The sequence below is a fragment of the Collinsella sp. TF12-2AT genome, assembly GCF_003436735.1.
GTDB lineage: Bacteria > Actinomycetota > Coriobacteriia > Coriobacteriales > Coriobacteriaceae > Collinsella.
The window spans coordinates 1-56,360 of record NZ_QSQK01000004.1 but is presented as its reverse complement, the minus strand read 5'-3'; the positions used below and the strand labels follow the sequence as shown (position 1 = coordinate 56,360).

55 protein-coding genes and 1 tRNA gene (1 of these 56 running past the window's edge) are annotated in these 56,360 nt (G+C 61.9%); 16 read left to right on the top strand and 40 right to left on the bottom strand.

Translation table 11 applies throughout. The features are described from left to right. From hypB to DXD24_RS04035, 6 genes are all read right to left on the bottom strand, one after another. On the bottom strand, positions 1-636 hold the 5' portion of the coding sequence (gene hypB, locus DXD24_RS04060; RefSeq protein WP_006235936.1) for a hydrogenase nickel incorporation protein HypB. Its footprint begins 48 nt before the window's first position; only the first 636 of its 684 coding nucleotides appear in the window; the start codon lies at positions 634-636; the stop codon falls past the left edge of the window. Between the two features lie 55 nt (positions 637-691). Further along, positions 692-1,048, bottom strand: a complete 357-nt coding sequence (gene hypA, locus DXD24_RS04055; protein WP_022093859.1) for a hydrogenase maturation nickel metallochaperone HypA — start codon at positions 1,046-1,048, stop codon at positions 692-694. Between the two features lie 6 nt (positions 1,049-1,054). Continuing rightward, positions 1,055-1,846 (bottom strand): twin-arginine translocase subunit TatC, encoded by a 792-nt coding sequence (tatC, locus tag DXD24_RS04050; protein ID WP_055285525.1) that lies wholly within the window; start codon positions 1,844-1,846, stop codon positions 1,055-1,057. Beyond that, a complete protein-coding gene (locus tag DXD24_RS04045) occupies positions 1,846-2,418 on the bottom strand; it encodes a twin-arginine translocase TatA/TatE family subunit (protein ID WP_158550143.1) in 573 nt (190 codons plus the stop codon). Before DXD24_RS04045 ends, tatC begins: the two co-directional genes overlap by 1 nt. Positions 2,419-2,571: 153 nt before the next feature. Continuing rightward, the gene (locus DXD24_RS04040; protein ID WP_089572422.1) at positions 2,572-2,886 is read right to left on the bottom strand and encodes an STAS domain-containing protein; all 315 of its coding nucleotides are present in this window, start codon (positions 2,884-2,886) and stop codon (positions 2,572-2,574) included. 66 nt (positions 2,887-2,952) lie between these two features. Next, on the bottom strand, positions 2,953-4,257 hold the full coding sequence (locus DXD24_RS04035; RefSeq protein ID WP_117646237.1) for an aminotransferase class I/II-fold pyridoxal phosphate-dependent enzyme: 1,305 nt from the start codon (positions 4,255-4,257) through the stop codon (positions 2,953-2,955). 150 nt (positions 4,258-4,407) lie between these two features. Between DXD24_RS04035 and DXD24_RS04030 the strand changes: the two genes are divergently transcribed. Beyond that, positions 4,408-4,662 carry a hypothetical protein gene (locus tag DXD24_RS04030; protein ID WP_022093864.1) on the top strand — a complete coding sequence of 85 codons (255 nt, stop codon included), beginning with the start codon at positions 4,408-4,410 and terminating at the stop codon, positions 4,660-4,662. 86 nt (positions 4,663-4,748) lie between these two features. Here the strand turns inward: DXD24_RS04030 and nhaA are convergent, their stop codons facing one another. The 3 genes from nhaA to DXD24_RS04015 all read right to left on the bottom strand — a co-directional run bounded on the left by nhaA (position 4,749) and on the right by DXD24_RS04015 (position 8,397). Next, complete coding sequence (gene nhaA / locus DXD24_RS04025) at positions 4,749-6,107, bottom strand: Na+/H+ antiporter NhaA (RefSeq protein WP_117646236.1); 1,359 nt, start codon at positions 6,105-6,107, stop codon at positions 4,749-4,751. Positions 6,108-6,374: 267 nt separating this feature from the next. Then, complete coding sequence (locus DXD24_RS04020; RefSeq protein WP_117646235.1) at positions 6,375-7,298, bottom strand: manganese-dependent inorganic pyrophosphatase; 924 nt, start codon at positions 7,296-7,298, stop codon at positions 6,375-6,377. Between the two features lie 145 nt (positions 7,299-7,443). Next, positions 7,444-8,397 (bottom strand): ROK family protein, encoded by a 954-nt coding sequence (locus DXD24_RS04015; RefSeq protein WP_233502322.1) that lies wholly within the window; start codon positions 8,395-8,397, stop codon positions 7,444-7,446. Between the two features lie 340 nt (positions 8,398-8,737). On the opposite strand from DXD24_RS04015, the gene DXD24_RS04010 reads away from it, so the two are divergent. Together DXD24_RS04010 and manA are read left to right on the top strand one after the other, a co-directional pair. Continuing rightward, positions 8,738-9,457, top strand: coding sequence for a GntR family transcriptional regulator (locus DXD24_RS04010; protein WP_117646233.1), 720 nt, complete (start codon positions 8,738-8,740; stop codon positions 9,455-9,457). 75 nt (positions 9,458-9,532) lie between these two features. Beyond that, positions 9,533-10,465, top strand: coding sequence for a mannose-6-phosphate isomerase, class I (gene manA, locus DXD24_RS04005; RefSeq protein WP_370446232.1), 933 nt, complete (start codon positions 9,533-9,535; stop codon positions 10,463-10,465). Between the two features lie 281 nt (positions 10,466-10,746). Here the strand turns inward: manA and DXD24_RS04000 are convergent, their stop codons facing one another. Together DXD24_RS04000 and DXD24_RS03995 are read right to left on the bottom strand one after the other, a co-directional pair. Next, entirely contained in the window at positions 10,747-13,647 is a 2,901-nt protein-coding gene (locus DXD24_RS04000; protein ID WP_117646231.1) for an ATP-dependent helicase, read from the bottom strand. A gap of 227 nt (positions 13,648-13,874) precedes the next feature. Then, positions 13,875-14,855 carry an undecaprenyl-diphosphate phosphatase gene (locus DXD24_RS03995; RefSeq protein ID WP_117646230.1) on the bottom strand — a complete coding sequence of 327 codons (981 nt, stop codon included), beginning with the start codon at positions 14,853-14,855 and terminating at the stop codon, positions 13,875-13,877. A 249-nt stretch (positions 14,856-15,104) separates the two neighbouring features. Here DXD24_RS03995 and DXD24_RS03990 point away from each other — a divergent pair, with 249 nt between their 5' ends. Further along, the gene (locus tag DXD24_RS03990; protein ID WP_006235921.1) at positions 15,105-15,542 is read left to right on the top strand and encodes a universal stress protein; all 438 of its coding nucleotides are present in this window, start codon (positions 15,105-15,107) and stop codon (positions 15,540-15,542) included. Positions 15,543-15,854: 312 nt separating this feature from the next. On the opposite strand, the gene DXD24_RS03985 is transcribed toward DXD24_RS03990, so the two are convergent. The 4 genes from DXD24_RS03985 to purH form a co-directional block, all read right to left on the bottom strand. Beyond that, entirely contained in the window at positions 15,855-16,898 is a 1,044-nt protein-coding gene (locus DXD24_RS03985) for a sensor histidine kinase (protein ID WP_117646229.1), read from the bottom strand. A gap of 9 nt (positions 16,899-16,907) precedes the next feature. Beyond that, complete coding sequence (locus DXD24_RS03980) at positions 16,908-17,579, bottom strand: response regulator transcription factor (RefSeq protein ID WP_117646228.1); 672 nt, start codon at positions 17,577-17,579, stop codon at positions 16,908-16,910. A 179-nt stretch (positions 17,580-17,758) separates the two neighbouring features. Then, positions 17,759-18,490 (bottom strand): hypothetical protein, encoded by a 732-nt coding sequence (locus DXD24_RS03975; RefSeq protein ID WP_117646227.1) that lies wholly within the window; start codon positions 18,488-18,490, stop codon positions 17,759-17,761. A gap of 222 nt (positions 18,491-18,712) precedes the next feature. Next, positions 18,713-20,320, bottom strand: a complete 1,608-nt coding sequence (gene purH / locus DXD24_RS03970) for a bifunctional phosphoribosylaminoimidazolecarboxamide formyltransferase/IMP cyclohydrolase (RefSeq protein WP_117646226.1) — start codon at positions 20,318-20,320, stop codon at positions 18,713-18,715. A gap of 277 nt (positions 20,321-20,597) precedes the next feature. On the opposite strand from purH, the gene DXD24_RS03965 reads away from it, so the two are divergent. Then, on the top strand, positions 20,598-21,239 hold the full coding sequence (locus DXD24_RS03965; protein ID WP_117646225.1) for an N-acetyltransferase: 642 nt from the start codon (positions 20,598-20,600) through the stop codon (positions 21,237-21,239). Between the two features lie 452 nt (positions 21,240-21,691). Here DXD24_RS03965 and DXD24_RS03960 read toward each other — a convergent pair whose 3' ends face one another. Further along, entirely contained in the window at positions 21,692-23,638 is a 1,947-nt protein-coding gene (locus DXD24_RS03960) for a DUF2207 domain-containing protein (protein WP_158550141.1), read from the bottom strand. A gap of 508 nt (positions 23,639-24,146) precedes the next feature. Between DXD24_RS03960 and gluQRS the strand changes: the two genes are divergently transcribed. Next, positions 24,147-25,151 (top strand): tRNA glutamyl-Q(34) synthetase GluQRS, encoded by a 1,005-nt coding sequence (gene gluQRS / locus DXD24_RS03955; protein ID WP_271728931.1) that lies wholly within the window; start codon positions 24,147-24,149, stop codon positions 25,149-25,151. A gap of 17 nt (positions 25,152-25,168) precedes the next feature. Here the strand turns inward: gluQRS and DXD24_RS03950 are convergent, their stop codons facing one another. Then, positions 25,169-25,894 (bottom strand): metallophosphoesterase, encoded by a 726-nt coding sequence (locus DXD24_RS03950; RefSeq protein ID WP_117646223.1) that lies wholly within the window; start codon positions 25,892-25,894, stop codon positions 25,169-25,171. An 85-nt stretch (positions 25,895-25,979) separates the two neighbouring features. Beyond that, complete coding sequence (locus DXD24_RS03945) at positions 25,980-26,219, bottom strand: hypothetical protein (protein ID WP_117646222.1); 240 nt, start codon at positions 26,217-26,219, stop codon at positions 25,980-25,982. A 473-nt stretch (positions 26,220-26,692) separates the two neighbouring features. Here DXD24_RS03945 and DXD24_RS03940 point away from each other — a divergent pair, with 473 nt between their 5' ends. Next, a complete protein-coding gene (locus DXD24_RS03940) occupies positions 26,693-27,439 on the top strand; it encodes a hypothetical protein (protein ID WP_117646221.1) in 747 nt (248 codons plus the stop codon). 27 nt (positions 27,440-27,466) lie between these two features. Here the strand turns inward: DXD24_RS03940 and DXD24_RS03935 are convergent, their stop codons facing one another. After that, on the bottom strand, positions 27,467-28,228 hold the full coding sequence (locus tag DXD24_RS03935) for a metallophosphoesterase (protein WP_117646220.1): 762 nt from the start codon (positions 28,226-28,228) through the stop codon (positions 27,467-27,469). A gap of 356 nt (positions 28,229-28,584) precedes the next feature. On the opposite strand from DXD24_RS03935, the gene DXD24_RS03930 reads away from it, so the two are divergent. From DXD24_RS03930 to DXD24_RS03920, 3 genes are read left to right on the top strand one after another with little or no spacing between them, the layout of a single operon-like run. After that, positions 28,585-29,127: a DUF4342 domain-containing protein gene (locus DXD24_RS03930; protein ID WP_117646219.1), complete on the top strand. Its 543-nt coding sequence runs from the start codon at positions 28,585-28,587 to the stop codon at positions 29,125-29,127. Between the two features lie 18 nt (positions 29,128-29,145). Then, a complete protein-coding gene (locus DXD24_RS03925) occupies positions 29,146-29,931 on the top strand; it encodes a response regulator transcription factor (RefSeq protein ID WP_117629962.1) in 786 nt (261 codons plus the stop codon). Continuing rightward, complete coding sequence (locus DXD24_RS03920; protein ID WP_117646218.1) at positions 29,915-31,210, top strand: cell wall metabolism sensor histidine kinase WalK; 1,296 nt, start codon at positions 29,915-29,917, stop codon at positions 31,208-31,210. Before DXD24_RS03925 ends, DXD24_RS03920 begins: the two co-directional genes overlap by 17 nt. Positions 31,211-31,505: 295 nt before the next feature. Here the strand turns inward: DXD24_RS03920 and DXD24_RS03915 are convergent, their stop codons facing one another. After that, on the bottom strand, positions 31,506-31,880 hold the full coding sequence (locus DXD24_RS03915) for a VOC family protein (protein WP_089573578.1): 375 nt from the start codon (positions 31,878-31,880) through the stop codon (positions 31,506-31,508). Positions 31,881-31,891: 11 nt separating this feature from the next. After that, on the bottom strand, positions 31,892-32,179 hold the full coding sequence (locus DXD24_RS03910) for a PTS sugar transporter subunit IIB (RefSeq protein ID WP_055252380.1): 288 nt from the start codon (positions 32,177-32,179) through the stop codon (positions 31,892-31,894). 163 nt (positions 32,180-32,342) lie between these two features. Here DXD24_RS03910 and DXD24_RS03905 point away from each other — a divergent pair, with 163 nt between their 5' ends. Beyond that, complete coding sequence (locus tag DXD24_RS03905; protein ID WP_117646217.1) at positions 32,343-32,966, top strand: hypothetical protein; 624 nt, start codon at positions 32,343-32,345, stop codon at positions 32,964-32,966. A gap of 31 nt (positions 32,967-32,997) precedes the next feature. Continuing rightward, positions 32,998-33,082 (top strand) — tRNA-Leu (locus DXD24_RS03900). Positions 33,083-33,381: 299 nt separating this feature from the next. Here DXD24_RS03900 and DXD24_RS03895 read toward each other — a convergent pair. The 6 genes from DXD24_RS03895 to larC form a co-directional block, all read right to left on the bottom strand. Further along, positions 33,382-34,383, bottom strand: coding sequence for a hypothetical protein (locus DXD24_RS03895; protein ID WP_117646216.1), 1,002 nt, complete (start codon positions 34,381-34,383; stop codon positions 33,382-33,384). Positions 34,384-34,403: 20 nt separating this feature from the next. Continuing rightward, positions 34,404-35,165, bottom strand: a complete 762-nt coding sequence (locus DXD24_RS10250) for a septum formation initiator family protein (RefSeq protein WP_233502321.1) — start codon at positions 35,163-35,165, stop codon at positions 34,404-34,406. A gap of 195 nt (positions 35,166-35,360) precedes the next feature. Beyond that, positions 35,361-36,650 (bottom strand): phosphopyruvate hydratase, encoded by a 1,290-nt coding sequence (gene eno, locus DXD24_RS03885; RefSeq protein ID WP_117646214.1) that lies wholly within the window; start codon positions 36,648-36,650, stop codon positions 35,361-35,363. Positions 36,651-36,838: 188 nt separating this feature from the next. Continuing rightward, positions 36,839-37,699 carry a nucleoside triphosphate pyrophosphohydrolase gene (gene mazG / locus DXD24_RS03880; RefSeq protein ID WP_117646213.1) on the bottom strand — a complete coding sequence of 287 codons (861 nt, stop codon included), beginning with the start codon at positions 37,697-37,699 and terminating at the stop codon, positions 36,839-36,841. 2 nt (positions 37,700-37,701) lie between these two features. Continuing rightward, positions 37,702-38,250: a phosphodiesterase gene (yfcE, locus tag DXD24_RS03875; RefSeq protein ID WP_117646212.1), complete on the bottom strand. Its 549-nt coding sequence runs from the start codon at positions 38,248-38,250 to the stop codon at positions 37,702-37,704. Positions 38,251-38,305: 55 nt separating this feature from the next. Continuing rightward, positions 38,306-38,791, bottom strand: coding sequence for a nickel insertion protein (gene larC, locus DXD24_RS03870; RefSeq protein ID WP_233502320.1), 486 nt, complete (start codon positions 38,789-38,791; stop codon positions 38,306-38,308). Positions 38,792-39,175: 384 nt separating this feature from the next. Here larC and DXD24_RS10245 point away from each other — a divergent pair, with 384 nt between their 5' ends. The 4 genes from DXD24_RS10245 to DXD24_RS03855 all read left to right on the top strand — a co-directional run bounded on the left by DXD24_RS10245 (position 39,176) and on the right by DXD24_RS03855 (position 44,193). Continuing rightward, on the top strand, positions 39,176-39,940 hold the full coding sequence (locus tag DXD24_RS10245; protein WP_233502319.1) for an ABC transporter transmembrane domain-containing protein: 765 nt from the start codon (positions 39,176-39,178) through the stop codon (positions 39,938-39,940). Then, positions 39,941-42,742, top strand: a complete 2,802-nt coding sequence (locus DXD24_RS03865) for an ATP-binding cassette domain-containing protein (protein ID WP_233502318.1) — start codon at positions 39,941-39,943, stop codon at positions 42,740-42,742. Beyond that, positions 42,742-43,161 (top strand): nitrous oxide-stimulated promoter family protein, encoded by a 420-nt coding sequence (locus DXD24_RS03860; protein WP_089573587.1) that lies wholly within the window; start codon positions 42,742-42,744, stop codon positions 43,159-43,161. Before DXD24_RS03865 ends, DXD24_RS03860 begins: the two co-directional genes overlap by 1 nt. A 120-nt stretch (positions 43,162-43,281) precedes the next feature. After that, positions 43,282-44,193 (top strand): PHP domain-containing protein, encoded by a 912-nt coding sequence (locus DXD24_RS03855; protein WP_117646210.1) that lies wholly within the window; start codon positions 43,282-43,284, stop codon positions 44,191-44,193. Positions 44,194-44,220: 27 nt separating this feature from the next. Here the strand turns inward: DXD24_RS03855 and hisE are convergent, their stop codons facing one another. The 13 genes from hisE to DXD24_RS03790 all read right to left on the bottom strand — a co-directional run bounded on the left by hisE (position 44,221) and on the right by DXD24_RS03790 (position 56,220). Beyond that, positions 44,221-44,538: a phosphoribosyl-ATP diphosphatase gene (hisE, locus tag DXD24_RS03850; RefSeq protein WP_117646209.1), complete on the bottom strand. Its 318-nt coding sequence runs from the start codon at positions 44,536-44,538 to the stop codon at positions 44,221-44,223. A 15-nt stretch (positions 44,539-44,553) separates the two neighbouring features. Beyond that, entirely contained in the window at positions 44,554-44,781 is a 228-nt protein-coding gene (locus tag DXD24_RS03845) for a hypothetical protein (RefSeq protein ID WP_089573590.1), read from the bottom strand. Beyond that, entirely contained in the window at positions 44,778-45,119 is a 342-nt protein-coding gene (gene hisI, locus DXD24_RS03840; RefSeq protein ID WP_117646208.1) for a phosphoribosyl-AMP cyclohydrolase, read from the bottom strand. The genes DXD24_RS03845 and hisI overlap by 4 nt, the downstream gene beginning before the upstream one ends. A gap of 148 nt (positions 45,120-45,267) precedes the next feature. Continuing rightward, complete coding sequence (gene hisF / locus DXD24_RS03835; protein ID WP_089573592.1) at positions 45,268-46,050, bottom strand: imidazole glycerol phosphate synthase subunit HisF; 783 nt, start codon at positions 46,048-46,050, stop codon at positions 45,268-45,270. A gap of 3 nt (positions 46,051-46,053) precedes the next feature. Continuing rightward, positions 46,054-46,797, bottom strand: a complete 744-nt coding sequence (locus DXD24_RS03830; RefSeq protein ID WP_117646207.1) for a HisA/HisF-related TIM barrel protein — start codon at positions 46,795-46,797, stop codon at positions 46,054-46,056. Further along, a complete protein-coding gene (locus tag DXD24_RS03825; protein WP_233502317.1) occupies positions 46,794-47,495 on the bottom strand; it encodes an imidazole glycerol phosphate synthase subunit HisH in 702 nt (233 codons plus the stop codon). The genes DXD24_RS03830 and DXD24_RS03825 overlap by 4 nt, the downstream gene beginning before the upstream one ends. A gap of 79 nt (positions 47,496-47,574) precedes the next feature. Next, complete coding sequence (gene hisB / locus DXD24_RS03820) at positions 47,575-48,162, bottom strand: imidazoleglycerol-phosphate dehydratase HisB (RefSeq protein ID WP_117646205.1); 588 nt, start codon at positions 48,160-48,162, stop codon at positions 47,575-47,577. Beyond that, positions 48,163-49,278, bottom strand: coding sequence for a histidinol-phosphate transaminase (hisC, locus tag DXD24_RS03815; RefSeq protein WP_199407976.1), 1,116 nt, complete (start codon positions 49,276-49,278; stop codon positions 48,163-48,165). Position 49,279: 1 nt separating this feature from the next. Further along, positions 49,280-50,716 (bottom strand): histidinol dehydrogenase, encoded by a 1,437-nt coding sequence (hisD, locus tag DXD24_RS03810; protein ID WP_117646203.1) that lies wholly within the window; start codon positions 50,714-50,716, stop codon positions 49,280-49,282. Between the two features lie 105 nt (positions 50,717-50,821). Continuing rightward, on the bottom strand, positions 50,822-52,537 hold the full coding sequence (gene hisG, locus DXD24_RS03805) for an ATP phosphoribosyltransferase (protein WP_117646202.1): 1,716 nt from the start codon (positions 52,535-52,537) through the stop codon (positions 50,822-50,824). Between the two features lie 326 nt (positions 52,538-52,863). Then, entirely contained in the window at positions 52,864-53,700 is an 837-nt protein-coding gene (locus DXD24_RS03800; RefSeq protein WP_117646201.1) for a sugar phosphate isomerase/epimerase, read from the bottom strand. 73 nt (positions 53,701-53,773) lie between these two features. Beyond that, positions 53,774-54,835, bottom strand: coding sequence for an SIS domain-containing protein (locus DXD24_RS03795; RefSeq protein ID WP_117646200.1), 1,062 nt, complete (start codon positions 54,833-54,835; stop codon positions 53,774-53,776). 170 nt (positions 54,836-55,005) lie between these two features. After that, complete coding sequence (locus DXD24_RS03790) at positions 55,006-56,220, bottom strand: MFS transporter (RefSeq protein WP_195241124.1); 1,215 nt, start codon at positions 56,218-56,220, stop codon at positions 55,006-55,008. Between the last annotated feature and the right edge of the window lie 140 nt (positions 56,221-56,360).

Sequence of the window (56,360 nt, the reverse complement as noted above, 5' to 3'; positions counted from 1 at the left end):
ATCCATGCCCTCGCCCTTGCGCGCGCTCACGGCAAACCGCGGCGCCTGCGGATTGAGGTCATCGAGTGTCTTAGTATACCTATCCATGTCAAAATCGAAAGCCGGGGCCACGTCGACCTTGTTGAGCAGCTGCGCGCCGGCGTGCTGGAAGATGCCCGGATACTTGATGGGCTTGTCGTCGCCCTCGGGCACCGAGAGAATCATGATGGACAGGTTCTCGCCCAGGTCAAAGTCGACCGGGCAGACCAGGTTACCCACGTTTTCGATAAAGATGACGTCGATGTTCTCCAGACCCACAGCCTGGTCGAAGGCATCGACAGCCTCCATGATCATGTTGCCCTCGAGGTGGCACAGACCGCCCGTGTTGATCTGGATGGCGGGCATGCCGGCTTCCTTCATGGTGATGGCATCGACATCCGAGGCGATATCGCCCTCGATGACGGCACAGCGCAGGCCGGCTTTGTCACGCAGGCGCTCGTTGGTGCCCAGAATCGTGGTGGTCTTGCCCGAGCCAGGGCTCGACAGCACATTGATCACGTAGGTGTTTGTCTCATTAAATCGCTGACGCAGCTGATCTGCCAGGCGCTCGTTGCGCGACAGAATCGGCGATGCAATATCAATCGTTTTCTCGGCCATACTTAGCGCTCCTTACTTTGGCCCCTTTATACCCCATCACCAGATGGCTAGCGGGCTAATCGTCGGGGGTTTCGATTTCGATACTTGCGATATCGAGCTCGCGGCCGTGCAGTAGGCGCACGTTGGCACCACCACACTGGGGACAGCGACAGTGGAAGCGATCGTGGTCGAAAACCTCGCCGCAGTCCAGACACTCGCTTTGTGGATGGACCTCCTCCACGGCAAGCTCGCAGCCGCGCGTGAGCGGGTCCTCATCGCGAAACGTCTCCCACGCAAAGTCGAGCGCCTCGCGCACAACTTCGGTCATATCCCCGATACGCAGCGTTACCAAAACGGCGCGCGAGGCCCCCGCCCCACGCGCCGCGCGAATCACTGTATCGAGTATGCCGTTGACAATGCCAACCTCGTGCATACCGATTTACTCCTCGTCGTCCTCGTCGTCCGAGAACAGGTCCAGACGGCTCACGAACAGGCCCTCCTTGCCCTCGCGCGCGGTAATGACCACGCGAGCGATGGCGAGCGAAATCTCGTAGAGCGAGAGCAGGGCGCCATACATGAGACCCAGCGTAACGGGCGAGCCGTCGGGCGTAATCACAGCCGAACCCACGAGCAGGCCTACGTACACGTAGCGCCAGGCGCTGCGGAAGGCCGCATAGGACACGATGTGGAAAACGGACAGGTAGAAGATGATGAGCGGCAGCTCAAACGCCACACCAAAGCCGATCATAAAGAGCAGCTCCATGTTGACGTAGTTCTCCAGATCGGGCAACGCCGTAGCGACAGCCGAGGTCTCGCCGATGAGCCACTCAAAGCCCGCCGGGATGATGATGAAGTAGCAGAAGATGGCACCCAGGAAGAACAGCACCGTCGAGGCGAGCACCGTGGGCACAACCCACTTGCGCTCGTTGGGGCGCAGTGCCGGCAGGAAAAATGCCAGAATCTGCCAGATGATCATGGGCGTGCACATGACCACGGCCATCTTGATGGCAAGCGAGAAGCGCAGGCCAAAGCCGCCGAGCGTGGTGGTGATGTAAAACTTACCGTCCGGCACAAAGGAGCGGATGGGGTCCTCAAGAATATCGAGCACCACGGGCGTGGCAAAGTACAGCACGATGGCGGCGGCAAACACCGAAACGACCACGATGGTCAGGCGGCGACGGAGCTCTCCCAGGTGATCGAAGAGCGGCATGCGCGCAGGTCCGATCGGCATTACTCATCGCCTCCCTTCGGGGCGTCGGCGGCAGCAGCCTCGGCATCGTCCTCGGCCTCGAGCTCGCGAGCGAGCTGGTCGACGACGGCCTTGCGCTTGCGGGGACGACGGGCGTAGAGGTCAGCCGTCGTGGGCTCTGCCGGCTCGGGCTCGGGCTCTGCAGCAGGCTCGGGCTCGACGGCAGCAGCAGGCTCTGTACCCTCGGCCTCATCAACAGCGCCTTCGCCCTCAGCAGCACCCTCGCTTGCGGCCTTCTCGGCAGCAAGACGGGCGCGACGCTCGGCAAAGGTCTCCTTCTTGGCGGGCGCTGCCGTCTCGGCGGCATCCTCGTCCGCATCGGAATCGTCGTCGGTCGCAGCAGTCTTCTTGGGCTTGACCGGGGCCGACGCGGCCTCGCTCACCGGATCGATAATCTCGGACTGAACAACGGCCGTCATCTTTTCCTGCGTCTCGCGGAACTGACGGATGGCACGGCCGATCGTGCGGCCCATCTGCGGGAGCTTATCCGGGCCAAACAGCAAAAAGCCGAAGACCACGATGATCGCGAGCTCACCCTCTCCAATACCAAACACACATACCTCCAAGGCTCGATGTGAGTCGAGCCCGCACCGCGCCATTCGGCCGGAACTCGTCTATTCATTCGGTCAAGTATAGCGCCCGGACGCCAAAACGTCCGAGCGCATCACAAACATATGCCAAACGGCACGCCCTTTTGGGGGCAAAGATTATGCAGCGGTGATCGAAATCTCCTGGTCGACGCCCAACAGCTGAACCACGCGCATCACCGGGGGCTGCACGTTGACGCAGCTAAAACGCTTACCATGATCAGCTGCGTGGTGTGCGGCGCCCACAAGCACGCCAATGCCCGTCGAATCGATGTAGCTCACCTGGGCAAAATCGAGCTCAACGGCCTCAGTGGGCTGCTCGAGCGCCAGGTCGATGGCATTGCGCAGGCTATCGGCGTTAGAGATATCGATCTCACCGGTCACCTTAATGGTGTAGAGCTCTGGCGTGGGGTTGGTGGAAATACCCAAATCCATGTATACGCTCCTTTACGTATCGAAAGTGCGGATAGTACTAGGCGCGGACTTGCGGGGCCCTACGCGTTAGGCGCGCTCGGCACGCGCAAGCTCGGCAGCGACAAGCTTAACGGCCAGCACCAGCACATCGAGCGCAGCCTCCAGGTCCTCGACCGTGGGATAGCTCGGCGCGATGCGGATGTTGGTGTCGCGCGGATCCTTGCCATAAGGCCAGGTGGCACCAGCCGGCGTGAGCTTGACGCCCAGGTCGGCACAAAGCGCGGCGACCTTCTGGGCCGAGCCCTCGGGGCCATCGAAACTCACAAAGTAGCCGCCATGGGGATGCGTCCAAGTGGCGCAACCCGTGTTACCCAAGCCCTCGGTGAGTTTACGCTCAACGGCCTCAAAGCGCGGGCACAGGAACTCGGCATGCTTTTTCATGTGCTCCTTGACCGCCTCGATGGTGGGAAGGAAGCGCACGTGACGCAGCTGGTTGAGCTTATCGGCGCTAATAAGACCGGCCTTCAGGCGCTTGGAGAACTCGGCGATGACCGCGGGGCTCGCACCGATAAAGCCGATGCCGGCGCCCGGGAAGGTGATCTTGGACGTCGAGGCAAAGGCCACCACGCGATCCTCGGTGCCCGCCGCGCGAGCGAGGTCAAAGATATTTGCGAGCTCGTCGGTCTCGTCGTACAGGTCGTGCACGCAGTAAGCGTTGTCCCAAAAGATGCGGAAATCGGGCGCGGCCGTGGGCATCTCGACCAGGCGGCGCACAGTGTCCTCGCTAAAGGTGATGCCCGTGGGGTTAGAATACTTGGGCACGCACCAGATGCCCTTGATGGAATCGTCGGCGGCAACCAGGCGCTCAACCTCGTCCATGTCGGGGCCATTGTCGGTCATCGCGACGGGGACGTTCTCGATGCCCAAGTCGGCGGTGATGCCAAAGTGGCGATCGTAGCCGGGAACGGGGCACAGGAACTTGACCTTCTTGCCGTCGTGCGCTGCCTCGTAAGCCTCCCAAGGGTCGCTGCCGCACGAGCCACAGCGCCAGAACATGCCGGCGATGTCGTGCTCGATCAGCAAACTCGACGAACCCAGCACGAGCGTCTGCTCGGCAGGGCAACCCAGGAACTCCCCCGCCAGCTTGCGTGCCGAGGGAATGCCCTCAAAGCAGCCGTAGTTGGAGCAGTCGACGTTGCCGTCATGCAGATCGGCATCGGCATTGAGGATATCGAGCATGGGTCGAGAGATGTCCACCTGGGAGGGCGACGGCTTGCCGCGGGCCATGTCGAGCGCCAGGCCCTTGGCCTTGACCTCGGCGACCTCGGCTTTGAGCGCCTCGATGGCGGCATCGAGTTCGGTGGTTTCCATCTTCTGGTAGATCGTCTGCATGGGGTGCGACCTTTCGCGAAGCGGTACGTTGCAGTTCGTCTAAGTATAGACCGCCATCGTCGCAACGTTATGAAGCCGTGATAGATTAAGTTCATCGCAATCAATTACGAATCGCCGCGCATGCCGGCGTGGGGCGCCCAAGGAGGCACTATGGAGTACGGATCGTTTCAGGCCGAGGAATTCGGCGACTTGCAGCGCCTGGTCGACGGACTGTTTTACGACCGCCACGCCATCGACCGCCTGGATCTGATCGTACAGGCCGAAATCTTGGACCTGGCGCCCGACCTCATGGAAATCGTGAACCTTTTGCCGCCCGGCTACTACGACCGCCAGTCACTTTGCGACCAGCTCAACTCCGCCTTGGCCGCCCACGGCTGGGGCGCCGTCTACGGCACCGTGGAATAAACCTCGTCATTTAAGTACGTCCCTAATGACTAAAACGCCGCCTGTGATGGTGTTCACAAGCGGCGTTTTCAAACTTGTATGTGCCCTTACTCGTCTTTGGGCGAGGGATGCTTGCAGACCACGCTCATGTAGATCATGCCGAGCACGGCTGCGGTGACCGAACCGGCGAGAATAGCGGCCTTGGCTGCAAGAACCTCAAACTGGGCCGTCGGGAAGGCAAGGCCGCTGATGAGAATCGACATGGTAAAGCCGATACCGCCCAGAATGCCCACGCCGGCAATCATGTGCCAGTTGACATTGTGCGGCAGCTCGCAGGCCTTAAGCTTAACCAGGGCAAACGTCATACCAAAGATGCCGATCGGCTTGCCCAGCAGCATGCCAAAGTACACGCCGAGCGTCACCGGGTCGGTGAGCAGCGTGCTCATGTCCACGCCCACTAAGCGAACCTGAGCGTTTACGAACGCAAAGATCGGCAGGATCACAAAGTTGACCGGCGTGGAGATCAGACGCTCCATGCGGATAAGCGGCGGGGTCACGCGGTGCATGACGCGCTCGACCTTGGTTGTCGAGACGGTAAAGTCATGCTGGCCCAGGATGTGTGCCTCATCATCGTAGCGGTCATCGAGCAGCGGCAGGCACTCGCCCAGCCAATCGGTGAGGCTATCGAGCTTGACGCCACACTTGGCCGGGATGGTAAAGGCCAAGATGACGCCAGCAAGCGTGGCATGTACGCCGCTCTTGAACATGCAGAACCACAGAAGCAGCCCCAGTACCGAATACGGGGCAAGGCGGTAATGCTGCGTCTTGTTAAGCCACACGAGCGCGCAGGTCACAAGCGCGGCGGCGCCCAACCAAAACGGATTGGGGCTCTGACCGTAGAAGATGGCGATGGCGGCGATGGAGATCAGGTCGTCGGCGATGGCGAGCGTCGAGAAGAACACGCGCACGCCGTTGGGCACGCGATTGCCCAAAAGCGACAGCACGCCCAGCGCAAAGGCAATATCGGTTGCCATGGGGATGGCCCAACCGTTGCGGGCGCCGGCATGGTTAAAGATCAGGTAGATGCAGGCGGGAACGACGACGCCGCCCACGGCCGCCAACATGGGAAGCATGGCCTGACGCGGATTCTTGAGCTCGCCGACCGTCATCTCGTACTTAAGCTCAATGCCCACCAACAAAAAGAAAATCGCCATGAGGAAGTCGTTGACGAAAAGCTCAACGGTGAGACCAGCCGTAAGGTTGCCCAGACCCACATACAGCGGGGTCTCCAAAAAGTGATGGATGGCCTCGTAGGCATCGGTATTGGCGCAGATGACGGCGGCGATGGCGGCGATCACCATGACGGCGGCAGAAATGGTGCCGTTCTCGGCGATGCGCTCCCAGATGTCGTGACGTTCAAAGCGCTTGCGCTCACGAACATTGAACAGCTGCTCAGTTGCTGCCATGGGCGGCTCCTTTCACGGGAAAGCTCCCGTCTTAAAAAAGCACGGCCCGCCCAGATGGCGGCGCCGCGCTCTAACGTATTACGCTTGCATCTAGCCTACCCTGCGCGACAAGCGCGCAAGCGCGGCCGAAAAGCGGAACCACAGGTTGAACATTATTTGCTCAACGGCACAGGCACGCCTGTCCAAGAGACGACGCGGCGACGTGCACAAAAAACGACCGGAGCGCGGGGCGTCCGCGATCCGGTCGTGGCGTTTGGTCAACTAAACCTAGCAGGCGGCCATAATGGGGGCAGCGACCTGCTTCTTACGGGAAAGGACACCCGGCATCCAGACGCCGTCGTGCTCGTCAGCAATGCCCAGGCCCTTCTGAGCAGCCTCGGTCTCGCCCTCGAGCAGGACCTGCGAGCCCTCCTCCATGATGTCGGTGATGCACAGGACAATGCCGTCGGCGCCCTTCTCGGCGGCGTAGGCGCGCATGGCCTCGCGGATCTCGTCGATCATGCCGAGTGCGCGGCTCTTGTCGACGGTCTCGTACTGGCCGATGAGCAGCTTCTTGCCAGCGGGCTCGAACATCTTGATGTCGTTGCCGACCATCTCGGCTGCGGTGAAGGAGCCGGACGGACGGGTGAGGAAGACCTCCATGCCAAACTTGACCGGGTCGACGCCCACCTGCTCGCCGAGCTTGGCGGCAACGGCGCGGTCGACATCGGTGGTGGTGGGGCTCTTGAGCATGAGCGTGTCGGTCATCATGGCCGAGAGCAGCAGCTTGGCCTGGACGTCGGAAAGCTCAACGCCGAGCACGTCGGCGAGCTTGGTGACGATGGTGCAGCTGGAGCCCCAGGGCAGGCAGATGTAGTGCAGCGGACCGGCGGTCTCGAAGTCGCCGATGCGGTGATGGTCGACGACGCCAAAGACCGTGGCGTCCTTAAGGCCTGCGACGGACTGGGCGGACTCGTTGTGGTCGGTGAGGACGACGAGCTGACCGGCCTCGACGGACTCAATCACGCGGGGCTCGGCGATGCCGGCGTCGGCAAGCAGCTTGGCGGACTCTGCCGGAAGCTGACCAAGGGCGCAGGCCTCGTAGGTGTTGCCGGCATACTCAACCTGGTTGAGCAGCTGGGACAGGACGACGGCGCTCATGATGGCGTCGTTATCGGGGTTCTGGTGACCAAAGACAAGAACGTTTGCCATGGGTTTCCTCCATATGCGTGTGTGTACTCATACGTGTCTATGGTAGCACGCTGACGCCGAACCTTCTGAAACGGAAGGGGCGCAGCGCAATTTGGGACAAACGTTGAGGCGAGGCCTACCCCCTCACCACCTGCCCCCGCACCAGCTATTTACCGGCGGCGCGCAGGGCTACGTAAGCGGCACCGATGATGCCGGCGTCGTTGCCGAGCGAAGCGACCTTAATGGGCGTCTCGCGCGAGGCGGAGAGCGCGTACTGCTTAAAGTGCTCGCGGACCTTGTCGAGGTAGACATCGGCCGAAGCGGAAGCACCGCCGCCGATCAGGAACATCTCGGGATCGACCACGTTGGCAATAAGCGCCAGGGCGCGGCCGAGATAGTCGGCCATGGTATCGGCAGCTGCCAGCGCGAGCTTGTCACCCTCGCGGCAGGCCTGGAACACGTCCTTGGAATCAGAAGGCCCGGTGAGCTCGATGGGCTCGACGCCCGCCTTCTTGCACTCGGCAAGGTAGTTACTCACCACGCCGGTGGCGCTGGAATACTGCTCCAGATGGCCATGGCCGCCACAGCCGCAGGTGCGCTCCTCTTCGGGGTTCAGGAACATGTGGCCAATCTCGCCGCCGGCGCCCACAACGCCCGATACCACGTCGCCGTTAACGATAACGCCACCGCCCACGCCGGTACCGATGGTGACCATCACCACGTTCTGTACGCCCTTGGCAGAGCCGAGCCAGGCCTCGCCCATGGCAGCGGCGTTGGCATCGTTTTCGTACTTAACGACCGCGTCGGGGCAGTGCTCCTGAATGGCGACTCTTAGCTCGGGCAGGTTAATGGCAATGTTGGCCTTGACCTTGGCATCGCCCGATGCCGGGATGGGGCACGGAACGGCCAGGCCAATACCCGCCACAAAGGCGCGCGGAATCTGGGCCTTGGCGACCACCTGGTCGATAGCCTCGGTCACCGCGGCAAAGCCCGCGGCGTCAACGATAGGAGGCGTGGGCACGCTGGCCTTGGCAAGCAGGTTGCCGTCCTCGTCGAACAGGCCTTCCTTAACCGAAGTGCCGCCAACGTCGATGCCGATATAGTACTGCTTAGGTTCCATGGGAGCCCACCTTTCTCGTTTAAACATTGCCTGTATGGTACCGCTCCCCAGGCAAAAACCTGTCAAAAAGGGACAGGTTTGTTTTGGCAGGTTTTATCTGGGAAAACGCAAGGCATGAAATTCGGTTCGCTGGGCGGCAAAACGGCCCAACCCCGTCCTCGAGCCAATCAATTTGCTCAATACCACATTATTAGAGTGCATATTAATTTGAAGCGCTCTAGTTGTTAAAGAGAAGCGTTTTTCAATTATCTCTTTCTCGAACTTTTCAAAAACGCAATAGGGATGCTTAGGCGTGGACTATACTTTCGTTTGTACTCAATCAAGCCGGAAAGGAGGTTCCATGATTCCCAAATACGAGGCAATAGCTGCAGATATCCGTCGAAGCATCGAGGACGGCGCTCTAAAGCCGGGCGACAAGCTGCCCACCGTCGTTGAGTTCTGCGAGCTCTATAGCGTTTCCAAAATCACCGTCAAACGAGCTATTGAGCAGATTACCGATGAAGGTCTTGTTACCAGCCGGCGCGGATCGGGCACCTACGTTAAGGACACGGCGGGGCTTCCCGGCCAGGCGTTTTTCCAGGGCAAGAACGATCGCTCCCAGGGCTTTTCGTATGAGCACCGCGGGGAGAAGGTGACCTCGGTGGTCTACGATTTCTCGATTGTCAATCCGCCAGCAGACGTCGCTGCCCAGCTGGGAATTGCCGAGGACGACTTTGCCTATCACATCGTGCGCGTGCGCCAGGTCGACGAGAAGCCCATCGTTATCGAGTACACCTACATGCCCCTCGAGCTGATTCCGGGCCTTAAAAAGAAAGACCTGTATGGATCGGTCTACAGCTTCATCCGCAAGCAATGCGGGCTGAAGATTTCGAGCTTCCACCGCACCATTCGCGCCGTAGCGGCAACCGAGGAAGAGGCTGAGCGCCTGGACACCAAACCCGGCTCTCCCCTGCTCGAGCTCAACCAGATTGGCTTTTTGGATAGCGGCACCGCCTTTGAGCATTCGATCTCGCGCAACGTTGGTGACCGCTTTGAGCTGCACAACGTAACGTTGGCATAGGTTTTTGTAGTCATGCGGGCGCTCGTTACGGCTCGTTTAGAGTGGGCGGCCGCGCAACACCATGGGGGTATGAACATGTCCGATTTGATTAAACTGACGCCGATCTTTCACGAGAAGATCTGGGGCGGCCGCCAGCTCGAAACCGTATTTGGTTATGACATTCCCGAGGGTCCCATCGGTGAGTGCTGGGCCATCTCGGCACACCCCAACGGCGACTGCCAGATCGCTGAGGGCCCGTACGCCGGTCACACGCTGTCATGGCTGTGGGCCGAGCACCGCGAGCTCTTTGGCAACTGCGAGGGCAAGGGGTTCCCGCTGCTCATTAAGATTCTGGACGCCAAGGACGACCTTTCGATCCAGATCCATCCCAACGACGAGTACGCCGCCGAGCACGAGAACGGCAGCCTGGGCAAAACCGAGTGCTGGTATGTGCTGGACTGCGAGCCCGGCGCCACGATCATCGTCGGACAGCGCGCGCACGACCGCGCCGAGGCCGCGCGTATGATCGAGGACGGCCGCTGGGACGACATGCTCAACGTGCTGCCGATTCACAAGGGCGACTTTTTCCAGATTGATTCCGGTACCGTCCACGCCATCAAGACCGGCACGCTCATTTTGGAGACGCAGCAGTCGAGCGACGTGACGTATCGCCTGTACGACTACGACCGTCCCGGCACCGACGGCAAACTGCGTCCCCTGCACATTGAGCAGAGTCTCGACTGCATCGACTTTGATTCTCAGGCCCCGACCGACGGCACCGTGACCGCGCCCGAAGTCGACGGCGTGACCGAACTCGAGTCCAACCCCTGCTACACCGTCGATCGCGTGCGCGTCAACGGCAGCAAGACCCTCGACCAGCACTGGCCCTTCATGTGTCTGTCGGTCATCGACGGCGAAGGCACCGTCTGCGGCGACCCCGTCCACAAGGGCAGTCACCTGCTGGCACCCAGTACCGTCAGCTCCATTGACCTCAAAGGCAAGATGGAACTGATCATCAGCCACCTCTAGGTCGCAACAACAACCAAAACGAAACAAGGGGCTCCCCCGTTCATCAACGGAGGAGCCCCTACTCGTATCTATATATCAGCCCACCCGGCTCTCCAGACCAAAAAACGAACGAGCAAAGCGACGTTCGCAAGCAGCGTTATCAAAGGACCTGGGAGGGCGTATGGGGCAACATCGATCGCGAGTTCCGCACGCAAAGGAGAGCACTTAATGTGCTCTCCGTCTTGCGCAGGACTGCCCGAGCAGGCGATGTTGCCCCATACGCCCTCCCAGGTCCGCCGGGATTACGACAGCTTGACGATCGGTGCAAAACCTTTCATGAGCTTTTTAGTCTGGCCGGTTTTTTCGAATTGAACCTCGATCATGTCTCCGGCGACCGAGATCACGGTACCGGTGCCAAAGGTCTTGTGGCTCACGGTATCGCCCGCGGCAAAGTCCTGCGACGCGCTGGCGCGATCGACCTTGCGCTCCACCGTCGGCGACACCTTGGACGACGGCTTTTTAGCTCGCGGCGCGCCCGAACCAAAGGTCGAGGCAACACGGCCGGCGTCGGGCGAAACCCCGCGATGGCGCTCGGTGCCATAGGTGCTGCCACCAAAGAAATCGTCGAAGCTCGATCCGCCGCGCGAACCGGAACCGCCGGTCGAGCGCGTATGCGAACCGAACACCTTGCCGCCATACATATCCGAGCCCATGCCCGAGCCAAAGGTGCCGTGACGGTCGCCGCGCTTCTCCCAGCCCGTGCCCTCAAAACCGGCAGAACCGATACCGCTAAACTCGATATCCTCAAACGGAATCTCGTTGAGGAAACGAGAGCGCGGGTTGGCAGAGGTCGAGCCGTAGGTGCGACGCGTGGCCGCATAGGTCAGGAACAGGCGCTTACGGGCACGCGTGATGGCAACGTAGGCCAGGCGACGCTCCTCCTCGAGCTTGCCCGGGTCATCGCTGCCGCCAAAGTCGTGCACGTGCGGGAAGATACCCTCCTCCATGCCGGCCACGAACACCGCCGGGAACTCCAGGCCCTTGGCGGAGTGGATGGTCATCATGGTAATGGCATGCGTCTCGCCGGCCAGGGAATCCAAGTCGGAGCGCAGGGCCAGCCACTCCATGAGTGCCGGCAGTGCCTTACAGGTGAGCGGACCGTAGGTGCGCTCGATCTCGTCGGCATGCACGGCGCCCGCCGGTAGCTCTGTTGGCACGGCATACGCGTTGCCCGCGATGGCGGCGGCCAAGGCATCCTGCGGCGAGAGCGCCGGGGCGGCTAGGCTATCGAGCGGATTGGAGCCCGCGGCGTCACGAGCGCCGACAAGTGCCTCAAACGAGGATGCCGGAGCGGACGGCCCCGGCTCGGGCGCGGGCGCACTCACCACGACGGGCTCGGGCTCGGCACTGACAGGCACATCGGCAACACCGGCTGCACGCAGCTCTTCCAAGCTCTCGAGCGTGCCCTCGATATCCTCGTGCGTCTCCTCAAATTCGGCAGCGACGCCCAGGAATTCCTGGATGTTCTCGGCGCGGCTCTCGGACTCCATGGTGCCCTCGGCGCGGAACGCCTGCAGCAGGCCCGTCTTGTCGACAATCATCTCGACGACGTCCTTGAGCTCGCCGTCCATGCGGCGGCCCTCGCGCACCAGCGCCACAAAACTCGACAGGCCGTTGCGCACCTTCGCGCTAAACATGCCCGTCTCGGCTGTTGCGATCTCGCAGGCCTGGAAGAACGAGCAACGGTTGCCGCGCGCAAGCTGCTCGATCTTTTGGATCGAGGTGGAGCCGATGCCGCGACGCGGCGTGTTGATGACGCGCTTGACGCTCATCTCGTCTGCCGGGTTCACGATCATCTTGAGGTAGGCCATGACGTCGCGGATCTCGGCACGGTCGAAGAATCGCGTGCCGCCCACAATCTTGTAGGGCACGCCCGCGCGCAGGAACATATCTTCGAGAATACGCGACTGGGCGTTGGTGCGATAGAACACAGCGATGTCGTCGTAGCTCGTGCCCTTGGAGTGCAGCTTTTCGATCTCGCCGGCAATCCAGCGGCCCTCGTCGCGCTCATCGCTTGCCTGGAAGGCCTGGATCTTCTCGCCGTCGCCCTCGGCCGTAAACAGGCGCTTGTCCTTGCGTTGCGAGTTGTGACGCACCACGGCGTTGGCGGCGCTCAGGATATGACCCGTGGAGCGGTAGTTCTGCTCCAGCTTGACGGTCTTGCAGTTTTTAAAGTCCTTCTCAAAGTCCAGGATGTTGGTGATGTCGGCGCCACGCCAGCTGTAAATGGACTGGTCATCGTCGCCTACGACCATGAGGTTTTGGTACTTGGCGGCCAGCAGGTTGGCGATCTCGTACTGGACGTGGTTGGTGTCCTGATACTCGTCGACGCTAATGTAGCGGAAGCGCTCCTGGTACTTGTCGAGCACCTCGGGGCGGGTGCGCAGCAGCTCGAGCGCGCGTACGAGCAGGTCGTCGAAGTCCATCGCGTTGGCGGCGCGCAGGCGGCGCTCCAGCTCCAAGTAGACCTGCGCGGCCTTTTTGTCGTTGGGGCTATCGGCGGACTTGAGCATATCCTCGGGACCGATCATGGCGTTTTTGGCCGAGCTGATCTTGCTGCGGATCATGTTGATGGGGAACTGCTTTTGCTCGATGCCGAGCGCCTGCATAATATCGCGCACCATGCGCTTTGAGTCGTCGTCATCGTAGATGGTGAACTGCCCGGTGTAGCCCAGCAGATCGGCGTCCTCGCGCAGCATACGCACGCACATGGCGTGGAACGTGCACACCCACATGCCGCGGGTGCCGCTGGGAATGAGCGCCGCCAGACGCTCGCGCATCTCTGCCGCGGCCTTGTTGGTAAACGTAATGGCAAGAACCTGCCAAGGCTTAACGCCCAGGTCGCCGAGCATATGTGCGATGCGGAAGGTCAAAACGCGGGTCTTGCCCGAGCCGGCGCCGGCGAGGACCAGCAACGGACCCTCGGTGGTGAGCACCGCCTCGCGCTGGGCGGGATTAAGGCTGTCGATGTCGACAAACGGCTTTGCGGGCGCAGGAGCCGGCGCGGGAGCGTCGTAGATGTCGAGCGGGACGAGTTCGGGCTCCGGCGCAGCGGGGGCGACGTATACATCGAGCGGCACGGGTTCCGGCGCGGGAGGCACGGGTACCGTGGTGTTCTTTTCCCAGGGCAAGGGCTGGGTCATGGGCGACTCCTCATCTGACGGACGGCGCGCCTGCGGGCAGCGCCATAGTTTGAGCCGTACCAGTATACCGAGCCGCGCGGACACCGACGCAAATCACACCACGACTCCGTGCGCCACCATCGGACCCACCCCATCGCCCAAAAAAGAGGGCAGCATAGACCTTTTGGTCATGCCACCCTCTTTGAATGACAAGCTGTCGCTCTGGCCGCCGCGCAGCGTCGACTAAGTTAGAGGCCGAGCATGGGCTCCAGAACGAAGAAGTATGCGAGCACTACGATGCCCAGGATGATGCGGTAAACACCGAAGCACTTAAAGTCGTGACGGCGGACGAAGCCCATGAGCCACTTGATGGCGATGAGCGAAACCACAAAGGCAACAACGCAGCCCACGCCCAAGATGGCGATCTCGTTGGTGCCGAACGTGCCGCCCTTGATGAAGTACTTGACCAGCTTGAGCGCACTCGCGCCAAACATGACAGGAATGGCCAGGAAGAACGTGAACTTAGACGCCACCGAGCGCGTGCAGCCCAAAAGCAGGCCGCCGATGATGGTAGAACCGGAGCGAGACGTACCAGGCACCAGCGAAAGCACCTGGAAGCAGCCGATACCCAGCGCAGTCTTCCAGCTGAGGTCCTCGAGCGTGGCGATGGAACCAAAGTCCAGGTTCTCGTCATCGTCCTCATCCTCAGCGGTAGCCGTGGCGGGCGCCGCAAAGTGCGCACCGGCGGGACGTCCACCCGACACCACAGCACGCGAACCAAACGAACCGGCAACGGCCATTTCCTCGCGCTTGCTCGCGCGCCAGTTCTCGATCACGATAAACAGCACGCCGTACACGATGAGCGCCAGCGCCACGACGGGAGCATTGTAGAAATGCTCCTCCATCCAGTCGTTGAGCGGCAGGCCGATCGCCGCCGCAGGAATGCAACCGAGCACAATCTTGCCCCACAGCACCCAGGTGTCGCGACGGCCCTCCTTGCCCTTGCTAGGCGAGAACGGGTTGAGCTCGTGGAAAAACAGCACGCAGACGGCCAGAATGGCGCCGAGCTGAATCACGACCAGGAACATATTCCAGAACGTCTCGCTCACGTTCATCTTGACGAACTCGTCCACCAAGATCATGTGGCCCGTCGACGAAACGGGCAGCCATTCGGTGATGCCCTCGACCAGGCCCATGAAGGCAGATTTTAGAAGCTCGATAATATCCAAAGGGACCCCCTCGTTAGACACCCGCCGGTAGATGTTCTGCGGACGATGCGGGCGATGTCCCATTATCAACCGTTGGCGGTGCGACCGCGCCTACCCTTACCAAAAAACTCGCCCGTTCACAGAATTGCGAGCAGTTAAACCGAAATCCTTGGGTATAACTGCAACAAGATAAAGTGTCCGGCGGTCAACGCACCCGCGCCCGCCCGACGCACGAGCCCCGCGCCCGTGCGATAGACCAAGGAGGAAACCATGAACGAGGGCTACACCAAGGTATTTGTTTCACTCGACGGTACTGAGCAGCAGGATTTTGTGCTCGCACGCGCCATCAAAGTCGCCGCGAACAACGGCGCTAAGCTGATCATCGGCCACGTCATCGATTCCACGGCACTCGAGAGCGCCGGCTCCTATCCGGTCGACCTGGTCAACGGCCTAGAGGAGGCATTTAAGAACTCCATCGCCAAGCAGCTCGAAGAGGCCAAGGCCAATCCCGACATTCCCGAGGTCGAGGTCATGATTCGCGCCGGCCGCATTCGCGAGACGCTCAAGGACGAGATGCTCGACGTGGTCAAGCCCGACCTGGTGCTCTGCGGCGCCCGCGGCCTGTCCTCGATCAAGTATGCGCTACTGGGTTCAATTTCGACGTTCCTGCTGCGCAATACGGACTGCGACATTTTGGTTGTGAAGTAGCGTTGCTCCCACCGGCCGCGGGGCCTGCGGGGTTTCCACGGGCACGTCCTCGCCGCGTTGCGGCTGCGGGATGTGCCCTTAGGAAACCCCTCCCGGCCTCGCGGCCTTCGCGGCCTTACTTCAGCGAGTTGGCTGATAAAAGATGGCGTGCCGCCCCGTTTGGGGCGGCACGTTTTGTTTGGGCTGCACGTTTTTGTTTTGGGAGATCCATTTGAGCCTCATAGTTATGTTCACGTTCGGGAACATAACGCCAGTTGCCTTAGTCAAGTTCACGTTCGGGAACATAGCCGTCCGCACCGCAAGACGGCCCGGCTACTCAAAGTATTGGAACTTGTTCGTTGAGAAGGAAAACGTTACGACAAAGCCTTCGCCGGAGTCGGATGCTGCGGTGACGTCGATGCCCATCTTGGAGCACAGACGCGCCACCAGGTAGAGGCCGATGCCCGTTGCGCGCTTGGTGGTGCGGCCGTTGTCGCCGGTAAAACCTTTCTCGAACACGCGCGGCAGGTCGGCCGCGCTCACGCCGCAGCCGTTGTCCGCGACGGTAAGCTCGATGCGTTCGCTCGCCAGGCCCTCGTCCAGCAACGCGCCCGAAAACACGATCTTTGCGCCGTCCTCGCGCGCATATTTGATGCTGTTCTGAATAAGCTGGCCTAGAATAAACTCGAGCCACTTCTCGTCGGTAAAGACCTCAAAGTCGAGGTTCTCGCACACCGGAGCCACGTGCGCCGCGATAAGCTCGCGCGCGTTGGCTTTAATCGCGCCCGTCACCAAGGTCTTGAGATTCCAGCGACGAATCAGGTAGTCGCGCTCCACGACTTCCGAGCGCGCGTAGTACAGTGCCTGGTCGATATAGCGCTCCACGCGAGCCAGCTCGCGACCCAGGTCATCCACACGCGACAGGTCGTCTTCGCTGCCATCCAGGTTTTCCAAAATCAGATGGGCCGCCGCCAGGGGCAGCTTGGCCTCGTGGACCCAGCTCTCGATATAGTCGCGATAGTCATCGGTCTGACGCCGGCCCTCGGCAACCTCGTCGCAGGCGGCTTTGCCCACCCGGCACAGGACCTCGTACTCGAGCTCGCCCTCGGCATAGGTCGGGCATTGCACCATCTCCTGGACCCATGCGGGACTCTCGAGCTCCTCTGCCGCGCGCTCCAACTGACGCAGAAAACGGCGACGGCGAGCGTACTCGATCACGATGCCGAGCATACCGAAGATAAAGGACACGCCAACCGCCACGACCACGATAGAAACGGGTGCGCCGGCGACCGTCAGCACAAAGCAGCTCAGCAGCACGCCGCACGTCCACACGGCGACGGGAAGCAGTGCATCTTTAAAGAACTTGCCAAACGACATAGCCGGCCCCTAGACCGAATAGCCTTGGCCGCGATGCGTCGTCAAATACCCCTTGATGCCGATTTTTTCGAGCGTGGTGCGCAGGCGGTTGATGTTGACGGTGAGCGTATTGTCGTCCACGAAGGCGTCGGAGTCCCACAGGTCCTGCATGATGGCCGAGCGCGAAACGATCTTGCCCGCGCGGCTCAGAAGCAGCGAGAGGATACGCAGCTCGTTTTTGGTGAGCTCGGTGCTAGTGCCGGTTTGCGTGTTGGTGACCATGGAGCGGGCGAGGTCGAGCTCCAGCCCCTTGTGGACGAGCGTGCTGCGCTCGCCCGCCGCCGCGGTGCGACGCAGCAAGGCATTGATGCGCGCCACGAGCACGCGTGCGCTATAGGGCTTGGGAACGAAGTCGTCCGCGCCGAGCGTCATGGCCATGACCTCGTCGATCTCGGTCGTGCGCGACGTGAGGACGATGATGGGGACCTCGGATTCGCGGCGAACCTCGTGGCAGATATGCTGGCCGTCCTTGACGGGAAGCGTGAGGTCGAGCAGCACCAGGTCGGGCGCGGCGGCGAGAATATCGCGCGAGACATGCTCGAACGATTCGCAGGCCTCGATTTCAAACCCGGCGCGGGCAAGGATGTCGACAAGCTCACGACGAATGGGCTCGTCGTCCTCAACGATATAGATTAGCGCCATGGATTCCGCTCCCCTCTTGATTGTCTTGCCACCATTATGGCTGCGAAACTGCAGGTGCGCGCCACGCACGTCGCCAAGGTGACAGAACTGTTCGCGAGCGGGGGCGTTTTGTCCGCCTCGCACTCGCAGCGGTGGCGGGAACCAAAATGATTCTTTAATCCCCGTCCCAGAATAATCATTTAGCGGCGGGCGCGAAGCTTTTCGTAGCCGTCGGCAAAGAAGGCGACCGTCGCGGCATCAGACTCGGCGGCGTCGGCGTCGGTGGCAGGCACCACGCCGTGCTCGTCGCTTACCAGGAACAAGGCGCCCTTGAGCTGTGCGGGAATGTCCACGCGCGTGACCGGGATGCCCTTGGTCTGGGCCAGCTGCTCTATGAGCGTCGCCGTGCCACACAGGCACTCGTCCGCCGGCGCCACAAAGGCCAGCTCGCCGTTGTTGACGGCAGCGAGCAGCTCGGGCGCCACGCCGGTTTCGTCGGCCTCGGAGCGGGCCTCGGCGGAGCGGGCACGCAGCGCCTTGGCCGAAGTATCGGCCAGCGGCTCGTACTCACCCACCGTCATGGCGGCATTGCCGTTAACGTCGATCACCAGCATGAGCACGCCGTCGTGCGCGGTGTAATCGCCCTCGGCAAGCGACCACTCAACGTGCTGCTTGGCCCAGCTGAGCATGTTATGGGTAAGCGGCTCGCCCTGCACCAAGCGCTCGGACAGCGCGCGAATGTGACGGTTGAGCATGGGCACCTTTTTGTTGGACATGCGCCAACGGCAGATAAGCGCGGGCTTGTCGAGCGTAAACTTCTCGACCGCCTCCTGATTGGCGCAAAAGTCCTCGTACGCACGCCGGTCCTCGGCATTGCCAAACAGCTCTGCATCATCAATCTGGGGCATGGTCATACCTTTCGTGTTAGTCATTCCGTCCTCTTATACCAAAAAGACGGCCCTCCAAACGGAGCGGCCGTCTTTTGCAGAGATTATTTTGACGATATGGTCAGGCGACCGATCAACTTAATGGGATAGAACAACATCCCATTAAGGGTTTTCCAAGTGCCCGAGATTGCCCCGAAAGAGGAGCGCCGCGTACTAAATGTACGCAAGCGACGGTTTGAGGGGCAAGGTCGGGTGCTTGGGAAAGCCCTAGTGCCTAAAATGCCTGGCACCCGTGAAGACCATCGCAATACCATGCTCGTTGCAGGCCTGGATGCTCTCGTCATCGCGCTTGGAGCCGCCGGGCTGGATGATGCAGGTCACGCCGTGTGCGGCAAGCACGTCGACGTTGTCGCGGAACGGGAAGAACGCGTCGCTTGCGCAGGCAAAGCCGCCCTTCTCCACGCCCTCGCGCTCGCAGAAGTCCTCGGCGCGCTCGCAGGCAAGCAGCGCAGAGTCAACGCGGTTGGGCTGACCGGGGCCCATGCCAATGCCGGCCTTGCCCTTGGAGACCAGGATGGCGTTGGACTTGACGCCCTTGCAGACCTTCCAGGCAAACTCGAGCTCGGCCATCTCAGCGTCGGTGGGCTTGCGATCGGTGGGGAACGTAAAGGTCGCGGGATCCTCGGTCACGTGGTCAACTTCCTGCACCAGCATGCCGCCGTCGATGGAGCGCAGCTCCACCTGGGCGCCGTGGTCCACGCCGCCGGTAGCCAGCACGCGCAGGTTGGGACGCTTAGCCATGCGTTCGAGTGCCTCATCGGTGTAGCTCGGGGCGATGATGACCTCGACGAACTGCTTGTTCTGATCGGCAAAGTGCTCAACCAGCTCAAAGGGAACCTCACGGTTGCAGGCGATGATGCCGCCGAAGGCGCTCTTGGGATCGCAGGCAAAAGCGCGGTCGTAGGCGGCCGTGATGTCCTCGGCAACGGCGGAACCGCAGGGGTTCTGATGCTTGAGGATCACGCAGGCCGGCTCGTCGAACTCGCGGACCAGGTTCCAAGCGGCATCGGCGTCCAGATAGTTGTTGTAGCTGAGCGGCTTGCCCTGGATCTGCTCGGAGCCCACAAGCGGGAACTGAGAGCTCGCGGTGTTCTCGCAGCCCTCGGCAAAGCGGTAGACCGTAGCCTTTTGCTGAGGATTCTCACCATAGCGCAGGTCGTCGACCTTCTCCAGCGAAATCTCGAGCTTGGCAGAGGTATCCGCCACGTCACTTGCCTGGGCGGCAAGCCAACGGGAGATAGCCGTGTCGTAGGCGGCGGTGGTCTGGTAGACCTTCACCTGCAGGCGACGACGGGTGGAAAGCGTGGTGCAACCGCCGGTCTCGTGCATCTCGGCCAGGACGGCGTCGTAGTCGGCCGGATCGGAGATGACGGTAACGCTCGTGGCGTTCTTGGCAGCAGAGCGCAGCATGGAGGGACCGCCGATGTCGATGTGCTCGATGGCATCCGCGAAGGTGACCTCGGGGTTGGCAACGGTCTTCTCGAACTCGTACAGGTTGACGACGACCAGGTCGATCAGCTTAATGCCGTGCTGAGCGGCCTCCTGCATGTGCTGCTCGGAATCGCGGCGGGCCAGCAGCGCGCCGTGAACCTTGGGGTGCAGGGTCTTAACGCGGCCGTCCATCATCTCGGGATAGCCCGTGAACTCCTCGATGGGGGTTACGGGAACGCCCGCGTCCTCGATGGCACGAGCCGTGCCGCCCGTAGAGATGATCTCGACGCCAAAGTCATCGACCAGCGTCCGTGCGAAATCGACGACGCCCGTCTTATCGGTAACCGAGATCAACGCGCGTGCGATCTTCACATCAGATCCCATGCAGTCCTCCTGTCTGGTACGCCGCCGTGCTCTGTGAGTCGGTGATACGTCGATCTGCAGCGCTCGCGCAGCGGCATTGAAAATACTGATTTAATGTAGCGCATCGAGCGCGTCGATGCACCCCGCAACGGTCGCATGTGCAGAAAAAGCTTGCGAGCGGAGGGCATGGGCGCAGCACCGGGCGCGGTGAGTTCATGGAACACAGGGGCACCATAATTAGATGCCAATGGCGTGGTAGAACTGTGCTCGATATGCATCCGCAAAAGAAAGAGGCACTATGGTCTCGCGGGTTCTCTACCGACCGTTTGACACCGAAGACTTCGACGCCATCGCGCTGATTCTGCAGCAGCTTTGGCATAACAATTCGGATAACGATGAGTACAACCGCCTCGAAGCCGCGTGCGACCTCGCCTATTGCCTTTCTTCCTCAACGTTTTCGCAGGTTGCAGTTATAGATGGCGAGGCGCGCGGCATTTCGCTTGCGCGTGCGGGACAGAGCTCCGGCACCGCCGTCAGGGAACATTGGATGGATACTGAGCGTACACTGCTGTCGCAGATGCGTGAGCTAGAACCCGAGTCGTGCGCCGAGTATCTCTCGTTTGTGCGCGCCACCATTCGAACCAACAACCGCCTGCTCGAGAAAAGCCCACTGCCGCATGACAATGAGGTCACGCTGCTCGCCGTCGACCCTGACGTCCACGGCCTGGGCGTGGGATCGGTGCTGCTCGACGCCGCAATCTCACATCTGTCCTCGTGCGGGGCGACCAGCGCACACCTGTACACCGACTCCAACTGCTCGTGGAAGTTCTACGAGTTGCACGGCTTTAAGCGCACGGCCACGCACCGCGCCAACCGCGAAGAGCGTCGTCACGACATGCCGCGCGAAAGCTTTCTCTACGAACTCGACCTAACAGCCTAGCCCAAGCAGCCACAACTAGTCATTTAAGAACGTCCCCAATGACTGATCCCCAACAACTAGTCATTTAAGTCTGTCCCCAATGAGTGGCCTAGGGGGTTTGTAGATAGCCGTGGTCAAAATACATCAAATATGAGTACTGTTACCTTTTTAGTAGCAGCGATTCGGGGCATTTTTGATGCTTATAGGCATGACGACCAGCTGCACGAGCTGACGTAACTCCCCAAATGTTCAATAAAATGGGCTCCTAACGAGAAGTACTCTCATTAGGAGCCCATTATTATGTGCAAACATATGTGACCAACGCAGCAACAGTACTCATATTTGGCATTTTTTGTCCACTGCCCCTTGCGCGAAGGTCCGCAGCGGAAAGTTTGACCCGTTTCGATGCACAAAAATGGGATGAATCTTCCCTGGCAACCGCCCAGAAAGATCCACCCCAAAGCAAGCGCTCGCTAGAACGTTCCGCCGCCGCCTCCGCCGACGCCGCCGCCTCCGCCGCCCGAGAAGCCGCCACCACCGCCGCCACTCGAGCTATCGGAGCTCGAAGCCAACTCGCGGATGGTCTCGTGATACACATCGTTGAACGAATCGAGCGGAGACTCGTTGCCGTAGTGATGGTAATACCACCAGTAGCAGGGGTAGTTGTCGTAGAAATCATCGCTGTTGCGCAGGTCCGCAGGCACGGCCTCGGCCAGCTGTCGCAGCACTTCTTTCGAAACGCCCAGGGCAACGCCCATCACCAGCAGCTTGTTCCACAGCACCAGATCGCCCGGGACGGCTTCCTTTAGGCGTGTGAAATCCTCGAGCCAATGCTTGAGCGCCTTGCAGCGAGCCGCCACCTCGGCGCCCTCCGGCGTGTAACGGCGGAAGGTGCAGCTCAGGACAAAGCCCACGATCGTAACGGGGATCGAGATCATAGCGGCACCGACGTTGGCGTCCGCAAAGTCGGTATAGAACAGAGAGCCCAGGATGCCAAAGACAATGATGATGCCGAGAACCAGGCCGGCCACCATCGCGATAGTGCCATCCGATGCAATAAGCTCGCGCGCCTCCAGCTTGCCCTTAACTGTGCTCTGATAGTCCTCGAGCTTGTCGCCAACAGATGTGGTGCGCTCGCTAGCGTACTCCTCCAGCTCGCTAAACGTGCGCGAACGGACTCCGTCCTTATCGGGCTTAACGCCAGCAAAGAAGACCTTGAGCACGTCGCGATCGATGCCGTCCTTCTTGGCAGCCTTCCAGGCCTCGTCGGTCACTGTGATGCGATACGTCTGCTCCTCTTTTTCGCGACGGAGCAGACCCTTCTTCTTGGTCTCGGTCGCTTCTTCCAGCTTGATCACGCGGTCGTCGGTGAGCTTCATAAGCGTGGCGATATATGCCTGATCGGGCACGTCGTTCCAGCTCATGAGAGCTGCAAGCACCGCGGGATGGTCGGCCGAGGGCACATCGCGGAAGTACTCGTCCTGAAAGAGCGGCTTGGGCTTGGACCTGCGCAGCTTAAGCATCACGATCACACCGGTATAGGCAACCGCCACGACAACACACACCACGGCAATCGCGCCGGCAACCGCACGCGCGTGCTCACGGCGAGCGTTGGCCTCGTCGGCCCATTCCTTCTCTTCGCTCAGAATCGTCGACATGCGCTTTTCGCCCGAGACGGCAAGCTGCGGCACCCAGTCGCTGGGGAAGGCGATGCGTGCCTCGGCGAATTCGCCCTCATGCACGCAGGGAATGGTATAGGTGACCATGGGCTCGTCCGCATCGAGCGACACGTCGCCCGTCAGCGGGCCGTGGCCCCATGCGCGGAAGTTATCGCCCTTGACGGCAGCCGTCCCGGCAGCGGCATTTGCAAAGTAGACTTCCATCTCGACGTCATCGGAGTCCGCAGACCAGCCGTCACCCACAAATTTCCAGTAGAGCTCGGCGGTATCGGCCCAGTTCATAACCGCACCGGTCATGGAATAACTCACGTAGTAGATTGCGCTGTCGCCGCTCTCGTGAGGGCTGAACACCTTAATCTTTACGCCGTCGTCGGACTGCTCCACCGTGTAAACGCCGTCGTCGCCTTTGTTTGCGCTGTCGACCTTGTTAAACGCAGTGTCGTCTTCCTCGACGCTCAGCACATTGACGACCACCGAGCCGCCTTGCTGGTTAGAGCCTGTATTGATATCCCAATACACGCCGTTAATGTCATCGTCGAAATCGAACTGGCGTCCCTCGACAACGGTCAGCGAGCCATCGGCCTCGACCGTGGCGCCGATATAGGTTTGGCTCATGGAGTAGCCGTCGGCGTGCGCGGCGGCAGGCAGCAGCAACAACGCAAGCGCGACGAGTGCGCAGACGGAAGCGAATCGCGCAAACAGGCGGCGCTGCCGACAGGGCTGGGCAACGGGGGCGTTCATAGGCACATCCTTTGTCTGTGATACCAACAGCGTCATTGTCCCACGTTTGCGGGTTCATGTGACGAACATCTAGGCCAGCGGAGTATCAAACGGGACGAAAGTCACGCCCGCCGCCGGCACCTGGGGACGTTCCTTATCTGCCGGCAATCTGGGACACTCCTTGGCATAGCCCGCTCCGGCAATAGATACCACTTCATAGCTCCATCACAGGTGTAGCGGCTTTGTGTGGGCGCGGCATGCGCTGATTGAGCCGCCAGTTGAGGGGCATAAAGCAGTTGAGCGAAAACGGTTTGCCCCTTTGCCGTCCGCTCGAGGATCATGTCCCCCTTTTCCGCGGAAACCCCGGCAGTTGCGAAGAGCTGCCGGGGTTTCTGTCGTTTGAGGGCTAAATTGATTGACGACGATTAAGGTGCCGAGCCGGTGGTCCGGCACGCGCAACGCGCGGCCTCAGCAACTTGCAGGCCACGGCAGCGTCTCCCCCACCGCGCCCCGCGCTATACTCGTCCGCATGGACATCAACGCACGCAACATAGCAACACCCGCCGCCGACGCGCCAACGACGCCGGCCGCTCCCGCGCCCGTCGTGGGGCGCTTCGCCCCGTCGCCCTCGGGCCGTATGCACTTGGGCAACGTGTTCAGCTGCCTGTGCGCATGGCTTTCGGCCCGCAGCCAGGACGGCAGCATCGTGTTACGCATTGAGGACCTGGACGATCGCTGCAAGCGCCCGGAATTTGCCGCCCAATTGATTGACGACCTGGCCTGGCTAGGGCTGGAGTGGGACGAAGGCCCCTACTACCAGCACGACCGCCTGGACCTGTACGAGAGCGCCTTGCGCCGGCTGAAAGACGCCGGCCTCACCTATCCCTGCTTTTGCACACGCGCCGAGCTCCACGCCGCGAGTGCACCGCACGCGAGCGACGGCACGCCCATCTACCGTGGTGTCTGCCGAAGTCTTTCGGCCGAGGAGGTGGCCCGCCGCAGCGCCCTGCGCGCCCCGGCCACACGTCTGTGCGTGCCCACCGTCGACGACCTCGCAGACGACGTGATCGAATTTGTGGACCGCACGTACGGGGCCCAATGCGAGGCGCTCGCCACCGAGTGCGGCGACTTTTTGGTCCGCCGCAGCGACGGCGTGTTTGCCTATCAGCTAGCCGTGGTGGTCGACGACGCCGCCATGGGCGTCACCGAGGTCGTGCGCGGATGCGACCTGCTGGGGTCCACGCCGCGCCAGATCTATCTGCAGCACCTGTTGGGACTGCCCACGCCGCACTACGCACATATTCCGCTGCTCATGGCACCGGACGGCCGCCGCCTTTCCAAACGAGATCGCGATCTGGACCTGGGCGAACTCCGCGCCCGCTTTGGCACGCCCGAAGCGCTGCTGGGCTGGCTCGCCGGGCAAACGGGCATCGCGCCGGACACCACGCCGCGCTCTGCCGAGCGGCTGGTCGAGCACTTTAGCTGGGATGTTATCCGCGCGCACCGAGAGAACATCACTGTAACGGCCGAGTAGCCAAATACGCCCCACCCCTACGCAACATCCCAAGGCTGGAGTTCGTCGCCCAGGCGAACGATGCAGTCGTAGAGCACGGTATGGCGCTCGGTCGGGTTGGCATCCCGATGAAAATGCCCGTAATACCAGCGCTTGTAGTCCAAGCGGTCTTCCAACTCGTCAAAAAATGCCGTAAGTCGATCGACGGCGGGGCAATTCCAGCCGGGCGCCGGATAGAGCGTGGGCGAAAGCATGCGCGTAGAGCAGGTGTGGGTGACCACGTAGTCGACCTTCCAGCCCACGCTGTCGAGCTTCGTCCGTGCCTCCTCAAAGTTGCGCTCACCCGGCAACTCCTGCGGCCACCAGCTGGAATACGGAATGCGGTATTCCTTGTCCACGCTCGTGGCGCCGCCCATGGTAAAGACCGTTGAGCCGTCGAGTTCAAAAACCTCGCCGCGCGTCAGGCGCCGTATGGGCGAGGTGTCCGACAGGCGCTGTGTCAGTCCGCCGTGCCACAACTCCATGGGTCGCTCCACCCAGTGGTCGAAACGTTCGTGGTTGCCGTCGACGAACAGCACGGTATAGGGGCGCGACTCCAGCCAAGCGATGTCGGCGCACTCCTCGGCAGAGAAATCCCACGGAAAGCCAAAGTCGCCGGCAATGATGAGATAGTCGTCGCTCGTCAGGCTTTCCCCAAGATCCCAATCGCGCAGCTTTTGCATGTCGAGGCCGCCGTGAATATCGCCCGTCACATAGACCGTCATCGGATCACCACTTCCCTGTAAGTCGCTAGCCCACATTCTGCACGATCACTAAGCCAACCGTTCCAGCCCTTCCATCCCTCAGGGCTTACCCCTCGTTCTTCCATCCAAACGGGTCGAGCACCCAAAAAATCAGATCGAGCACGCCGCCGGTCATCATTGCGCCGGCAAAGGCCATGCAAACGTGCAGAGAGCTGGTACTTCGGAGCACGTCGAACGGCCCCAGAACAGCCAGCAGCGCGACCGCTGCGCCGGCTACGCACAGCGCGAGGCACGGCCCCGCGTCCTTGACGCATTTCTTTGCGAGATGTTTGGTGTTGTCACTCATCAATATCGAACTCCTTAGAGGGTCGTTGTTTGGGTACATGCCGCCGCGACATAGCAGGGCGGCAGGGGAAGTGTCCCATGTCGTGCGGACATCAATGGAGAAACCACCTGCTCGACCAACCCTTGACGCCGTTTTGCACTGGCACCCCATCCCCCGCCATCGAGGTCTAATACTTTTCCCGAGAAGTGAACGGCTGTTTTTAGATCCCTGAAACATCCGCATTTTTCGGCGGCAAAATCGCAGGATTTCAGTACCGAAACCGCAGGAAACGGCACTCCTAAAGTGTCGATGCTTCGGGGGCCCGTTTTAGCTCGTTCACTTCTCGGGAAAAGTATTAGACCTTGATTCTTTGCTGCTCCGAGGGCGCGCCGCTTCCTTCTCTGGAACCCTCACTAGCACTGGCACCCCTAGCCGCTACGACCGCAAGCGTGCCTATAATGAGACATGTTTCCTAATGAGAAAGGAATCCAGATATGGACGAAGCCGAATTTGCCAATTTGGACGATATCAGAGATTTTTTCGACCGCGTCGGCACTATTTGCAAAAACGCGTCTTCAACCGGAGAGTTTTATACCAATCCAATAGACGTCAAGGGCTTTATTGAACGGTGCAACAATCCTTGCAAAAATATTTCCGAAAACAGTCCTCATAGAGACCAGGCCTATATACTGGGCGAAACCGTACTTGAGCTAAATAAACTTAATGAAAACAAGCTTAAAGAAATAGAATCTGCCCTTAAAGAAGACAGATGGGATGAATGGTGCGAAGACAACAGCAAAAAGGTATCAGCAGACGATGCTGTTTTCTACCTTGTGCTTAAGTGCCGCACCGACGATCAGCGACATTACCACTTTTACTTTGACAAAGATGCGGTTGCTGAACTCGACGCCTTTGACCCCTTTACTGAAGACGAGAATGGTAAAAAAGTTTTAGATCAGCAGTGGCACGTACTCATCTCCCTGCTCGCCTACCTCGATGTCGCCCACGCCTTAGGCAACGAACAGCACGAATATCATTGCCTTTATCGGTATATTAAAAAATTGGACAAGATAGACTTGAATGCAGCAGAGCTGCAGTTTTACTGCGGTATCTCTATCAAACCCGAATACTGCGGTATCTCTATCAAACCCGAACTTCGCTTAAAGACAAAGGAAGGAAAGCTGGTCAAAAGATATCCTTCTGGAAGAATGAATGAATGGCTTAATAGATCATTGCGTTAATTGAAAGGCAAATAATCGCCCGCCAACCTACTCCAGCCCTTGCCCGCCGTACTTCTCTGTCTCCGAGTCGTAGTTCAGCACGGCGACCGCGCCGTTCTTCATGACGTTCCCGTCGATGTAGTAATGGCTGGCGCCGTCATGCCAGATACCGCGGTAGCCCGCAATGCCCGAGACAGCCTCGGTGTTGATATGCCCGGCGATAACATCTAGGTAGAACTTACGCCCCACGTAATCGGGCAGCGTCATAGTAAACGACTCGTCAGATGTGCCGAGCTTCCAGTACTCCCCGGCACCCTCGTCAATGCCGGCATGCACAAAGACCTGGCCGAAGGGACTCTCGTAAAAGTAAGGGAGCTTGCGAACCCACGCGATGACGTCCGCATGTTCGGCCTTCATGCGTTCAACCGTATAGGCGTAGGCCTCCTCGAACTTCCTGAGCCTCAAAAGGTGCCTAACGTGCTTGAATGCCTCGGCGTCTAAGAAGCTCTTGGCCGTTGCCAGATTGCTGTCGGCAAGTATCCATGCCTGCGTAAAATTAAGGTCGTTTACCTCGTCAATGTACTCGAGGAACATCTCCTCGTGGTTGCCGCGCAGCGCCACGACGCGATCGCCGTACCGCTTTTGCAGGTCCATGACGAGCTCGAAGACCCCGAGTGAATCGGGGCCTCGGTCGCAATAGTCGCCAAGCAAAACCAGCTTGGAGTCCTCGGCATCGAGGTCGATGGTGGAAAGCGATGCCTTAAAGGCGTCCAAGCACCCGTGAATGTCACTCATAGCGTAGATATGCACGTATGACCCCCTGTTTGCGCCGGGACCCCACTCGTTTGTGCCATGCGGCACGGCGGCCCCTCTGATTTCGCGGGCGCCAGGCAGCTTTGCCCTGTCACGCCCATCAATATAGTTAAAAGTATATCTCGCCGTGCGGACACAAATTTATCCTTGGGCTCAAGCCGCTCGTCTGCGCTTGGCCTCCGCCCCACCCAAAAACTCATCCAACATTAATCTTGGCTCAAGAATCGCTTAATCTATAACCTGCACTATAGAGTTCGACCAAGGGCGGGGCGGCGCAACGCAGACCGCCGAACGCAACGCTCGCGCCCGAGCAAATTGCCCGGCGTCGCGCCCATCGAACGAAAGGACGGGTCATGGACGACCTCGAAAAAGTTGAAACCATCCGCACCAAGTGCAGCGTGAGCTACACCGATGCCAAGGCCGCGCTCGACGCTGCCGACGGCAACGTTTTGGATGCCATCATTTGGCTCGAGTCGCAGGCCAAGACCCAGACCACGTCGGCGCATGCCGCCACCGAGTCCGCGCCAGTCGATGAGCCCTCTGCCGAGATGGTCGCCGCGCAGGCAGCCTACGAAAAGTCGAGCGAAAAGACCGACTTCTCCAAGAAGATGGACAGCGTGTGGGAGTACCTCAAAAAGCTCTTCCGCCTGAGCCTGGACACCAAGTTTATCGCCACGCGCCGCGATGCAATCATCCTCAACATCCCCATCCTGATCCCCATCGTCGCGCTGTTTGCCTGGGGCGCTACGATTTGGCTGATGCTGATTGGCCTGTTCTTTGGCATGCGCTACCGCATCGACAGCGACGGCGACGTGCCCGGCAGCATCAACAACCTTATGGATAGCGCTGCTAACGCCGCGGACGACATCAAGCAAAATCTCAACGACGACAAGTAATCGCAGACGGGGGCACGCATGGCACGGATCCTGATCGTAGAGGACGAGGAGAAAATCGCCCGCTTTGTGACGCTCGAGCTGGAGCACGAGGGCTACCAGGTGGAACACGCCGCCGATGGCCGCACCGCCGTGGACCTGGCGCTGGAGCGCGACTACGATCTAATTCTGCTCGACGTGCTGTTGCCGCAGCTCAACGGCATGGAGGTCTTGCGGCGTGTCCGCAAGCACAAGGATGTGCCGGTGATTATGGTCACCGCGCGCGATGCCGTGATGGACAAAGTGGCCGGGCTCGATGCCGGCGCCGACGATTACCTGACCAAGCCATTTGCGATTGAGGAGCTGTTCGCACGGATCCGCGTGGCACTGAAGCGCTCGGAAGCCGTGCGAGCGGCTTCGGGCGTTGGCGGCGCCAGCGCCGGGGCTGGCGTAGCGAGCGGCACGGCCGCCGGTATCGCCACAATGTCCCCGGCAACCGACACGGCCCAGACCGCTGCCGCGCCCTCCCCCGCCGCGCTCACCGTGGGTTCGGTCGCGCTCGATCCCGACCGCCGCGAAGTCACGGTCGGCGGCTCGCCCATCGCGCTCACGGCCCGCGAGTTCGACGTCCTCGCCCTGCTTATGACGCATGCCGAAACCGTGCTCACGCGCGAGCGCATCGCGCACGAGGCGCTGGGCTACGAATACGTGGGCGACACCAACAACGTCGACGTGCACATCGCGCACCTGCGCGCCAAGATCGAAGACGCCGGCGGTGCCCGCATCATCCAAACCGTGCGCGGGGTGGGCTATGTCTGCCGTGCGTAACGCCGAGGTCAAGCGCGTCACCTCCATCGCCCGCGCCATCAACTGGAGCTATATGTGGCGCCGCTTGATGAGCCACATCTGGCTCGATCTGTTACTGTTGGTTATTGCGGCGGCGATCCTCGTCTATGGATACAACCAGACGCTGCCCAACGGCGCGTTTACCGCAGGATGGATCCCCAGCGCCACCGTTCGCGGCATGTCGCTGACGCCCGCGCACGGCTGGGACACCGCCACGCTCACCTATACCGTCGAGCTTGCGCGCACCACCAAGACCTTCCCCCTCGCGCAGGACCTCATCGCGCTGTGGCCCCTCTATCTTGTCGTTGCAGGTGGGCAGGTCATCAGCGTGCTCAACATGCTCGGCGGCGCCCGCCGCGTGCGCCGCACCATGGCGCCGCTCAACGATCTGGCCCTGCGCGTGGACGAACTCGGCCGCATGCAGCTCTCCGGCGGCAAGATGGAAACACTGGAGCAGGCCATCGAGCGCGCAAGCGTCGACTCGCCGAGCGTCACTACCGGCGACGCCGACCTGGCAAGCATCGAGGTTGCACTCAACCGCCTACTGCGCCAGATGCAAGAGGCCAAGCTGCAGCAGATGCGCTTTGTCAACGATGCGAGCCACGAGCTGCGCACGCCCATCGCGGTGATTCAGGGCTACGTGAACATGCTCGACCGCTGGGGCAAAGACGACCCGGACGTGCTGGCAGAGTCCATTGCCTCGCTCAAGGCCGAAAGCGAGCATATGCAGGAGCTCGTGGAGCAGCTGCTGTTTTTGGCACGCGGCGATGCCGGGCGCACGGTCCTGCGGCGTGCGAATACCAACCTGGCCGCACTGGTCGGCGAGGTATGCGAGGAATCGCAGATGATCGATGCCGCGCACACATATCGACTGGCGTACGATGCCGCACTTACCAGCGACCCGCGCTGCGACGCGCCCGTTGACGTGGCGCTCGTGAAGCAGGCTCTGCGCGTGATCGTGCAGAACGCCGCCAAGTATTCGGACGCGGGCACATCCATCTCGTTTGGCGTGACGCCGGATGCGGGCGCGGGCACGATCGACATAAGTGTTGAGGACGAGGGTATCGGCATGAACCAGGAATCCGCAGCTCACGCGTTTGAACGGTTCTATCGCGCCGACAACGCACGCGATGCCGGCGCGCAGGGCTCGGGTCTGGGGCTCGCCATTGCCAAGTGGATCGTCGACAGCCATGGCGGTGTCATCGGCGTGACCTCAGTCGAGGGCGTCGGCAGCCGCTTTACGATTCGCCTGCCGCGGTAGGGGCGTCTCTCACGAATCGAAGGTAAATGCTTTTCCGCGAAGTGAACGACCTATTTTGGACCCCCGAAGCATCCACACTTTTTGACGCCAAAACCGCAGGAAAAACCTTACGAAACCGCAGGAAACGGTGCCTCCAAAGTGTCGATGCTCCAGGGGTCCGATTTCACTCGTTCACTTCGCGGAAAAGCATTCACCTTCGTTTTACGGCAGCCCGTCAGTCACCCTCTCGGCATTAAAAATGGGGTAAGGCCACGTGGCCTTACCCCATTTTTCGTTAGCTATAGCAGCCTGTGCGCTACTCGCGGCACAGGTGCACGGCGAAGCCGGCGAACTCGCGCTTAAAGTACACGAGCTTGGTGCCGCCGTCGGGCAGCAGCACGCGCGACTCCTCGTTGACCTCGAGCCCGCGCTCGGCAAACCACTTCTCGGCCGCATCGATGTCGTTGACGGCAAAGCCGATGTGGCCCTTGGTGCCACGACCGTTCTGCTTCATGACCTCGATCAGCGAATCGTTAAAGTACGAAACCGGGGTCTCGATAACGGGCAGGCCCATCATCGTCGAGAACAGCTCCGCGATCTCCAGGGCATCTGCCGGGTCGGTGGCGTTAATGCCCACATGGGCAACGCGCATGCCAAAGAGCTCGACCGGATTGGCGTTCTGCTCACTCATACAGTCAGCGCCTACTGAGCCATGACGTCGAGGACGGCCTTCTCGGCAGCGACGCGGTTCATGCCGGTCATGAAGGGCACGCCGCTCACGTACGGGCAGGTGAGGCCCTCGGGGGCAACGGTGGTGGCGATCAGCAGGTCGGCGCCCTCGTCGCAAGCGTCCTTGGCCTCAGAGATGGCGCACTGCACGATCTCATACTTGCCGGCATAACCGTTGGCGTCGAGCATGGTAGCGACCTTCTGGGCAACGAGCGTGGAAGTAGCAGCGCCAGCACCGCAAGCCAAAACGATCTTCTTCATAGGTAATGTCTCCCTTCATGGTTTACTTTAGGTAAGTGTACCGCAGCGAGCGATGGCACTCAGCCTCGATGAGCTTTTATGCCAGTTTGCTTGTGCGCTGCGTATAATACATCTAGTACGTGTTGTCATACCGCTCGCTTTATGAGCGACTAAGGATCCTAACATGCCCGATTCCCGCACACTCTGGACCGCCGTCGTTATCATCTGTATCGCCGTGTCGGTGTTCTTTAGCGTCAAAAAACGCACTACGTTTAAACGCCTGCAACAGTTGATGGCCGCCAAACAGTGGGACGAGTTCGATCGTTTGCTCGACGGCAAACTCACCAGCATGCTGTACCCGCGCTACAACCGCGACTACCTGCGTCTGAACTCCTATCTGCTGCGCGAGGACCACGAGCGCGCCGGCGAGATGTTCGACCTGCTGCTGGGACTCAACCTGCCCAAGATGCAGCGCGTCGACCTGGTGATCAAGGCCTTTAACTACTACGTTGGCCAGGAGGACCGCAAAAAGTCCAAGGAGCTGCTGCACGAAATCAAGGGCTTTGAGGGCGGTCAGGCCGAGGCGGTCGCGCACGAGTGCCAGCTGATGTACGACACGATGATCCTCAAGCGTCACAACGACATTCCCGAGCTGGAGCGCATGCTCGAGGATGTCGGCGACGACCCGGTCAAGCGCTGCCGCTTGGAGTACCTGCTGGCCCTGCAGTACCAGAACAAGGGCGACGAAGCCAAGTTTGCCGAGTACTTGGAAAAGTCAGGCCAGCACTCGATGGCCGTCAACGCGTAACGGACGGCTTGTGCTAGACTTCTAGTCTCACGGGGGCGTGGCGGAATTGGCATACGCAGGAGACTTAAAATCTCTCGCCGCAAGGATTGTGGGTTCGAGTCCCACCGCCCCTACCATATGGCTTTTACGGGCCCGTGTCCCTTTGAGATGCGGGCTCGTTTCTTTTGGACGCCGGTGGGGCTCGAACCCGCGAGGGGGCGAGCGTCAAGCGGACGCGCAGCGTCCGTAGCGAGCCGGCGAGGGCGCCGACAGGCGGCCGAAGCCGGTGCGCATTTGCGCAGCAAATGCGCAGACGTCCCACCGCCCCTACCACGTATTGTCTACGAGCCCGTGTCCCCAAGGGATGCGGGCTCGTTTCTTTTAGGTGCCGTCAACTGCAGAGCAGCTCATTTGGGACAGAGCTTTTTGACTACTTTTAAAGGGTGCTCAGGCTCGGGGTCCAGGCGATGGTGGGGGTCGCGCCGTCGAGAACCTCGTTGATGGTGGCGGCCATGCCGGCGAGGAGGCTGTTCTCGCTTACGGTGAGCATGTCGTAGCCGCCGGCTCGCATAAGCTCGCGAATCACCACGGCACCAGCCAAGATCACGCCCGCGCGCTTGGGCTGTACGCCCGGCAACGCGGCAATGCCCGCAACATCCAGCGCGGACATACGCTCGATGGCAGCCGAAACCTGCTCCATCGAAAGCTCGCGCAGGTGCACAAAGCTCGAATCATACGGCTCCAGCTCGTGAACGAGTGCCACGAGCGTGGTGACGGTGCCGCCCACCGCAACGAGGCGTTCGGCGCGCTCAAAGTCGCTGGGCAGGCCTTCAAAATAGGCGGCAAACTGCTCGCCTGCCCACGCGGCAGCGGCAGCAAGCTCGCCATCCGCAGGCGGCAACGCGGAGAAAAAGCGCTCCGTCACGCGGCGACAACCGATGTCCAGCGAGCGCGTTCCCTCCAGCGCAAAGACGCCGCGCTCCGGCGCGTACACGCCAGTCGCGAGCTCCGTGGATCCGCCGCCCGAATCGGCAACAATGATGCGCTCGCCGGCAAAGTCGTGCGCCACGCCGAAAAACGTCAGGCGCGCCTCGACCTCACCCGGAATCACCTGTGGCTCAAGCCCCAGATCGCGCAGGCCGTCCAGCAGCAGCGCGGCATTGGACGCATCGCGCGCGGCACTCGTGCAGGTGGTGCAGACGCACACGGCCCCAAAGGCACGGGCCTCGTCCACAAACATGTGACACGCAGCGAGCACACGCTCGACAGCCGCCTCGCAAAAGCGCCCCGTCGCGTCCACGCCCTCGCCCAGGTCGGTAATCTCGGTATGCTTGGACGATTCCACAATCGCCCCGCCCTCGACCTGGGCCAACACCAGTCGCGACGACACCGTTCCCAGGTCGATCGCGGCCACCTTATAGCGTTTGCAATTTGTCATTGCGGGCTCCCCTCCGGGCGCTATTTGCCGTTGGACACGACCGTTTGACCCTCGACGCCGTTAAACCCAAACAGCATGTCGAGCGCCTGGATGTACCACGGCGCGTCCTTGCCGACTTCTTCGATTTCCTTGGCCACTTCGCTGGCCTTCTTGGCGTTTGAGGACTTTTTGCTCGACGACGAGTCCGAATCGTCGTCCAAGCCTAGCACGTCAATCTTCTTCTCGCCGGGCATCACCAGGCCCAGGTCCTCGGACGCCGCGTCCTTGATACCCTCCTCCGAGAGCAACTTTTCGACGCTTTTTTGCAGCTCGTCGTTATATTGCTCGCGAATCTCAACCTGCTTGACCAAGATGTCGCTCGAGCGTTTTGCCACGTACAGGTCGCGCACGGGGAAATACAGGCTCACGAGCGCCAGCGCCACCACGATACCGATAAACAGCGGGCGCAGAGATCCATGCGTAAAGTCATAGATCGCCTTGACCACCGCATTGTCGTTGGCGTAGCGCATAAAGTCCGAGCCCGAAAGACGGCTCGAAGGTCTGCTCGATTTGTCGTGCGTCTGGGCCGACGGACGCGACGAATGCGACGAACGTGTCGGACGTACTGGTCCATCTGTCGAAGTATTCACTTGAGCATTGGGGCGCGAGGTACTTGTCGGGCGCTGCGTGGAGCGGTCGGCGCCGGCGTAGGCGGACCCACCGAGCTGCACCGTGCGCGCAGGGCGAGGCGACGGCTCGCGCGAACCGGCGGAATAGTACCTGTTGTCGTAAATCTGATCCATGTGCGCCTTGTGCGGTTGAGGTTTGTTTGCGCTAAGTCCTTTAGTTATAGCACGAGCATGCGCACCGCCTTCGCCAGCCTTTGCTCGACATAAAAAAGGCGCTGAGCCATACGGCCCAGCGCCCGATAGCGCTCTGTAGCATCTAACTGAAGCGGGGCAAAGCCGAGTCTGTCCCTCCCCGCCAAGCTCGTCTGTTTATCGAATGTTGTAGAACGCGGCCTTGCCGGCGTAGTGCGCGCTGCCCTCAAGCTCGTCCTCGATGCGGATGAGCTGGTTGTACTTGGCGATACGGTCGCTGCGGCACGGGGCGCCCGACTTGATCTGGCCGGCGTTGACGCCCACGACCAGGTCGGCGATCGTGGAGTCCTCGGTCTCGCCGGAGCGGTGGCTCACGATGCAGGCGTAACCGGCCTCCTTGGCGGTCTCGATGGCCTCGAGCGACTCGGTGAGCGTACCGATCTGGTTGACCTTGACCAGGATCGCGTTGGCGGCGCCCAGCTCAATGCCCTTCTTAAGGCGCTCGGTGTTGGTGACGAACAGGTCGTCGCCCACCAGCTGCACCTTGTTGCCAATGCGACGGGTGAGCTCAACCCAGCCGTCCCAGTCCTCCTCGGCCATGCCGTCCTCGATGGAGATGATGGGATAGGTGTCGACGAGCTTTTCCCAGTAATCAACCATCTGGGCGCTCGTGTACTCCACGCCCTCGCCCTTGAGCTCGTACATGCCGGTCTCGGCGTTGTAGAACTCGGTCGAGGCCGGGTCCATGGCGTACATGAAGTCGACGCCGGGCTTAAAGCCGGCCTTCTCCACGGCCTTGGTGATGTACTCGAACGGCTCGGCATTGGTCTTGAGGTTGGGCGCAAAGCCGCCCTCGTCGCCCACGCCGCCGCCCAGGCCGGCCTCGTGCAGCACGCCCTTGAGGGTGTGGTAGACCTCGGCGCACCAACGCAGGCCCTCGGCAAAGCTCGGGGCGCCCACCGGCATGATCATGAACTCCTGGAAGTCAACGTTATTGTCGGCATGGACGCCACCGTTGAGGATATTCATCATAGGCGTGGGCAGCAGGTGGGCGTTGACGCCGCCCAGGTACTGGTACAGCGACAGGCCCGCCGACTCGGCAGCGGCGCGGGCGACGGCCAGCGACACGCCCAGGATGGCGTTGGCACCGAGCTTGGTCTTGTTGGGGGTACCGTCCGCGGCAATCAGCGCGGCATCGACGGCGCGCTGGTCGAAGGCGTCGAGGCCCACGACGGCGTTAGCGCACTCGTTATTGACGTGCTCGACGGCCTGCGAAACGCCCTTGCCCAGATAGCGGCCCTTGTCGCCGTCGCGCAGCTCACATGCCTCAAAGGCGCCGGTCGAAGCACCCGAAGGCACCATTGCGCGGCCAAAGCTGCCGTCCTCGAGCACGACCTCGACCTCGACGGTGGGATTGCCGCGGCTGTCGAGCACCTCGCGACCGTAGACGTCCAAAATATCGCTCATGTTGTCTCCCTCTCACTTGGAAACGGGTTGAATGCTTGGCGACACGGCTTGCACGCTACAGCGGCGCGCAGGTTCATAAGTTAGCCTTATCGCACTTTTTGCATTATGCCCTAAGTTAGCCAAGGGATACAATCTTTTTAAAAATAATAGGGGCGATGGGACAAGTCCGTCCCGTCGCCCCCGCAGTCTTACTCCTCTGCCTTTGCGGCATCCCAGAGGTCATTGAGGCCGTGGGTCGAAAGCTCGGCCAGATCCACGTGGGCGTCGGCCGCCATCTGCTCCATCGCGGCCCAGCGGCGGCGGAACTTTGCCGTACTGGCACGCAGGGCGCTCTCGGCGTCAATTCCCTCCTTGCGCGCAACGTTGACCAGGGCAAAGAGCAGGTCGCCAAACTCCATCTCGCGCTCGGGAGAACCGGGAGCCTCGGCCTCAAACTCGGCACGCTCCTCGGCAACCTCGTCCCACACGTCCTGGACCGTCTCCCACTCAAAGCCCACGGCAGCCGCCTTGCGCGACACCTTCTGAGCCTGCATCAGCGCCGGCAGGTGCGTGGGCACACCGTCGAGCAGACCCTCGGGTGCGGCCCCGACTGCCGCCACGGCCTGGTCTTTGGCGGCCTTCTCGGCAAGCTTGACCTCGTCCCAAATCTTGAGCACCTCGTCGGAGTTGTCGGCATCCGCATCGCCAAACACGTGCGGGTGACGACGGATGAGCTTGGCGTCGATATCGCGCGCCACATCGGCCAGCGAAAACTCGCCGGCATCCGCCGCAATCTGCGCATGCAGTACGACCTGCATGAGCACGTCGCCCAATTCCTCGCGCAGGTGTGCCGCGTCGTCGGCCTCGATGCAGTCGAGCGCCTCGTAGGCTTCCTCGATCATGTTCTTGCCAATGCTGCGGTGCGTCTGCTCGCGGTCCCACGGGCAGCCGTCGGGCTGACGCAGGCGCCAGATGGTCTGCACCAGATGCTGCAGCTCGGCCGACGCGTCTACCAGCGTGGACAGGTCGCGCGAGCCCTCGGCATTTTGCTGAGCCAGCTGCTCTGCCATGGTTATTCCTCCTCCAGGATCACGTGACGGAACGCGCCGTCCTCGTAGATGCCATAGCTGTGCGTACCGTCCTTGGGAATGCTCACGCTGCCGGGGTTGAAGAGCCACAGGCCCGGGTGCGCCTCGCTTGCCTCGTTAACCTTGATGTGCGTGTGGCCGTAGACGAGCGCGGAGCCCTCGGGCAGCGCGGGCGCGTGATCAACGCTGTTATGCATGCCAGCGCCAAAGACGTGGCCATGCGTCAGGAACAGCTCGCGGCCGGTCTCGTCGAACAGCGTGGCGTAGTCGGCCATGACGGGGAAGTCGAGGACCATCTGGTCGACCTCGGCGTCGCAGTTGCCGCGCACCGCGATGATGCGGTCGGCCAGGGCGTTGAGCAGCGGAATCACACGCTTGGGGGCATAGTCGCGCGGCAGGTCGTTGCGCGGGCCGTGGTAGAGCAGGTCGCCCAGCAGAACGATGCGGTCGGGCTGCTCGGATTCGATAGCGGCGACCAGGCGCTCGGTCCAGTATGCCGAGCCGTGGATGTCGGAGGCGATGAGGTATTTCATGGGTGGTCCTTTCGGTGGGGTTAATTGGATTGGCGCGGCACGTCACTCGCCCGCATCACTCAAATCGCAGCGCCGCGCTCTGAGCCGCCTGCATCACGCGCTGGAGCGGCGCGTTGTGCTCGCGGGCAAGACGGGCACAATCCTCGTACTCGGGTGCCGCGCGCTCGCTGCCGTCGGGCAGGGTGGCTACTTTGACGGCCACCTCGCCCCAAGGCGTCGCTACCTGCTCAAAACGACGCGGCAGGCAGACGCGTTCCATCACCTGGCGACGGATGCCGTTCGTGGTGGTTTCCAAAAAGATAATCGTCTGCAGACGGTCAATGTCCTCGCGGGCGCAGATTACCTGCAGCTGCCAACCGGGGCGGCCTTTTTTGCAGTAGAGAGGCAACCAGTGCACCTCGCGGGCGCCCGCCTCGCGCAGGCGGTCCGCGGCATAGGCGAGCACCTCGGGCGACGCATCGTCGATGTCGCACTCCAGCTTGACGATAGTTTCGGGTGCATCGGTCTCGCGGGACAGCGGAGATGTACTTCCACGTTGCATACGGTCCGGATCCTTTCCGCACGGGCTCGTTTTATTCACCCAAACGCTAGCACATCGGACGTGGCACAGGCGTGACTTTCGTCCGTCGCCGCCCTCGCCCCTATCCAAACATGTACGCCAGCCTCCAAACATGTCATTTTTTGCAGCTTTTGGAGGCTGATGTACATGTTTTGGAGCGGGGCCGCGCACGATCAGAATTGCGCTCGCACTCCGTCCACCACAAAGTTCACTACACTCAACAATTTTGAACTTTCTACGCAGTTCATCGGCCAAAAAATTACCCTCGGCATACTTACAGGCTGCACGATGCTACTCTAGTTGCATTTGGCTAACTAAGCGGCTGCCGAGGACCCCGACCGGCACCGTTACGGCATAGGAGGTTTCATGTTCGAGAAGCGGCTCTTCTCCCTGGTTCCGCAGGCAACGCCCTACATTATGGCAAGCGTCCTGTTTAAGTGGATCGCGCTCATGGCAAACATCACGGTGATGTGGGTGCTTGCGCGCATCTTGGGCGGCATCGTCACGGACGGCCTTTCCGCCGCGCTCGCCGTCGATGCCCTCGCACAGGCGGCCTCGCCGCTCGCCGCCGCCATCATCGCGCGCGCCGCCTCCATCTACCTGGCCCAACGCGCCGGCGACAGGGCCGCGTTCGAGGCCGTCCGCCGCGTGCGCTCGCTCGTCTACGACAAGCTCACCGCACTCGGCCCCTCCTACACCGAGACCGTCCCCACCGCCGAGGCCGTCCAGACCAGCGTCGAGGGCGCCACGCAACTCCAGGTGTACTTTGGCGGCTACCTGCCGCAGCTCTTCTTTGCCGGCTTGGCACCCATCACGCTGTTTGTACTGCTCGTGGGCCAGGCGGGTCTTCCTGCCGCGCTGCTGCTCGCCTGCGTTCCGGTCATCCCCGTCTCCATCATGATGGTCATGCGCAACGCCAAAAAGATCGGTGCCGAGTACTGGGGCAGCTATGTCGATCTGGGCGGCATGTTCCTGGAGGCCGTGCAGGGTCTCACCACCCTTAAGGTCTACCAGGCCGATCGCAGCTGGCACGAGCGCATCAACGCCGAGTCCGAGCGTTTCCGCACAGCGACCATGCGCCTGCTGGTGATGCAGCTGCGCTCCATTTGCGTTATGGACCTGGTCGTCTAAATGGGCGCCGCGCTCGGCATTATCGTAGCCGCGCTGCAGCTCGCCACGGGCAAGATTGGCTTTGAGGCGGCCTTCCTCATCGTCTTTCTGTCGCAGGAGTTCTTTTTGCCCATGCGCCGCCTGGGATCGCTGTTCCACACGGCCATGAACGGCATGGCCGCCTCGCGCCGCATGTTTGGCATTTTGGATACGCCCGAGCCCGAGCGCGGCGATGTTGAGCTTGACGGTCGCGGCGATATCGAGCTCGCGGGCGTGAGCTATGCATACGGCAACCGCACGGTGCTGGACAGCGCCAGCGCGACCATTGCGCACGGCTCGCTCGTGGCACTCGTGGGCGAAAGCGGCGGCGGCAAGTCCACGCTCGCGGGGATTATCGCGGGCCGCAAGGGTGCCTACCGTGGCAGCGTTCGCATTGGCGGCGTCGAGCTGCGCGATGCCACGGCCGCCTCACTCATGCGCGCCGTCACGCTGGTGCCCACCAACGGCTACCTGTTTGCCGGCACCCTGCGCGACAACCTGCTGCTCGCCCAGCCCAACGCCACCGACGCCGAGCTTTTGCGCGCGCTCGGCCGCACGCGCGTGGCGGCCTTTGTGCAGGCCAACGGCGGGCTCGACATGGTGATTAACGAGGGCGGCACCAACCTTTCGGGTGGCCAGCGCCAGCGCGTGTGCATGGCACGCGCCCTGCTGCACGACTCGCCGATCTATGTGTTTGACGAGGCTACGAGCAATGTGGACGCTGCGAGCGAAGCCGCGATCGGCGAGGTCATCGCATCGCTTGCCGGCGAGCACACTGTAATTGTGGTGGCACACCGCCTGTCGACGATCGTGGACGCCGACCAGATTCTGGTGCTGGAACGCGGTCGCATTGCCGAGCGCGGGACTCACGGCGAGCTCTTGGCAACCGCGGGCGCCTATGCGCGCATGTGGAACAGCCAGGAGCAGCTCTCGGCATATGCGTATGCGGAGGGTGATGCCGAGGATGCCGGCGCGGTTGAGGCTGTTGACGGCAGCACCGCCCGTACCGATGGCCTCAACGGTGCCGGCTCGTCTTCCGCTGCCGCGGTGCCTGACTCCGGCCGCGCCCGTCGCTCGGCGCCGTCCATCATGTGGCGCATGATGGGGCTCGTCCGACCGCTTGCCGGCTGGCTTGTGCTAGCCGTCGCGCTGGGCAGCATTGGCATGCTCACCGCCGCGTTCGTGCCGGCCTTTGGCGCCCTTGGCCTTATGGCCGCGCTGGGCCGCAACGCCTTGGGGCTTGGTCTTATCGTCACATGCGCGGCCTGTGCCGCCTGCGGCATCGCGCGCGGGCCGCTCCACTACGGCGAGCAGCTCTGCAACCATTACATCGCATTCCGTCTGCTCGCACACATTCGCGACCTGGTGTTTGGCGCCCTGCGCCAGCTCGCCCCCGCCAAGCTCGAGGGCCGCGGCAAGGGCGAGCTCGTGAGCCTGGTCACCTCGGATATCGAGCTGCTCGAGGTCTTCTACGCGCACACCATCTCGCCCATTGCCATAGCTCTGGTCTGCACCGTTGTGTTTGAGGGCTTTTTGCTGGCTGTGAGCCCCGAGCTCGCGGGCATCGCGCTCGTGGCCTACGCGGTCCTGGGCGTGCTGCTGCCCCTGACCTCGGCCAAGGCATGCGGCACCACCGGCCGCCAGAGCCGCGAGGGCGCCGGTAAGCTGGGCGCCTTTGTACTCGACAGTCTGCGCGGCGCGGGCGAGACCATCCAGTTTGCCGGTGGCACCGATCGCAGCCGTGCCCTGGGCAAGCTGACCGAGCAAGTCGGCGCCGTGGACGCGCGCCTCAAGCGCCGCCAGGCGGTCAGCGAGGCCGTAGCCGATGCGCTTATTCTTGTGGCTAATCTGGTGATGCTCGGGCGTGCGCTGCAGCTGGTGGCTGCGGGAACGATTGACTTTGCCGCAGCGTTTGTCGCCGTCTTTACCTTTGTGTCGTCGTTTGGCTCGGTGATGGCCGTGAGCCGCCTGGGCGCCTCACTGCAGGAGACGCTCGCCTCGGGCGCACGCGTGCTCGATTTGCTCGACGAGCAGCCCCAGTGCGCCGAGGTCGCCGATGGACAGAACGTTGAGTTTGCCGGCGCCGCAGCCGAGCATGTGAGCTTTAGCTATGTGGGCGGCGTGGACGCGGGCGGTGCGGGCGCCACAGAGCAGGTCGCGAACGACACCGCTGCGAGTCTCATCCTCGACGACGTGACCTGCACCTTTGCGCCCGGTACCATGACCTGCATCATGGGGCGCTCGGGTTCGGGCAAGTCGACGCTGCTTAAGCTGCTCATGCGCTTTTGGGACCCCGCAGCCGGCACCATCACGGTGAGCGGCGTCGATGCCCGCCACATCAACACGGCGAGCCTGCGCAGCCACGAGGCCTATATGACCCAGGACACGCATCTGTTCTGCGGCACCGTACGCGAGAACCTGCTGGTCGCGCACGCCAACGCCACCGATGCCGAGCTGCTCGACGCTTGCCGCTCCGCCTCACTCACCACGCTCATCGACCGTCTGCCGCAGGGACTCGACACGCCCGTTGCCGAGCTGGGCGACTCGCTTTCGGGCGGCGAGCGCCAGCGCATCGGCCTTGCGCGCATCTTCCTCAACGACGCACCCTTCATCTTGCTCGACGAACCCACCAGCGCGCTCGATGCTCTCAACGAGGCGTCCGTGATGCAGGCAATCGACGAGCTCAAGCGCCGCGGCAAGACCATTGTGCTCGTGAGCCACCGTGCCAGCACCTGCGCGTTTGCCGATTTCTCGCTTTCGGTCGAGCACGGGAGGCTGAGCTAATGGCGCGCCCAGTCGACACACCGGAGCTAGCACGCAAACGTGAGCGTGAGGCCCAAATGGTGTCGCAGATGATTGCGCTGTGGTGTCGTGGGCATCATGGCGGCGGGCATGTGGTCGAACAGGCTGGCGGCGATGAGTCCGTGCGCGTGAAACTCGGCCTTCGAACCATTACGCTCTGCCCCGAATGCGCCGAGCTGCAGAAATACGCCATCGCGCGCATTGAGCACTGCCCGCACATGGGCACCAAGACATTTTGCTCGGCATGTCCTTCGCATTGTTACCGGCCTGCCATGCGCGAGAAGATCCGCGAGGTTATGCGTTGGTCGGGACCGCGTATGATCCGCTATCGCCCCATCACCGCCGTGAGACACGCGATGGTAACAGTGCAGGCCAAACGCGCGGCGGCACGAAGCAAGTAGTCGCCGGCGCCGGCACGCGCCGCCCCGCCTTTCCACTCGATTTCGGCACCCGGCGTGCGCGGCGTGTTGAGAGCTGCACCATTACAATGGAGCGGATTCACCAAATGCAAAGGAGTCGCCATGCCCGCCTGCCCGCTGGTCGATTGCCATACCCATACCTCGTTCTCGGACGGGCACGCCTCGTTCGAGGACAACGTCCGTGCCGCTGCTGCCGCCGGCTGCCGCGTCATGGTCTCGACCGACCACCTTACCCTGCCCGCCAGTGTGGATGCTAACTGCGAGGTGCAGGTCGTCGAGGGCGACTTGCCGGCACATCGTTTGGCCTTTGAGGACGCCCGCAAACTCGCCGCGCAGATTGCGCCGGAGCTCACCTTTATCTACGGTTTTGAATGCGATTGGTACGAGGGCTGCGAGCCCTTGGTAGAGCACTGGTCCCAGGGCGCCGTCGTACGTCTGGGCAGCGTGCACTGGATTGGCAACCCGGGCGATATTGCGGCAGGCGCCGCGGGCACGGCAGGGACAGAGGACGTCGCGCGCCCCGATACACCCGATTCCCTTTGCGGTTGGATCGACGACGATACCAACTTGCATGTTTGGGAAAACTTAGGCGTGCGCGGCGTGTGGGAGTGCTACGTCGACGACTGGTGCCGTGCTTGCGAAAGCTCACTCAACTTTGACGCGATGGCCCATCCCGACCTGGTCATGCGCTTTTCGAAGGACGGCTTTGCACCCGACTTTGACCCCGCGCCGTTTTGGGAGCAGATGGCCGAATGCGCCCACGATACGGGTCGCCGCGTTGAGGTCTCGACCGCCGCACCGCGCAAGGGGCTCGACGATTACTACCCCGCGACCGGGCTGTTGCGCCGCTTCGCCCATGCCGAGGTGCCCATCACCTTTGGCTCGGACGCGCACCGCGCCTGCGACATCTGCTGGAACATCCGCGAGGCCCAGGCCCACGCCTACGACTGCGGCTACCGGGCCTTCGATATCCCCCACCCCACCGGCGAATGGGAATCCACGCCCCTCGCCTAACTAGTCGTTTAAGAACGTCCCCAATGACTAGTGGCGGCGGGCGTTGAGTTCGCCGGCCAGTTCGTCGAGGGTGATGCCGTAGCGCTCGAGCGTCACGAGCAGGTGGTAGATCAGGTCGCCGGCCTCGTAGCGGATGTGATCGTGGTCGTTATCCTTGCAGGCCATGATCACCTCGCTCGCCTCCTCGGCAAGCTTCTTGAGAAGCTCGTCCTCGACGTCGGTCAGCAGACGCGCGGTATAGCTCTCCTGCGGCGATGCGTCGCGACGACTGTGAATCACCTCGGCCAGTCCCGTCAGCGTCTCACCGATGTTTCCCGGCTGCACGTTAGCTGTTCTGACTCCCATGGTTATTTCCTCTCGTTACTGCAGCGTAAAGTAGGTACCGGCCTCATCGAACCGAGGCTTTGCGCCCTTTTTCTCAAAGAACTCGACGATGACGGCATGGGCCTCATCGAGCCTTTCCTTCTCGGCCTCGAGCCAAAGCGACTGCGCCCCGCAGGCATCAGTCAGGTGCACGCGGCATGGCACGCCCGCGCGGAGGAGCTCGGTGTTGCATTCGGCGACCTCGAACGGCGTCACGACTTTCATCGCACTCCCCCTTCCACGCGCTTAAAGAAGCAGGTACGGTTGCCGGTATGGCAGGCCGGGCCCGGTGAGTCCACCTTGACCAGCAGCGTATCGCTATCGCAGTCGGCCCAGAGCTCCTTGACCTCCTGCATGTTGCCACTCGTCGCGCCCTTGTTCCAGAGCTCCTGACGGCTGCGACTCCAAAACCACGTGGTCCCGGTCTTGAGCGTCAGCCCCACCGATTCCTCGTTCATCCAAGCAACCATAAGCACCTCACCGGTGTCATGCTGCTGAACCACACAAGGAATCAGCCCGCGGGCGTCGTACGTAAGATCAGACGCTTCTATTACCTCAGTCATCATTTCTCCCAAGTAATTACCGTAAACATCGCAGGTCGGCGAGGGTTGTCCAGGTGCCGCAGGTTGTCGCGAAAGAGGAGCGACGCGTACTTTGGTACGCGAGCGACGGTTTGAGCGGCAAGATGCGGTGCCTGGGCAAGCCGCAGCACTAGAAGTCCAGCCTCACAGGGATGCCTTGGCTGGCCATATACTCCTTCACCTGGCGAATGCTGAAAGTTCCAAAGTGAAAGACGCTGGCCGCCAGCACGGCATCGGCCTCGCCCTCGATCACGCCCTCGGCAAAATGCTCGAGCGTGCCCACGCCGCCGCTTGCGATCACCGGGATCGGCACCGCGCGCGCCACGGCGCGGGTGAGTGCCAGGTCGAAGCCAGCCTTGGTGCCGTCGCGATCCATGCTGGTGAGCAAGATCTCACCGGCGCCGCGACGAGCCGCTTCCTCGGCCCACGCCACCGCATCGATACCCGTGGCGTTGCGACCGCCCGCCGTGAAGACCTCCCACTTGTCGGCATCCGGCTGACCGGGCAGGCCCACGCGCTTGGCATCAATCGCCACGACCACGGCCTGGCTGCCAAACGCCGCGGCGGCCTGGCTGATCAACGACGGATCGCGCACGGCGGCAGAGTTAAGCGACACCTTGTCGGCACCGGCGGCAACCATGGTTCGCATGCCCGCCAAGTCGCGGAAACCGCCGCCCACGGTATAGGGAATAACGAGCTCCTCGGCCGCGTGCGCCGCCATCTCGATGGTCGTCGCGCGGTTGTCGCTCGTCGCGGTAATGTCCAGGAAGACGACCTCGTCTGCACCCTCGCGGTCGTAGGCGCGCGCCAGCTCCACCGGATCGCCCGCATCGCGCAGGCTCACAAAGTTGACGCCCTTGACCACGCGGCCGTCCTTAACATCCAGACAGGGAATCACGCGTTTGGCAAGCATGGGCTACTCCTTCCCTCGGGCGGCGGCCAACGCCTGGGCCAGCGTAAAGTTGCCCTCGTAGAGCGCACGACCGGTAATGGCACCCTCGATGGCATCCTCGCCCACCGCGGCCAGTGCGCGGATATCGTCGAGCGTCGAGATGCCGCCCGAAGCCACGACGGGAAAGCCCGCGACCTCGGCCACATGGCGATACGCCGCCACGTCGATGCCCGTCTGCATGCCATCGCGCGCGATGTCGGTATACACCAGATGCTTAAAGCCCAGCTCGGTGAGCTGCGCCACGGCGTCGTCGAGCGCCACACCCGCGCCGTCGCGCCAACCATTCACCTTGACCTGGCCGTCACGGGCGGCAATGTCTGCCACCAGTAACTCGCCAAAGCCTTGCGCCGCCACCTCGGCAAATCCCGGCTCGGTCACGAGCACCGTGCCTAGCGCGATGCGACGCGCGCCGTAGCCGGCCAGCTCGTCGATGCGCGCGAGCGAACGAACGCCGCCGCCCACGTCCGCGGACAGACCGTCGACGCCGCAGATGGCCTTAATCGCTGCCGAGTTGGCAGCGCACGCGTCCTCGTCCTCGCCAAAGGCAGCGGACAGGTCGACGACGTGCACCCAGCTCGCGCCCTGCTCGGCAAAGGAGCGGGCAACGGCCACGGGGTCGTCAGAATACACCTTACAGCGGCTCCGGTCGCCGCGCTCCAGGCGCACGACCTTGCCGCCGATCAAATCGATTGCGGGAAACAGAATCATCGGCCGGCCCCCTCGACGATGCTCACGAAGTTCTTAAGGATGCGCTGACCCAGCGCAGAGGATTTCTCGGGATGGAACTGGCAGCCCCACACGTTGCCGTGGCGCACGATGCACGGGAAGCTCCGTGTATAGTGCGTGCGCGCCAACACATCGGCGGCATCGACGTCGTCGGCCACCGCGTAGCTGTGAGTGAAATACATGTTGGCGCCCTCGGCAAAACCGGCAAGCAACGGATCGGCCGCACCGGCGGGCGTCATGCGCACCTGGTCCCAGCCCACGTGCGGGACCTTCAGACGGCTCGACTCCAGGCGCGTGCACGAGCCGCGCATGATGCCCAGGCCATCGACCCAGGGGCCACCGGCCTGCTCGGAGGCATCGTCCTCCGCGTCCGCACCCTCGTCCGCCGGCACGCCCTCGTTGCCGCGCTCAAAAAATAATTGAAGGCCCAGGCAGATGCCGAGCAGCGGAGTTCCGGCGGCAACGGCATCGAGCACCGCGTCCGCCTCGCCGCTCTGACGCATAAAGGCGATCGCGTCATAGAACGCGCCCACGCCCGGGATGACCAGGCCGTCCGCGTTGCGGATCTGCTCCGGATCGTCCGACGTGCAGGCGGCGGCACCGGCGCGCGCAAGCCCGCGCACGACGCTCGACAAGTTACCCTTGTGGTAGTCGACCACCACGATCTTCGGTTCGCCCACGCGACCCCTCCACTTCTCATCATCCAAAACCACCACAAAGGGGACAGGCATCTTCGTGGTGGTTTTACCCTTGTGACGGTTACAGCGAGCCCTTGGTGCTGGGGATGCCCTGCACGCGGGGATCGAGCTCGCAGGCACGGCGCATCGTGCGGCCCACGGCCTTAAAGGCGGCCTCGATAATGTGATGCGAGTTGCCGCCCGCCAACTCGCGCACGTGCAGCGTGAGCTTGGCATCGCGCGCAAAGGCATAGAAGAACTCAACGGCCAGCTCGGTATCAAAACTGCCCACGCGCTCGGTCGGCACGGGCAGCTCGCAATAGGCCTGGCCGCGACCCGAAATGTCCACGGCGGCCATCACGAGCGTCTCGTCCATGGCAATCGCCGCGTCGGCAAAGCGCGTAATACCCGCCTTGTCGCCCAGCGCGTGGCAAAACGCCTCGCCCAGCACAATGCCCGTGTCCTCGACGGTGTGGTGCGCGTCGACCTCAACGTCGCCCACCGCGTGCACCGTCAGATCGAACAAACCATGGCGGCCAAAGGCGTTGAGCATGTGGTCGAAAAACGGCACGCCGGTCGAGATATCGCACACGCCAGATCCGTCCAGGTCGAGCTTTACGACAATGTCGGTCTCCCCCGTCTTGCGGGTCACCTCGGCATAACGGCCCATCTACATCTCCTCCTTCACCAGCGCGGCAAACGCAACCAGTACCTCGTCGTTTTCTTGCGGGGTACCCACGGTAATGCGCAGGCAGTCCGCGAGCCCCGGCGCGTAGCTAAAGTCGCGCACCAAAATTGAATACTCGTCGCGCAGACGCTCGCGCACGCGCGTGGCATGCGGCGTGCGCACGAGCACAAAGTTCGCCGCGCTCGGCCATACCTCCACGGGCAGGCCCTCGGCAGCCATTGCGCGCAGGGCGCACAGCTCGCGCTCGCGCTCGGATGCGGCCTGCGCCACCACGGGCGTGTAGGCATCACGGGCACGCACGCAGGCAAGCGCGGCGGCCTGGCTCAGCACGTTGACCGAATAGATCTGGCGAATCGCCGCGAACACGTCGACGACCTCGGGTGCCGCAATCACATAGCCCAGACGCGTGCCGGCGGCGCCAAACGCCTTGGACAGCGTATGTAGAATCACCAGGTTGGGATGCTCGGCGATAAGGCCTTGCGCCGTGGTGGCCGCGCCAAACGAATCGTCGGCAAACTCAACGTAGGCCTCGTCGACCATGACCATGCCGGGGCACGCATCGCACAGCGCTGCGACAAAGTCGAGCGGTGCCACGTCGCCCGTGGGGTTATTGGGCGAGGTCACGATGGCCAGGTTGCACTCGGGTGCCGCCGCAAGCACGGCTGCCTGGTCGAGCTCAAAGGTCGCCGGGTCGCGCCACACGTCGCGCACCTCGGTCTGGCACAGAGACGCAAAGAACGCATACTCGCTAAAGCACGGCGGGCAGTTGAGCAGGGTCCTCCCCGCGCCACCAAACGCCAGCAGATAGTTATAGAGCAGCTCGTCGCCGCCGTTTCCCACGCAGATGCTCTCGCGCGTCACGCCATGCCAGGCAGCAAGCTCGTCGCGCAGATCGTTGGACATGGGATCGGGATAGCGGTTGAGCGGCGTGGCAGCCAGGGCGGCGTCGACCGCCTCGCGCACGCCGGCCGGCACGGGATAGGTGTTCTCGTTGGCCGAAAGGTTGATGCGCGTGGGCGTAAAGTTGGGATCATAGGGCTCAATGCCGGCCAAGTAGGGCTGGACGAGCTCCTTCATGCGAGGCGTCAGCTCGGCCATGTTAGGCCTCCTCGCCAGCCACGCCAGCGCCATCTGCGCCTGCTGCCGCCAGGTCCACGCCCTCGGCAACCGTCGCGGTCGTATCGCCCGGCCAGGCAACCTTGGTCAGGTCGGCCGCGGCCAGCGACTCGACGCTCACGGCATCCTCGCCTTGTTCCAGCACGCGGCGACGCAGAGCGGCGGAAAGCGCGTGTGCCCACAGACCCTCGGCCTCGGCTAAACGCTGTGTGGCGGGAGCGTCGGAGAGCAGGCCCTCGGGTGTATAGCAAATGACACTCGAGCGCTTAACGAACTCTTCGACCGAAAGCGGGTTGGAGAACATGGCCGTGCCGCCGGTCGGCAGCGTGTGGTTGGGGCCGGCAACATAATCGCCAAGCGGCTCGGAGCTCCAAGCGCCCACAAAGATGGCGCCGGCGTTGCGAATGCCGCCAAGCAGGCCCATCGCATCCTTGCAGTGCAGCTCCAGGTGCTCGGGCGCCACGGTGTTCACGGCCTCGACGGCGGCAGCCATATCGGCGACCACCACGATGGTGCCTTCGTTGTCGAGCGAGGCGCGCGTGATCTCGGCACGCGGCGACTGCGCCACCAGAATGTCGATACCAGCCTCGACCTCGCGCGCAAACTGCTCGTCGCAAGTCACCAGATAGCAGGCTGCCAGCGGATCGTGCTCGGCCTGGGCCATCAGGTCTGCCGCGACCACCATGGGCTTGGCCGTGGCATCGGCCAGTACGCAGACCTCGGAGGGGCCAGCGACCATGTCGATTCCCACGTCGCCCGAGACAATCTGCTTGGCCGCGGCGACAAAGGCGTTGCCCGGACCGGTGATTTTATCGACACGCGGAATGGTCTCGGTACCGTATGCCAGCGCGGCCACGGCCTGGGCGCCGCCCACCATATAGATTTCGTCCACGCCGCCGAGCTTTGCCGCGGCGAGCGTGTAGGGGCTGATCAGGCCGTCTTTTTGCGGCGGGGTCACCATAACCACGCGCTTGACGCCGGCAACCTTGGCGGGAATGGCATTCATGAGCACCGTGGAGGGATACTGCGCGCGACCGCCCGGCACATAGATGCCAGCCGCCGCGAGCGGGGTCACCTTAACGCCGAGCATCGTGCCGTCCGGGCGCGTGGTAAACCAGCTCTGTTCGACCTCGCGCTGGTGGAACTCGCGAATCTGGCGCGCGGCCTTCTCGAGCGCGGCGACAAAGGCCGGATCGAGGCCTTCGAGCGCGGCATCGATCTGCTCTTGCGGCAGACGGAAGCTCTGCAGCTCAACGCCGTCAAAACGCCGACAGTAGTCGCGCACCGCGGCATCGCCATTGGCGCGCACGTTGGCCACGATATCGCGGGCGGCGTCGACGATGTTTTGCGGCAGCACGCCCTTACGGTTGAGTTGGTTGGTAACGAGGCGCTCACCGGGAGCAAGTTTGATGGTCTTCATATCGGTATCCCCTATCGGTCGAGGTTATGTTCGAAAAACGAGAGACCGGGCGGCGGCGCCAATCGGCCCGCAGCCCGTACGTTGGGGCGCCCGTGCGCGCTCGCGCTATTGTGCCGAGCCCGCGACGGGCTCAAAATGCTTGTCCTTAACGGCCGCGGCCAGGCGATCTGCCAGATTGCGTACGCGCGGATCAAGGCGCGCGGCACCCGGGTTGACAAAGAAGCGGGCCGTGCAGTCCATGATGCGACCGGTGATGACCAGGTCGTTGTCGCGCAGCGTGGCGCCCGTGGCGGTAATATCCACGATGCGATCGGTCATGCCGACGATGGGGCCCAGCTCGATGTTGCCGTGCAGCGAAACGATGTCGGCGTTCACGCCGCGCTCGGCATACCAGGCACTCGCGATGCGCGGGTACTTGGTGGCCACGCGAAGCGACCCGCGACGGGCATAGTTGCGCTCGGCCTGGCCGGCGCGCCCTGCGGGCTCCGCCTCGATAAACGTGCACAGGCCATAGCCCAGGTCGACCAGCTGCAGCAGGTTAAGGTCTGCCTCGATGAGCGAGTCCCAACCGCAGATGCCGCAGTCGGCGCCGCCGCAGCCCACAAAGGCGGGCGCATCGCTGGGGCGCACGATGACAAACTCGATATCGCCGACCGTGCCCTCGTCGGCACGCGTGTCGCGGCCGCGCACGATTAGATGACGGCCGGGGTCACGCAGCTCAGAGACATCCAGGCCCGCGGCCTCGAGCACGTCGAGCGTGTCGGCCTTAAGCGAGCCCTTGGGCACGGCGATGCGCAGCGGGCCCTCGGCGCCACGGCCCGCGGCGTGATCGCCGTCGGAAGCGGCATCCTCGGCCGAGGTGCGCGCGGCCTCCAGGCGCTCGAGCGAAAAGGCGAAGCCCGCCGCCGGCACCTCGATACCGTCGCCAAATGCGCCGGTAAAGATGGAGTCATAGCGTCCGCCCGAACCGACCGGATCGGGCAGTCCGCCGGCATAAGCCTTAAAGACCAGGCCCGTGTAGTAATCGAAAGAGTTCATGATAGAGAAGTCGAACGACAGCACCTGGGCGTCCTCGGGTGCCAGGCCCTCAACCAGGGCACGCAGTTCGCGCGTGAGCGGCGCAGCGATACCGGCAGCCGCCAGTAGCGCATCCACACGGTCGAGCACCTCGGCACCACCGTGCAGGCGCGGCAGCTCGCTAATGGCAGCCTTGACGGCATCGGACTCGACGCTTGCTGCCACGCGGGCATCGAGGCCCACAAAGTCGTTGGCATGCACGCAGCGCAGAGCCTCGGCAGCCAGCTCACGATCCTCGCATACCGCGAGCAATTCCTTAAACGGACGCACGCTGCCTGCGATAATGTGTGCACCGGGAAGTGCCAGCTCGCGTACGGCCTCGGCAACGAGCGAGACAATCTCAACATCGCCCGCGGTATCTCCCGCACCGATGAGCTCAAAACCCAACTGCGTAAACTGACGCGAGCCACCGGCATTGCGCTGGCACTCGCGGACCACCGGCGCCTCGTAGCGCAGACGCAGCGGCAGATCGGCCGCGTGCATGCGGGTCGAAACCAAGCGCACGATCGGCAGCGTGTTGTCGGGACGGACCACCAGCAGGCGACCGTCGTCATCAAAGAGCTTAAACGGCGTGTCCGCAATACGGCCGCCTTCCTCGAGCGAACCCTTGTCCTCGAGTAGCGGCGTCTCGACCGGAAGGTAATGATGCTCCCTGAAGCAGCCCTTCACCGTCAGCGCAATCTCCTCGCGCGCCTGAGCCTCCTCGGGCAATATGTCCCGGAATCCCCACGGTGTGGCCGTCATCTGATGAGCCTCCTCATGCTGTGTTTCATATAGAACAGAAGACCGGCATAGCTCCGCCGATCTTCTGGGTACTTTAGCATACTAGAGTGTTTGCGGGGAGAATCGTCTTCCTCGGCTCACAGCGTATTCATTTGGAAACATAGGGGAAAGCGCGTCCCGCCCGCCAGCCAAAAACTGGGATGCGGTTTCCGGTTGAGGTCCTCAGCGGAAAGTGTGTCCCATTCTGAGCGCCTGTTCTGGGACGTGCTTTCCGCCAGAAGCCTCAAGCGGAAAGCACGTCCCGTTTCTCAAAAAGCGTCAAACGCCAACTCGGCGCCCTGTCCCACTTAGGCGCCAATCGCGCGTCGGTACTCCGCCATAACCTGAGCGTCGGCTGCCGCGGGATTGGCAAAATAGCGCCAGTCATAGGTCTCGGCCGAAACAACTCCGCGATAGCCGCGCGCCACCAGCCTATCTAGGTCGGCGCGCATATCGCGGTCGCCGTCACCCCAAGCAAGATGCGTCGTGCCGTCTGCCGCAACATCGACAAAATGCACGTGGGCGACATCATCGCCAAGCAGATCGAAATAATCGTCGATGGTATCCCCTGCCACCGCCATAGCGCCCAAATCCAGACACGCCTTAAGTGCCGGATGATCAACTGCCTCGATCATGCGCTTCGTGTCGGCCGCCGAGTTCACGATCATCGACTCAACCGGCTGTAGGGCCTCGAGCACCAGTCGCACGCCGCGCTCTCCCGCATGCTCGGCAATCGCACGCAGCATCGAGGCGCTGCGACCCCACGCATCCTCGATCGGCTCGTTCAAAAATGCCCAGCCGCTCGAGACCATGACCTGCTCGGCTCCAAGTTCCGCCGCGATATCCACAACGTTCTTAAAGTACGCGAGCGTGCGAGCGCGCGCCTCATTCCCGCGCGCCGCGATATTCCACGGCTTGGGATTGTTCTGTTCGGGACAAAGCCCCACAATCCGAACCCCATACCGCTGTGATAGCTCCCGCACCTGCTCGAGCGAATCGTATCCATGGCAATCGACATACAGATGCATCGCCCCGGTCCAAAGCTCGCAACACGTGTAGCCCGAAGCCGACGCCGAAGAAAAGAACTCCTCAAGGTCAAAATAACGATGGCTGATATTCATGACGGCAAGCTGGGGATAGCTCATAATTACTCTCCAACCCAAGCGAGGCCCCGTTCCATATAGGAGCGAGGCCCGATTACACAAACGTTATTTGCTCTTAGTAGTCGAACTGGTGATAGTAGCGACGGTAGTTGAGGTTGTGCTTGGTGACCGTCTCGTAGTAAGCGGCAAGGCGATCGGTGATCAGCGAGGAGAGGATCCACGGGGAGACGATGGCGCGGAACTCGTCGTCAAGGCCGGGGATCGCGAACTCGGCGGTGTCGATGATGTTGATGTCGGTGTCGCCGGTCACGCCGCGGGTCAGGAACGCGCGGACGCGCTCGTCGAGCTTGCGGTTCTCGTCCTCACCCATGAACAGGAACACGGGGACGCCAGGCTCCACGAGCTCGAGGGTGCCGTGGAAGAAGTCGGCCGAGGTGATGTAGCGGGTGCGCTTCCACTGCATCTCCTCGAGGATGCACATCGAGAACAGGATGGTCTCGCCCCACAGGGCGCCGGAGCCGATGAACATGGTGTAGGGGGCCAGGGCGTACTTCTTGGCGAGCTCCTCGGCGCGCGGCTCGAAGCTCTTGCGGATGTCGACCAGGTGGGTCCAAACGTCCTTGGTCTGCTCAATAAACTTATCGAACTGCGGGAAGCAGCCACGGCGATTGAGCAGGCGCAGGCCGAAGCAGTCGGCGAGGTAGTAGCCCATCTCGCAGCCACCGTTACCATGATCGGAAGCCATCTTGACGCAATTCTCGGCGCCGACAGCCTGGCCAATGGGGCCCTCGGGCTTGGTCATGGCGTAGACGCGAATGCCCTTTTCCTTCATCTTCTTGACGGCCTCGAGGACCTCGGGGGTAGTGCCGGACTCGGAGGCGGTGAGCACGACGGACTTCTCGGTCATGCGCTTGTGGCCCATGACGTTCCACTCGGCGGCGTGGATCAGGTAGACCTCGAGGTCGCGGTCGCCGAACTTGTTCATGAGGTACTCGAGCTGCATGAGCTCGTCCCAGGTGCCGCCGACGCCCATCAGGAACACGGCGTCGTAGCCCTCGTCGGCGACCTTGTCGGCGAGCTCAATCATCTTCTTGCCGGTCTCGTAGACGTTCTTGCCGTCCTCGACGTAGCCCTCCTGGCTAAAGTGCATGATCTCGATCTTCTCGGTTTCCTTCATGGCTTTTCCTTTCTGTCCTGCACGCAACTCTATACATCGCGTTTCTTTTCGATACCAATTATAGACATACACCTAATGTGTTTTTAATACCACTTATCAATCTGCTCCAATCCTCGGTGAACGGTCGAAATTCTCTGGTGAGTGGTATTAAATTAGAATTGAATGTATAGCTAACGCCTCTGGCGCCTCCCTTGTGTGACAAAGAACAGCGTTCCTACCAGCGCAATAATGGTCGATGCCCCAAACAGTACCGTCTGGACACCCAAAGCCTCCGCCAAAAACGGAGCCGCCAGCAGCGGCAGCACGCCGGCGCTCATCAGGCCAAAACGCACAAAGCCGGTAATGCGCCCCAGGTATTTGATGTCAGCGCGCTCCTGAATCAAGATCATCTGCAGCGGTTCCAGGAATCCCCAGGCCAGACCGTTAATCGCCTGACCGATAATCGCGACCCCCAGCATATCGGTGCCCACGTACACCATGGACCCAATGCCCACGGCCATGAGCGCGCCGAGCAGCAATCGCAGGTTGACATGGCGGGCAGAAAGCTTGGTCAGGATGAACGCGCCCACCGAGGAAGTGAGGCCCACGACCGAGGACAGCCAGCCCAGCCAGACGATATCCACGTTGAGCACATCGCGATAGAACAACGACTCCAGCGAATCGAACGCGCCAAACGCAAAGAAACCCAAAAAGCCCGAGATAAAGATGAGGCGCAGGTCGTGGTCGCGAAACGTAAGTCGCGCGCCCTCGGCCATGCCGCCCAGAATACCGCCCTTCGGCTTTTCCCCTTTTGCGGGAGCAACACACTCGTGACAGCCCAAGGAGAGCACGGCCGCCACACCCATCATGCCCGCCATGAGCAGGTAAACAGACTGCGTGGCAAAACAGCTCACGATGGCGCCGCCGAGCAGCGGGCCGGCGGTATAGGCGATATTGCTATAGAAGACCATCAGGCCGTTCACGCGGGTGCGGCCCTCGGTGGTCGATTCAAGATAGCCCGGAAACGCATGCGTGCAGGTGTTGATAAAGCCGCCCGCAAGCCCCAAGACGCACGCGGCAAACACAAGCCCGGGGACAGACAACGGCGCCAACCCCACGCCAAGCGATAGCACCGCCGTAATCACGCACGTCACAAACGACGTCCGGCGCGGTCCAAAACGGTCGATGACCGAGCCCGACACCATATTGCCCGCCGACGTCATAAGATTGCGTACGAGCGTAATGGCAGCAACCAAAAAGGCCGTGCCAGCCAGATCATACGTCGCCGCGCCGATAAGCCCTAAAAAGTACACCGCGTTGTTGGCGCACCATTGCAGAGACTCAATAAGAATCAGCCTGACTTCTGCCGGCGTCAGGCGCATTGCTTCGCGATCCTTCGCGAACATACGAACTCCCTCTATACAAGTAAGGGGATGGAGGGCATAGGCCCGCTCCATCCCCTTACCAGGTTGCAATGACAGTCTATGCAGCCGGGCCCTTACGCCAGCACGCCGAAGAACGCGCCGACGATGCCCACGACCATGGT

Bases quoted from the DNA above. Each gene is read 5' to 3' on its own strand.
- manA (WP_370446232.1), top strand. From the start codon at position 9,533: ATGTCCGATTTGATTAAACTGACGCCGATCTTTCACGAGAAGATCTGG.
- DXD24_RS03960 (WP_158550141.1), bottom strand. From the start codon at position 23,638: ATGAACGCCCCCGTTGCCCAGCCCTGTCGGCAGCGCCGCCTGTTTGCG.
- hisI (WP_117646208.1), bottom strand. From the start codon at position 45,119: ATGACTGAGGTAATAGAAGCGTCTGATCTTACGTACGACGCCCGCGGG.
- hisF (WP_089573592.1), bottom strand. From the start codon at position 46,050: ATGCTTGCCAAACGCGTGATTCCCTGTCTGGATGTTAAGGACGGCCGC.
- DXD24_RS03945 (WP_117646222.1), bottom strand. From the start codon at position 26,219: ATGAGTGACAACACCAAACATCTCGCAAAGAAATGCGTCAAGGACGCG.
- gluQRS (WP_271728931.1), top strand. From the start codon at position 24,147: ATGGACATCAACGCACGCAACATAGCAACACCCGCCGCCGACGCGCCA.
- DXD24_RS03975 (WP_117646227.1), bottom strand. From the start codon at position 18,490: ATGACTAACACGAAAGGTATGACCATGCCCCAGATTGATGATGCAGAG.
- DXD24_RS03985 (WP_117646229.1), bottom strand. From the start codon at position 16,898: ATGTCGTTTGGCAAGTTCTTTAAAGATGCACTGCTTCCCGTCGCCGTG.
- hisD (WP_117646203.1), bottom strand. From the start codon at position 50,716: ATGAAGACCATCAAACTTGCTCCCGGTGAGCGCCTCGTTACCAACCAA.
- hypA (WP_022093859.1), bottom strand. From the start codon at position 1,048: ATGCACGAGGTTGGCATTGTCAACGGCATACTCGATACAGTGATTCGC.
- DXD24_RS03905 (WP_117646217.1), top strand. From the start codon at position 32,343: ATGCCCGATTCCCGCACACTCTGGACCGCCGTCGTTATCATCTGTATC.
- nhaA (WP_117646236.1), bottom strand. From the start codon at position 6,107: ATGGCAGCAACTGAGCAGCTGTTCAATGTTCGTGAGCGCAAGCGCTTT.
- yfcE (WP_117646212.1), bottom strand. From the start codon at position 38,250: ATGAAATACCTCATCGCCTCCGACATCCACGGCTCGGCATACTGGACC.
- DXD24_RS03930 (WP_117646219.1), top strand. From the start codon at position 28,585: ATGGACGACCTCGAAAAAGTTGAAACCATCCGCACCAAGTGCAGCGTG.
- hisG (WP_117646202.1), bottom strand. From the start codon at position 52,537: ATGACGGCCACACCGTGGGGATTCCGGGACATATTGCCCGAGGAGGCT.
- DXD24_RS03865 (WP_233502318.1), top strand. From the start codon at position 39,941: ATGGGCGCCGCGCTCGGCATTATCGTAGCCGCGCTGCAGCTCGCCACG.
- DXD24_RS10245 (WP_233502319.1), top strand. From the start codon at position 39,176: ATGTTCGAGAAGCGGCTCTTCTCCCTGGTTCCGCAGGCAACGCCCTAC.
- DXD24_RS04030 (WP_022093864.1), top strand. From the start codon at position 4,408: ATGGAGTACGGATCGTTTCAGGCCGAGGAATTCGGCGACTTGCAGCGC.
- hisC (WP_199407976.1), bottom strand. From the start codon at position 49,278: ATGGCCGAGCTGACGCCTCGCATGAAGGAGCTCGTCCAGCCCTACTTG.
- DXD24_RS04040 (WP_089572422.1), bottom strand. From the start codon at position 2,886: ATGGATTTGGGTATTTCCACCAACCCCACGCCAGAGCTCTACACCATT.
- hisE (WP_117646209.1), bottom strand. From the start codon at position 44,538: ATGGGAGTCAGAACAGCTAACGTGCAGCCGGGAAACATCGGTGAGACG.
- DXD24_RS03965 (WP_117646225.1), top strand. From the start codon at position 20,598: ATGGTCTCGCGGGTTCTCTACCGACCGTTTGACACCGAAGACTTCGAC.
- DXD24_RS03950 (WP_117646223.1), bottom strand. From the start codon at position 25,894: ATGACGGTCTATGTGACGGGCGATATTCACGGCGGCCTCGACATGCAA.
- hisB (WP_117646205.1), bottom strand. From the start codon at position 48,162: ATGGGCCGTTATGCCGAGGTGACCCGCAAGACGGGGGAGACCGACATT.
- DXD24_RS04015 (WP_233502322.1), bottom strand. From the start codon at position 8,397: ATGGAACCTAAGCAGTACTATATCGGCATCGACGTTGGCGGCACTTCG.
- DXD24_RS03830 (WP_117646207.1), bottom strand. From the start codon at position 46,797: ATGATTCTGTTTCCCGCAATCGATTTGATCGGCGGCAAGGTCGTGCGC.
- DXD24_RS03790 (WP_195241124.1), bottom strand. From the start codon at position 56,220: ATGTTCGCGAAGGATCGCGAAGCAATGCGCCTGACGCCGGCAGAAGTC.
- DXD24_RS03795 (WP_117646200.1), bottom strand. From the start codon at position 54,835: ATGAAGGAAACCGAGAAGATCGAGATCATGCACTTTAGCCAGGAGGGC.
- mazG (WP_117646213.1), bottom strand. From the start codon at position 37,699: ATGGCAGAGCAGCTGGCTCAGCAAAATGCCGAGGGCTCGCGCGACCTG.
- DXD24_RS04010 (WP_117646233.1), top strand. From the start codon at position 8,738: ATGATTCCCAAATACGAGGCAATAGCTGCAGATATCCGTCGAAGCATC.
- larC (WP_233502320.1), bottom strand. From the start codon at position 38,791: ATGCAACGTGGAAGTACATCTCCGCTGTCCCGCGAGACCGATGCACCC.
- DXD24_RS03895 (WP_117646216.1), bottom strand. From the start codon at position 34,383: ATGACAAATTGCAAACGCTATAAGGTGGCCGCGATCGACCTGGGAACG.
- eno (WP_117646214.1), bottom strand. From the start codon at position 36,650: ATGAGCGATATTTTGGACGTCTACGGTCGCGAGGTGCTCGACAGCCGC.
- DXD24_RS03800 (WP_117646201.1), bottom strand. From the start codon at position 53,700: ATGAGCTATCCCCAGCTTGCCGTCATGAATATCAGCCATCGTTATTTT.
- DXD24_RS03915 (WP_089573578.1), bottom strand. From the start codon at position 31,880: ATGAGTGAGCAGAACGCCAATCCGGTCGAGCTCTTTGGCATGCGCGTT.
- DXD24_RS04020 (WP_117646235.1), bottom strand. From the start codon at position 7,298: ATGGCAAACGTTCTTGTCTTTGGTCACCAGAACCCCGATAACGACGCC.
- DXD24_RS03845 (WP_089573590.1), bottom strand. From the start codon at position 44,781: ATGAAAGTCGTGACGCCGTTCGAGGTCGCCGAATGCAACACCGAGCTC.
- DXD24_RS03855 (WP_117646210.1), top strand. From the start codon at position 43,282: ATGCCCGCCTGCCCGCTGGTCGATTGCCATACCCATACCTCGTTCTCG.
- tatC (WP_055285525.1), bottom strand. From the start codon at position 1,846: ATGCCGATCGGACCTGCGCGCATGCCGCTCTTCGATCACCTGGGAGAG.
- DXD24_RS03920 (WP_117646218.1), top strand. From the start codon at position 29,915: ATGTCTGCCGTGCGTAACGCCGAGGTCAAGCGCGTCACCTCCATCGCC.
- DXD24_RS03925 (WP_117629962.1), top strand. From the start codon at position 29,146: ATGGCACGGATCCTGATCGTAGAGGACGAGGAGAAAATCGCCCGCTTT.
- DXD24_RS03860 (WP_089573587.1), top strand. From the start codon at position 42,742: ATGGCGCGCCCAGTCGACACACCGGAGCTAGCACGCAAACGTGAGCGT.
- DXD24_RS03940 (WP_117646221.1), top strand. From the start codon at position 26,693: ATGGACGAAGCCGAATTTGCCAATTTGGACGATATCAGAGATTTTTTC.
- DXD24_RS10250 (WP_233502321.1), bottom strand. From the start codon at position 35,165: ATGGATCAGATTTACGACAACAGGTACTATTCCGCCGGTTCGCGCGAG.
- DXD24_RS03910 (WP_055252380.1), bottom strand. From the start codon at position 32,179: ATGAAGAAGATCGTTTTGGCTTGCGGTGCTGGCGCTGCTACTTCCACG.
- DXD24_RS04035 (WP_117646237.1), bottom strand. From the start codon at position 4,257: ATGCAGACGATCTACCAGAAGATGGAAACCACCGAACTCGATGCCGCC.
- purH (WP_117646226.1), bottom strand. From the start codon at position 20,320: ATGGGATCTGATGTGAAGATCGCACGCGCGTTGATCTCGGTTACCGAT.
- DXD24_RS03990 (WP_006235921.1), top strand. From the start codon at position 15,105: ATGAACGAGGGCTACACCAAGGTATTTGTTTCACTCGACGGTACTGAG.
- DXD24_RS04000 (WP_117646231.1), bottom strand. From the start codon at position 13,647: ATGACCCAGCCCTTGCCCTGGGAAAAGAACACCACGGTACCCGTGCCT.
- DXD24_RS03980 (WP_117646228.1), bottom strand. From the start codon at position 17,579: ATGGCGCTAATCTATATCGTTGAGGACGACGAGCCCATTCGTCGTGAG.